At 64.6% G+C, this 55,508-nt stretch carries 56 protein-coding genes (2 of these 56 only partly in view); 24 read left to right on the top strand and 32 right to left on the bottom strand.

What is annotated here, in order from left to right:
• A protein-coding gene (locus D3876_RS02715) for an isoaspartyl peptidase/L-asparaginase family protein (RefSeq protein ID WP_238475211.1) crosses the window boundary here: on the bottom strand, nt 1-856 show its 5' portion. Its footprint begins 98 nt before the window's first position; only the first 856 of its 954 coding nucleotides appear in the window; its start codon is at nt 854-856; the stop codon falls past the left edge of the window.
• A 281-nt stretch (nt 857-1,137) separates the two neighbouring features.
• On the opposite strand from D3876_RS02715, the gene D3876_RS02710 reads away from it, so the two are divergent.
• The 11 genes from D3876_RS02710 (at nt 1,138) to D3876_RS02660 (ending at nt 9,498) form a co-directional block, all read left to right on the top strand.
• Nucleotides 1,138-2,766, top strand: coding sequence for an MFS transporter (locus tag D3876_RS02710; RefSeq protein WP_119759561.1), 1,629 nt, complete (start codon nt 1,138-1,140; stop codon nt 2,764-2,766).
• A 65-nt stretch (nt 2,767-2,831) separates the two neighbouring features.
• Entirely contained in the window at nt 2,832-3,962 is a 1,131-nt protein-coding gene (gene ispG / locus D3876_RS02705) for a flavodoxin-dependent (E)-4-hydroxy-3-methylbut-2-enyl-diphosphate synthase (protein WP_119759560.1), read from the top strand.
• A 65-nt stretch (nt 3,963-4,027) separates the two neighbouring features.
• The gene (locus tag D3876_RS02700) at nt 4,028-4,528 is read left to right on the top strand and encodes a retropepsin-like aspartic protease family protein (protein ID WP_182911845.1); all 501 of its coding nucleotides are present in this window, start codon (nt 4,028-4,030) and stop codon (nt 4,526-4,528) included.
• A 24-nt stretch (nt 4,529-4,552) separates the two neighbouring features.
• Nucleotides 4,553-5,476 carry a DMT family transporter gene (locus tag D3876_RS02695; protein WP_338014303.1) on the top strand — a complete coding sequence of 308 codons (924 nt, stop codon included), beginning with the start codon at nt 4,553-4,555 and terminating at the stop codon, nt 5,474-5,476.
• Nucleotides 5,473-6,414: a hypothetical protein gene (locus D3876_RS02690; protein ID WP_119759557.1), complete on the top strand. Its 942-nt coding sequence runs from the start codon at nt 5,473-5,475 to the stop codon at nt 6,412-6,414. The genes D3876_RS02695 and D3876_RS02690 overlap by 4 nt, the downstream gene beginning before the upstream one ends.
• The gene (locus D3876_RS02685; protein ID WP_119759556.1) at nt 6,411-6,890 is read left to right on the top strand and encodes a GNAT family N-acetyltransferase; all 480 of its coding nucleotides are present in this window, start codon (nt 6,411-6,413) and stop codon (nt 6,888-6,890) included. Before D3876_RS02690 ends, D3876_RS02685 begins: the two co-directional genes overlap by 4 nt.
• Nucleotides 6,887-7,252, top strand: coding sequence for a TfoX/Sxy family protein (locus D3876_RS02680; RefSeq protein WP_119759555.1), 366 nt, complete (start codon nt 6,887-6,889; stop codon nt 7,250-7,252). The genes D3876_RS02685 and D3876_RS02680 overlap by 4 nt, the downstream gene beginning before the upstream one ends.
• Nucleotides 7,253-7,319: 67 nt before the next feature.
• Nucleotides 7,320-7,748, top strand: coding sequence for a protein tyrosine phosphatase family protein (locus D3876_RS02675; RefSeq protein ID WP_119759554.1), 429 nt, complete (start codon nt 7,320-7,322; stop codon nt 7,746-7,748).
• Nucleotides 7,745-8,161: a hypothetical protein gene (locus tag D3876_RS02670; protein WP_119759553.1), complete on the top strand. Its 417-nt coding sequence runs from the start codon at nt 7,745-7,747 to the stop codon at nt 8,159-8,161. Before D3876_RS02675 ends, D3876_RS02670 begins: the two co-directional genes overlap by 4 nt.
• The gene (locus tag D3876_RS02665; protein WP_119759552.1) at nt 8,154-9,050 is read left to right on the top strand and encodes a sterol desaturase family protein; all 897 of its coding nucleotides are present in this window, start codon (nt 8,154-8,156) and stop codon (nt 9,048-9,050) included. The genes D3876_RS02670 and D3876_RS02665 overlap by 8 nt, the downstream gene beginning before the upstream one ends.
• Nucleotides 9,040-9,498 (top strand): GNAT family N-acetyltransferase, encoded by a 459-nt coding sequence (locus tag D3876_RS02660; RefSeq protein WP_182911844.1) that lies wholly within the window; start codon nt 9,040-9,042, stop codon nt 9,496-9,498. Before D3876_RS02665 ends, D3876_RS02660 begins: the two co-directional genes overlap by 11 nt.
• Nucleotides 9,499-9,560: 62 nt before the next feature.
• Here the strand turns inward: D3876_RS02660 and D3876_RS02655 are convergent, their stop codons facing one another.
• The 8 genes from D3876_RS02655 to D3876_RS02620 form a co-directional block, all read right to left on the bottom strand.
• Nucleotides 9,561-11,891 (bottom strand): TonB-dependent receptor, encoded by a 2,331-nt coding sequence (locus D3876_RS02655; protein ID WP_238475210.1) that lies wholly within the window; start codon nt 11,889-11,891, stop codon nt 9,561-9,563.
• A 281-nt stretch (nt 11,892-12,172) separates the two neighbouring features.
• Nucleotides 12,173-13,648 (bottom strand): ammonium transporter, encoded by a 1,476-nt coding sequence (locus D3876_RS02650; protein ID WP_119759549.1) that lies wholly within the window; start codon nt 13,646-13,648, stop codon nt 12,173-12,175.
• Nucleotides 13,649-13,664: 16 nt separating this feature from the next.
• Nucleotides 13,665-14,003, bottom strand: coding sequence for a P-II family nitrogen regulator (locus D3876_RS02645; protein WP_119759548.1), 339 nt, complete (start codon nt 14,001-14,003; stop codon nt 13,665-13,667).
• Between the two features lie 153 nt (nt 14,004-14,156).
• The gene (locus tag D3876_RS02640) at nt 14,157-14,360 is read right to left on the bottom strand and encodes a putative signal transducing protein (protein ID WP_119759547.1); all 204 of its coding nucleotides are present in this window, start codon (nt 14,358-14,360) and stop codon (nt 14,157-14,159) included.
• Nucleotides 14,361-14,367: 7 nt separating this feature from the next.
• The gene (locus tag D3876_RS02635; protein WP_119759546.1) at nt 14,368-14,925 is read right to left on the bottom strand and encodes a pyridoxamine 5'-phosphate oxidase family protein; all 558 of its coding nucleotides are present in this window, start codon (nt 14,923-14,925) and stop codon (nt 14,368-14,370) included.
• On the bottom strand, nt 14,918-15,787 hold the full coding sequence (locus tag D3876_RS02630) for an arylamine N-acetyltransferase family protein (protein WP_119759545.1): 870 nt from the start codon (nt 15,785-15,787) through the stop codon (nt 14,918-14,920). Before D3876_RS02630 ends, D3876_RS02635 begins: the two co-directional genes overlap by 8 nt.
• A 227-nt stretch (nt 15,788-16,014) precedes the next feature.
• A complete protein-coding gene (tldD, locus tag D3876_RS02625) occupies nt 16,015-17,439 on the bottom strand; it encodes a metalloprotease TldD (protein WP_119759544.1) in 1,425 nt (474 codons plus the stop codon).
• A gap of 18 nt (nt 17,440-17,457) precedes the next feature.
• Nucleotides 17,458-17,667: a zinc-finger domain-containing protein gene (locus D3876_RS02620; RefSeq protein WP_119760942.1), complete on the bottom strand. Its 210-nt coding sequence runs from the start codon at nt 17,665-17,667 to the stop codon at nt 17,458-17,460.
• Nucleotides 17,668-17,898: 231 nt separating this feature from the next.
• Here D3876_RS02620 and D3876_RS02615 point away from each other — a divergent pair, with 231 nt between their 5' ends.
• Entirely contained in the window at nt 17,899-18,663 is a 765-nt protein-coding gene (locus tag D3876_RS02615; RefSeq protein ID WP_119759543.1) for a CYTH domain-containing protein, read from the top strand.
• A gap of 55 nt (nt 18,664-18,718) precedes the next feature.
• Here the strand turns inward: D3876_RS02615 and D3876_RS02610 are convergent, their stop codons facing one another.
• On the bottom strand, nt 18,719-19,219 hold the full coding sequence (locus D3876_RS02610) for a DUF4402 domain-containing protein (RefSeq protein ID WP_182911843.1): 501 nt from the start codon (nt 19,217-19,219) through the stop codon (nt 18,719-18,721).
• Between the two features lie 278 nt (nt 19,220-19,497).
• Between D3876_RS02610 and D3876_RS02605 the strand changes: the two genes are divergently transcribed.
• From D3876_RS02605 to D3876_RS02580, 6 genes are all read left to right on the top strand, one after another.
• Nucleotides 19,498-20,424 carry an ABC transporter ATP-binding protein gene (locus D3876_RS02605; protein WP_119760940.1) on the top strand — a complete coding sequence of 309 codons (927 nt, stop codon included), beginning with the start codon at nt 19,498-19,500 and terminating at the stop codon, nt 20,422-20,424.
• Nucleotides 20,417-22,006, top strand: a complete 1,590-nt coding sequence (gene nadB / locus D3876_RS02600; RefSeq protein ID WP_119759541.1) for an L-aspartate oxidase — start codon at nt 20,417-20,419, stop codon at nt 22,004-22,006. The genes D3876_RS02605 and nadB overlap by 8 nt, the downstream gene beginning before the upstream one ends.
• 82 nt (nt 22,007-22,088) lie before the next feature.
• The gene (locus D3876_RS02595) at nt 22,089-23,129 is read left to right on the top strand and encodes a right-handed parallel beta-helix repeat-containing protein (protein WP_119759540.1); all 1,041 of its coding nucleotides are present in this window, start codon (nt 22,089-22,091) and stop codon (nt 23,127-23,129) included.
• A gap of 78 nt (nt 23,130-23,207) precedes the next feature.
• Nucleotides 23,208-23,486: a hypothetical protein gene (locus tag D3876_RS02590; RefSeq protein ID WP_119759539.1), complete on the top strand. Its 279-nt coding sequence runs from the start codon at nt 23,208-23,210 to the stop codon at nt 23,484-23,486.
• A gap of 141 nt (nt 23,487-23,627) precedes the next feature.
• Nucleotides 23,628-24,686 carry a hypothetical protein gene (locus D3876_RS02585; RefSeq protein ID WP_119759538.1) on the top strand — a complete coding sequence of 353 codons (1,059 nt, stop codon included), beginning with the start codon at nt 23,628-23,630 and terminating at the stop codon, nt 24,684-24,686.
• Nucleotides 24,687-24,754: 68 nt separating this feature from the next.
• On the top strand, nt 24,755-25,993 hold the full coding sequence (locus D3876_RS02580; RefSeq protein ID WP_119759537.1) for a TCR/Tet family MFS transporter: 1,239 nt from the start codon (nt 24,755-24,757) through the stop codon (nt 25,991-25,993).
• A 4-nt stretch (nt 25,994-25,997) separates the two neighbouring features.
• Here D3876_RS02580 and D3876_RS02575 read toward each other — a convergent pair whose 3' ends face one another.
• The gene (locus tag D3876_RS02575) at nt 25,998-26,729 is read right to left on the bottom strand and encodes an SDR family oxidoreductase (protein WP_119759536.1); all 732 of its coding nucleotides are present in this window, start codon (nt 26,727-26,729) and stop codon (nt 25,998-26,000) included.
• A gap of 50 nt (nt 26,730-26,779) precedes the next feature.
• A complete protein-coding gene (locus D3876_RS02570; protein WP_119759535.1) occupies nt 26,780-27,481 on the bottom strand; it encodes a DUF3313 family protein in 702 nt (233 codons plus the stop codon).
• A 668-nt stretch (nt 27,482-28,149) separates the two neighbouring features.
• Between D3876_RS02570 and D3876_RS02565 the strand changes: the two genes are divergently transcribed.
• The gene (locus D3876_RS02565; protein WP_119759534.1) at nt 28,150-28,563 is read left to right on the top strand and encodes a UrcA family protein; all 414 of its coding nucleotides are present in this window, start codon (nt 28,150-28,152) and stop codon (nt 28,561-28,563) included.
• A 112-nt stretch (nt 28,564-28,675) separates the two neighbouring features.
• On the opposite strand, the gene D3876_RS02560 is transcribed toward D3876_RS02565, so the two are convergent.
• Nucleotides 28,676-29,542 (bottom strand): alpha/beta fold hydrolase, encoded by an 867-nt coding sequence (locus D3876_RS02560; RefSeq protein ID WP_182911842.1) that lies wholly within the window; start codon nt 29,540-29,542, stop codon nt 28,676-28,678.
• A gap of 221 nt (nt 29,543-29,763) precedes the next feature.
• On the opposite strand from D3876_RS02560, the gene polA reads away from it, so the two are divergent.
• Nucleotides 29,764-32,529: a DNA polymerase I gene (polA, locus tag D3876_RS02555; RefSeq protein WP_119759532.1), complete on the top strand. Its 2,766-nt coding sequence runs from the start codon at nt 29,764-29,766 to the stop codon at nt 32,527-32,529.
• 37 nt (nt 32,530-32,566) lie between these two features.
• Nucleotides 32,567-34,051, top strand: a complete 1,485-nt coding sequence (locus tag D3876_RS02550) for a lipopolysaccharide biosynthesis protein (protein WP_119760939.1) — start codon at nt 32,567-32,569, stop codon at nt 34,049-34,051.
• A gap of 362 nt (nt 34,052-34,413) precedes the next feature.
• Here D3876_RS02550 and purH read toward each other — a convergent pair whose 3' ends face one another.
• The 5 genes from purH to htpX form a co-directional block, all read right to left on the bottom strand.
• Nucleotides 34,414-36,015 carry a bifunctional phosphoribosylaminoimidazolecarboxamide formyltransferase/IMP cyclohydrolase gene (gene purH / locus D3876_RS02545; RefSeq protein WP_119759531.1) on the bottom strand — a complete coding sequence of 534 codons (1,602 nt, stop codon included), beginning with the start codon at nt 36,013-36,015 and terminating at the stop codon, nt 34,414-34,416.
• A gap of 104 nt (nt 36,016-36,119) precedes the next feature.
• A complete protein-coding gene (locus D3876_RS02540; protein ID WP_238475209.1) occupies nt 36,120-37,787 on the bottom strand; it encodes a heparinase II/III family protein in 1,668 nt (555 codons plus the stop codon).
• Nucleotides 37,788-37,963: 176 nt separating this feature from the next.
• Nucleotides 37,964-38,626, bottom strand: a complete 663-nt coding sequence (gene rpe, locus D3876_RS02535; protein ID WP_119759529.1) for a ribulose-phosphate 3-epimerase — start codon at nt 38,624-38,626, stop codon at nt 37,964-37,966.
• A gap of 54 nt (nt 38,627-38,680) precedes the next feature.
• On the bottom strand, nt 38,681-39,985 hold the full coding sequence (locus tag D3876_RS02530; RefSeq protein ID WP_119759528.1) for an RsmB/NOP family class I SAM-dependent RNA methyltransferase: 1,305 nt from the start codon (nt 39,983-39,985) through the stop codon (nt 38,681-38,683).
• A 10-nt stretch (nt 39,986-39,995) separates the two neighbouring features.
• Nucleotides 39,996-40,943, bottom strand: a complete 948-nt coding sequence (gene htpX, locus D3876_RS02525) for a zinc metalloprotease HtpX (RefSeq protein WP_119759527.1) — start codon at nt 40,941-40,943, stop codon at nt 39,996-39,998.
• Between the two features lie 72 nt (nt 40,944-41,015).
• Here htpX and D3876_RS02520 point away from each other — a divergent pair, with 72 nt between their 5' ends.
• Nucleotides 41,016-41,189, top strand: coding sequence for a DUF1674 domain-containing protein (locus D3876_RS02520; protein WP_119759526.1), 174 nt, complete (start codon nt 41,016-41,018; stop codon nt 41,187-41,189).
• 190 nt (nt 41,190-41,379) lie between these two features.
• On the opposite strand, the gene D3876_RS20345 is transcribed toward D3876_RS02520, so the two are convergent.
• Nucleotides 41,380-41,556 (bottom strand): hypothetical protein, encoded by a 177-nt coding sequence (locus D3876_RS20345; RefSeq protein WP_182911841.1) that lies wholly within the window; start codon nt 41,554-41,556, stop codon nt 41,380-41,382.
• Nucleotides 41,557-41,804: 248 nt separating this feature from the next.
• Between D3876_RS20345 and D3876_RS02515 the strand changes: the two genes are divergently transcribed.
• Both D3876_RS02515 and D3876_RS02510 read left to right on the top strand, forming a co-directional pair.
• Nucleotides 41,805-42,650: a hypothetical protein gene (locus D3876_RS02515; RefSeq protein WP_182911840.1), complete on the top strand. Its 846-nt coding sequence runs from the start codon at nt 41,805-41,807 to the stop codon at nt 42,648-42,650.
• Nucleotides 42,651-42,909: 259 nt separating this feature from the next.
• On the top strand, nt 42,910-44,778 hold the full coding sequence (locus tag D3876_RS02510; RefSeq protein ID WP_182911839.1) for a methyl-accepting chemotaxis protein: 1,869 nt from the start codon (nt 42,910-42,912) through the stop codon (nt 44,776-44,778).
• Between the two features lie 78 nt (nt 44,779-44,856).
• On the opposite strand, the gene D3876_RS02505 is transcribed toward D3876_RS02510, so the two are convergent.
• The 13 genes from D3876_RS02505 to flgB form a co-directional block, all read right to left on the bottom strand.
• Nucleotides 44,857-45,780, bottom strand: coding sequence for a flagellar motor protein MotB (locus D3876_RS02505; RefSeq protein WP_119759524.1), 924 nt, complete (start codon nt 45,778-45,780; stop codon nt 44,857-44,859).
• Between the two features lie 3 nt (nt 45,781-45,783).
• Nucleotides 45,784-46,647, bottom strand: coding sequence for a flagellar motor stator protein MotA (gene motA / locus D3876_RS02500; RefSeq protein WP_119759523.1), 864 nt, complete (start codon nt 46,645-46,647; stop codon nt 45,784-45,786).
• A 112-nt stretch (nt 46,648-46,759) separates the two neighbouring features.
• A complete protein-coding gene (locus tag D3876_RS02495) occupies nt 46,760-47,602 on the bottom strand; it encodes a flagellin (RefSeq protein WP_119759522.1) in 843 nt (280 codons plus the stop codon).
• Nucleotides 47,603-47,617: 15 nt separating this feature from the next.
• Nucleotides 47,618-48,961 (bottom strand): flagellar hook-associated protein FlgK, encoded by a 1,344-nt coding sequence (gene flgK / locus D3876_RS02490; RefSeq protein WP_119759521.1) that lies wholly within the window; start codon nt 48,959-48,961, stop codon nt 47,618-47,620.
• Nucleotides 48,958-49,230 carry a rod-binding protein gene (locus D3876_RS02485; protein ID WP_238475286.1) on the bottom strand — a complete coding sequence of 91 codons (273 nt, stop codon included), beginning with the start codon at nt 49,228-49,230 and terminating at the stop codon, nt 48,958-48,960. The genes flgK and D3876_RS02485 overlap by 4 nt, the downstream gene beginning before the upstream one ends.
• Before the next feature lie 113 nt (nt 49,231-49,343).
• A complete protein-coding gene (locus D3876_RS02480) occupies nt 49,344-50,543 on the bottom strand; it encodes a flagellar basal body P-ring protein FlgI (RefSeq protein WP_119760934.1) in 1,200 nt (399 codons plus the stop codon).
• A 14-nt stretch (nt 50,544-50,557) separates the two neighbouring features.
• Entirely contained in the window at nt 50,558-51,247 is a 690-nt protein-coding gene (locus D3876_RS02475) for a flagellar basal body L-ring protein FlgH (RefSeq protein WP_119759520.1), read from the bottom strand.
• On the bottom strand, nt 51,228-52,016 hold the full coding sequence (gene flgG / locus D3876_RS02470; protein WP_119759519.1) for a flagellar basal-body rod protein FlgG: 789 nt from the start codon (nt 52,014-52,016) through the stop codon (nt 51,228-51,230). The genes D3876_RS02475 and flgG overlap by 20 nt, the downstream gene beginning before the upstream one ends.
• Before the next feature lie 22 nt (nt 52,017-52,038).
• Nucleotides 52,039-52,782, bottom strand: coding sequence for a flagellar basal body rod protein FlgF (locus tag D3876_RS02465; protein ID WP_119759518.1), 744 nt, complete (start codon nt 52,780-52,782; stop codon nt 52,039-52,041).
• 170 nt (nt 52,783-52,952) lie between these two features.
• Entirely contained in the window at nt 52,953-54,260 is a 1,308-nt protein-coding gene (locus D3876_RS02460) for a flagellar hook protein FlgE (RefSeq protein WP_119759517.1), read from the bottom strand.
• A gap of 26 nt (nt 54,261-54,286) precedes the next feature.
• Nucleotides 54,287-54,949, bottom strand: a complete 663-nt coding sequence (locus D3876_RS02455; protein ID WP_119759516.1) for a flagellar hook assembly protein FlgD — start codon at nt 54,947-54,949, stop codon at nt 54,287-54,289.
• The gene (gene flgC / locus D3876_RS02450; protein WP_119759515.1) at nt 54,946-55,347 is read right to left on the bottom strand and encodes a flagellar basal body rod protein FlgC; all 402 of its coding nucleotides are present in this window, start codon (nt 55,345-55,347) and stop codon (nt 54,946-54,948) included. The genes D3876_RS02455 and flgC overlap by 4 nt, the downstream gene beginning before the upstream one ends.
• A 2-nt stretch (nt 55,348-55,349) precedes the next feature.
• Nucleotides 55,350-55,508, bottom strand: partial view of a flagellar basal body rod protein FlgB gene (gene flgB, locus D3876_RS02445; protein ID WP_119759514.1) — the 3' end only. 195 nt of this gene lie beyond the right edge of the window; 159 of the gene's 354 nt are visible here — the last part of the coding sequence; its start codon lies beyond the right edge, outside the window; it ends in the stop codon at nt 55,350-55,352.

Below are 55,508 nucleotides of genomic sequence, written 5' to 3'. Positions count from 1 at the left end.
CGCCGGGGCCCGTCACGATGACGCCGCCGGTGCCGCCGATCGCACCAAGCTCGGCAATCACCGCGTCGGCGGCCTGTTTGGGGGTTTCGCCCTTCATCCGGATTCGCGCGCAAATCTCATGCGCAACGCCGATGCGGATGAAATATTCGCCTGCACCCGTGCCCGAGATCGCGCAGGCGCGGTCGTCGGCATAGGTGCCCGCGCCTATCACCGGCGAATCACCGATGCGGCCCCAGCGCTTGCCCGTCAGGCCGCCGGTTGAGGTCGCGGCCGCGACATGGCCGTTCGCGTCGATGGCGACGGCTCCCACCGTGCCGTATTTCAGGTCGACATCGTACCAGCCGACCTTTTTCGCTTTCATCTCGTCGAGCTGGCGCTTGCGCTCGGGGGTAGCGAACCAGCTCGGGTCGACCTGTTCGAGCCCTTGCTCGACCGAGAACTGGTCGGCGCCCTCGCCGCTCAGAAAGACGTGCGGGCTCTTCTCCATCACTGCGCGCGAGAGGCTCACCGGATTCCTCGTGCGCGTCGTGCGCGCGACGGCGCCTGCCGCGCGGGTCCTGCCATCCATGATCGCGGCGTCGAGTTCGTTGCGCCCCTCATAGGTAAAGACCGCGCCGCGGCCCGCATTGAAGTGCGGATCGTCCTCGAGCACCTTGACCGCCGCCTCCACCGCGTCGAGCGACGAACCATTGGTCGACAGCACCTTCGACCCCGCCTCGAGCGCACGATCAAGCGCCGCGCGAACTTCCCGGTCGTGCTGTGGGGTGAGGCGTTCGCGTTCGATCACGCCCGCCCCCCCATGAATGACGAGCGTCCATTTGGGCGCAGGGGCGGCTTGGGCGACGGTGGAAGTCATCAGGATGGCTCCGAGGAGAAACAGGGAATGCATAGGGAGAACCTCCCGTTCGTGATGCTCGTCATCTAGAGCACTTCCCGAAAAAGTGGGAACCGGTTTTTCGGCCAGGAAGTGCTCTAAACATTGGATCGAGAGCCTTTCCTGTCCGACAAGGCAATTCCGCCTTGTCGGGAAAGGCTCTAGCAGAATGGCGGACTGCCTCAACACGCTATCGCCACGTGCAATTTAACGGCTATGTCGTCGGTCAACGGCAAGAAAAATGACCGGCAAGGGAGACGCTGATGACGGGGGCGATCGGGGCCGCGGAAGAGAAGCCGCGTGGCCAGAGCGAAAGGCTGGTGATCCTCGCCTCGTCGCTTGGCACCGTTTTCGAATGGTATGATTTCTATCTCTACGGGCTGCTCGCCACGATCATCTCGGCGCAGTTCTTCTCGGGCGTCAACGAGACCACGGGCTTCATCTTCGCACTCGCCGCCTTTGCCGCGGGCTTTGCGGTGCGGCCGTTCGGCGCGCTCGTCTTCGGGCGGATCGGCGATCTGGTGGGCCGCAAGAACACCTTCCTCGTCACCATGGGGATCATGGGGCTTTCGACCTTCGTCGTCGGACTCCTGCCCAGCTATTCCGCGATCGGCGTCGCCGCGCCCGTCATGCTCGTGCTGTTGCGGCTGCTTCAGGGACTTGCGCTCGGCGGAGAATATGGCGGAGCGGCCACCTATGTCGCCGAACACGCACCGCCCGGAAAGCGCGGTCTTTTCACCAGCTTCATCCAGACCACCGCGACGCTGGGGTTGTTCGCGGCGCTGCTCGTCGTGATCGGCACGCGCACCTGGCTGGGAGAGGCGGTCTTCGCCGATTGGGGCTGGCGAATTCCCTTCCTGATCTCGGTGCTGCTGCTCGCCGTTTCGCTATGGATCCGGATGCAACTCGAGGAGAGCCCGGTGTTTCTGGCGATGAAGGCCGAGGGCAAGGGTTCGACCGCGCCGCTTACCGAAGCCTTTGCGCGCTGGTCCAACCTCAGGATCGTGCTGATCGCGCTGTTCGGCGCGGTCGCTGGGCAGGCGGTGGTCTGGTACGCGGGACAGTTCTATGCGCTGTTCTTCCTCGAAAAGACGCTGAAGGTCGATGGCGCGACCGCCAATATCCTGATCGCGATCGCGCTGGCGCTCGGTACCCCCGCTTTCGTCTTCTTCGGCTGGCTTTCGGACCGGGTGGGGCGCAAGCCCATCATCATGATCGGCTGCGCGCTCGCGGCGCTCACCTATTTCCCGCTGTTCGACGCGCTGTCGAAGGCCGCCAATCCCGCGCTCCACGCCGCGCAGAGCGCGGCCCCCGTCACCGTCGTCGCCGATCCGGCGCGCTGTTCCTTCCAGTTCGACCCGATCGGCCGCAACAGGTTCGAAAGCTCGGGTTGCGACGTCGCCAAGTCATGGCTCGCCAAGGCAGGCGTCAGCTACGGCAACAGCGCAGCGCCGGGCAGCGAGGCGAGGGTCGTGATCGGCGAGGAGTCGATCGCCTATACTGGCGATCCGGCCGGCTTCCGTGAAGAGCTGGACGGCGCACTCACCCGTGCGGGCTATCCTGCCCGAGCCGACAAGGACGCCATCAACAAGCCGCTGGTCGTGATGATCCTCACTATCCTCGTCCTCTATGTGACGATGGTCTATGGCCCGATCGCGGCTTTGCTCGTCGAGCTGTTCCCGACACGCATCCGCTACACCTCGATGTCGCTGCCCTATCATATCGGTAACGGCTGGTTCGGGGGCTTTCTTCCTACCACGGCCTTCGCGATGGTCGCGGCGACGGGGGATATCTATTACGGCCTCTGGTATCCCGTGATCATCGCCGCGCTTACCGTGGTCATCGGGCTAGCGCTGTTGCCCGAGACCTTCCGGCGCTCGCTCGACGAATAGCCTGTATCGCCGCGCGCGCAGGCGCTATAAGCCGGCGCGCAAGCCAACCGCAGAGTAGTTGAAGAATGTCCCTTCGTCCCTGGCGCGATATTGCGCGCCGCACCTCGCGTCAGATCATGGTCGGGAATGTTCCGGTCGGCGGCGATGCGCCGGTCAGCGTTCAGACGATGACCAACACGCTCACCTCCGATCCCAAGGCGACGATCGACCAGATCCGTCGCTGCGAGGAAGCGGGCGTCGACATCATCCGCGTCTCCTGCCCCGATGAGGAATCGACCGCGGCCTTGAAGCAGATCGTCCGCGCCGCGCGCGTGCCGATCGTCGCCGACATCCATTTCCACTACAAGCGCGCGCTGGAAGCCGCCGACGCGGGCGCCGCGTGCCTGCGTATCAATCCGGGCAATATCGGCTCCGAAGCGCGCGTGAAGGAAGTCGTCGACGCCGCCAAGGCCAATGGCTGTGCGATCCGCATCGGCGTCAACGCCGGCAGTCTTGAGAAGGACCTGCTCGAAAAATATGGCGAGCCCTGCCCCGAGGCGCTGGTCGAAAGCGCGCTCGATCATATCAAACTGCTCCAGGATCAGGATTTCCACGAATACAAGGTCGCGGTGAAGGCGTCCGACGTCTTCCTTGCGGTGTCGGCCTATATGGGGCTGGCGGAAGCGGTGGATTGCCCGTTGCACCTGGGCATTACCGAGGCGGGCGGGCTGATCGGCGGCACCGTGAAATCGGCGATCGGGATCGGCAACCTGCTCTGGGCCGGGATCGGCGACACGATCCGCGTCTCACTTTCGGCTGAGCCCGAGGAAGAGGTGCGCGTCGGCTATGAAATTCTGAAATCGCTCGGCATCCGGACGCGCGGCGTCCGCGTCGTCTCGTGCCCGAGCTGCGCGCGTCAGGGTTTCGATGTAATCCGAACCGTCCAGGCGCTCGAGGAACGGCTCCAGCACATCCACACGCCGCTGTCGCTCTCGGTGCTCGGCTGCGTCGTCAACGGCCCCGGCGAGGCGCGCGAGACCGATATCGGCATCACCGGTGGCGGCAATGGCAAGCACATGGTCTATCTCTCGGGCGTGACCGATCACCATGTCCAGGACGCCGACATGATCGAGCACATCGTGAAGCTCGTCGAAGCCAAGGCCGCCGAGATCGAGGCGGAAAGCACCGATGCTGCAGTGGCCGACGCGGCGGAATAGCCCCACTTAACGATTGAATTACCTGCGCCCGCTACCGTGTTCCGACGGGATTTGCGGGGGTTGTGGTGTCGGCGAGAGCGATCTTTCTGGTCATTGGCGCAGGGACGCTGGTCGGTCTGGCGTGGCCGGGCAGCGAGACCGCGCCGTCAGCCACATTGTCCAATGGCGACGATCCCGCCGCCTACGCGCGCGCCACCGACAAGGCGCTCGATACTGTCCTCAAGCGTCAGCCAAATGGTCATTTCTATGTCGATGCGCTGGTCAACGGCCGCGTTGTGCACTTTCTCGTGGATACCGGCGCATCGACCGTGGCGCTGACAGAGGAAGACGCGACGCGCGTCGGCTTCAAATTTTCCGACGATGAATATGAGGTGGTAGGCCGTGGTGCCGCGGGCGAGTTGCTCGGCAAGCAGATCTCGATCCGTCATGTCGCGATCGGCCAGAAGGAAGCCTGGGACATGCGCGGCGTAATCCTCGACAACAGCGAAGTGTCGCTCCTCGGTCAGAACGTGCTCGGCCAGATCGGTTCGGTGCAGATCGCCAATGACCGGATGATTTTGCGCTGATCTCGTTGCAAAGGCGAGACAAGCGTGTCCGGCGCCGCTATCTCGCCACCCATGAGTCAGCACGCCAGCCCCGTCCAAGCCTTTGGCGTAGCGACGCTCGGCATCGCCGTATTCTCCGCGATGGACGCGATCATGAAGGGGCTGTCGATCGAGATCGGTGCCTATAACGCGATGCTGTGGCGCTGCGTGTTCGGGCTGGCGATCGGGATTCCCATGTTCGTGCTGATGCGCAAAAGCTGGCCTGCGCGCCCGGTGCTGGTGCTGCATTTCTGGCGCGGGGTGACCGCAGGGGGATCGGTGCTGCTGTTCTTCTGGGGGTTGGCGCGGGTGCCGATCGCGCAAGGCGTGGCCTTGACCTTTGTCGCGCCTCTGGTCGCGTTGATCCTTGCCGCGGTGATCCTCAAGGAAAAGGTGGGCAAGAGTGCGATCTTCGCCTCACTGCTCGCCTTTGCGGGCGTGCTCGTGATCCTTGCTGGCCAGGCCGAGGCCGATATGGGCCCCGACGCGTTTCGCGGAGCGATCGCGATCCTGATCGCGGCGGTCCTCTACGCCTTCAACCTCGTCGTCGCGCGGCGCCAGTCGCTTGTCGCCGATCCCGTCGAGGTCGCGCTGTTCTTCAATATCGTCGCGGGAGCGCTCTATGCGCTCGCAGCACCGTGGCTCGCGATCGTTCCGACGACCGCGCAGATGCCGCTGCTGATGGTGTCGGCGCTGTTCGCCTTCGTATCGATGATGCTGCTCGCCTGGGCCTATGCGCGCGCCGAGGCGCAATATCTGCTGCCCGTAGAATATACCGCGTTCATCTGGGCGGCGCTGCTCGGCTGGTGGTTCTTCGATGAAGGCGTGTCCACCTTAACCGTCGTCGGCGCGCTGATGATCGTAGCCGGGTGTCTGCTCGCCGCGCGCAAACGCCCCGAGCCCGTCACGCATCCGGAGGCCGCATTATGATCGAGGAAATCAACTGGCATGTGAAGCAGGCGCTCTACAAGCGGTTGTGCCGGCCCGTGCTCGCGACCCCGCCGATCCGGCCGGTCGATGATGGCGTGGTGCTGTTCTCGATGATGGGGAGCGCGGTGCTCATTCCTTATCTGGTCGCGGTCAAGTCGCTCCACCACCATCTGCGGCGCGGGCGCGTGATGCTGCTCGACGACGGTACGCTGACCCCTGACGATCGCGCGATCCTCAAGGCGCATCTCGGCGATCCCAAAATCCTCTCGATCCACGATGTCGATGTCGGGCCGTGCCCCAATGGCGGCACATGGGAAAGGTTGCTGACGCTGCTCGATCTGAGCGCGGACAACTACATGATCCAGCTCGATTCGGACACGGTGACGGTGGGGCCGGTACCGGAACTTGCCGAGGCGATCGATGCCAATCGCAGCTTCACGCTGCTTGGCGAATCCGACATTGTTCCTGCGGTGCTGCCTGTGCCCGAGTTCGTTCGCGAGCATTTCCCTCAGGGCACCGAGGGTGTCTCGCTGAGCCAGAGCCATGTCCAGCGCGCGACCGAGTCGGTGATGGACCGGCTGGAAATCCCCGGGTTGGCAGCGCCGCGCTATGTCCGCGGCTGCGCGGGTTTTGCAGGTTTCGCGCGCGGCGGCGACCGGGGCCTCGCGACCCGTTTCTCTCAAGCTGCCGAAGCGGCTGTGGGCCGCGCGAAATGGTGCGAATGGGGGAGCGAACAGGTCGCATCCAACTTCGTCGTCGCAAATGCCGCCGATCCAGTGCTGTTGCCCGCCGATCGCTACGTTAATCACTGGAACACGCCGCTTCCCGGGGACTCACGAATGATCCACTTCATCGGCACCTATCGCTTTCACGGCATGGAATATCTCGCACGCTCGCGCGCTGCGATCCGCGCGCTCGGCGAGAGGCAGGCGGCATGAGCCTCGCCATCCGCGCGGCCACGCGCGCCGATTTGCCGATCATTCACGGCTTCATCCTTGCGCTCGCCGAATATGAGAAGCTGGCGCATGAGGTTCGCACCGACGTGGCGCTTCTCGAACGCAACCTGTTCGGGCAGCACGCCTATGCCGAGGTCCTGATCGCCGAACTGGATGGCGGCCCCGTTGGCTTTGCGCTGTTCTTCCACAATTTCTCGACCTTCGAGGGCAAGCCCGGCATCTACCTCGAAGACCTGTTTGTCGCGCCCGAGGCGCGCGGGGCGGGGGCAGGGCGCGCCTTGCTCGCGCGGCTCGCCGCGATCGCGATCGAGCGCGAGTGCGCCCGACTCGAATGGTCGGTGCTCGACTGGAACGAACCCGCGATCGGATTCTATCGCGCGCTGGGCGCGAAGCCGATGGATGAATGGACCGTCCAGAGGCTCGATGGCGATGCGCTCAGGGCGCTCGCAGCGGCATGAGCGTGGACACGGGCCTAGTCGACTGGGTTGGCGAGGCGCTCGCGCCGATGGGCCATGTGACGATGCGCCGTATGATGGGCGGCGCGACGCTTTATCTCGACGGCGTCGTCTTTGCGATCGTCGCCGACGACCGGCTCTGGTTCAAGGCGGATGCGACAAGCGATACGCGCTGGGACGGTGCAGGCTGCGAGCGCTTCACCTTCGTGATGAAGGAGGGGAAAGTCGCCAGCATGAACTACCGCGCCGCGCCCGATGCGGTGTATGATGATGCCGACGCGATGCGTGAATGGGCCGCGCTGGCACATGAGGCCGGGCTGAGAGGCGCCGCAAAGAAGAAACCACGGAAGCCGAAAGCGTCTTGACGTCATTCGCGCTTCCATGCGGCAAACTGTGGCGTCTATAGGGCGAGCAGCAGAATTGGAGTTCACAATGTTCCGGCGGATTGACGACAGCATTTCGGTTGCCTCGCAGATGACGACCGATCAGGTCGCGGCGGCGAAGGCGGATGGGGTGACGATGATCATCAACAACCGCCCCGATGACGAAGAGGCCGGACAGACCAATGGCGCAGAAATCGCGGCCGCGGCCGAAGCTGCGGGTGTCGCCTATCGCGCCATCCCCGTTACCCATGCGGGCTTTTCGGCGAACCAGCTCAACGAGATGAACGCCGCACTCGATGCCGCGAACGGCCCCGCGCTCGCTTATTGCCGTTCGGGCACGCGCTCGACCTATCTCTGGGCGCTGGCGCGCGCGCAGCGCGGCGATGCGCCCGATACGCTCGCGGAAAAGGCCGCGGGCGCAGGCTACGACCTTTCCTCGATCCGACCTATGCTCGACGCGCTCAGCGGAGGACGATGAACTGGCTTTTGCTGGCGGGATCGCTGGCCGGGGTTTTGGGGCTCGCGCTTGTCGCGCGGCTGCTCGGGCTGGGCGAGGAAGCGCGGATCGTCAATGCGGAGCATGCGCTTGCGGTGGCGGACGAGGTCGATAGCGGCTTCGATCCCGTTGCCGTGGCGGTCGATCGCGCGGGCTACGCGGCGCTGCTCCGCGATCGCGTAGGGCAACTGCTGCTGATCCGCGCGCATGGTGGGCATTTTGTCGGTCGGCGGCTGATGCCTCCGGTCGAGGCGCGGCTCGATCGCAACCAATTGACGCTGACCCCCGATGATCCGATGTTCGGTTCGGTAACGCTCAACCTGGGTGCACATGCGGCGGAGTGGGCCAGCCGCATGCGCAATATGGGCGATGTGGGGACGATGACCGATGCCTGACCTGCCCGATCCGGTGAACCTTGCGGTTCCTGCGTTCATCTCGCTGGTGCTGCTCGAGATGCTGGTCGCGCGGATTCGCGGCCGGCACCGCTATGATCCGAAGGATACGTTGACGTCGCTCGCGCTGGGGCTGGGCAGCACGATCGCGGGCGTGCTCAGCGCGGGCGCGGTGATCGGCATGGCCTGGTGGTTCTGGAATCACCGGGTATTCGACATCCCCTATGTCTGGTGGGCATGGGGCCTTTGCTTCGTGCTCGACGATCTGGCTTATTACGCCTTTCATCGTTCGGCGCACCGCGTCCGTTGGTTCTGGGCGAGCCACGTCATCCACCATTCGAGCCAGCACTATAATCTGTCGACCGCGCTTCGGCAGACCTGGACGGGGTTCCTCAGCCTGGCTTTCATCTTCCGCCTGCCGCTGTTCCTGATCGGCTTCCCACCTGCGATGGTGCTGTTTTGCGGTGGCATCAACCTGATCTACCAGTTCTGGATCCATACCGAGATGATCGGCCGGATGCCGCGCTGGTTCGAGGCGGTGATGAACACGCCGTCGCACCACCGCGTCCACCATGCGACCAATCCGCGCTATCTCGACAAGAATTATGCCGGGGTCTTCATCGTCTGGGATCGGATGTTCGGCAGCTTCGTGCGCGAACACGATGACGATCGCCCGCGCTATGGCATCGTCAAGAACCTGGGCAGCTACAATGTGCTGTGGGCCGCGTTCCACGAATGGGCGGGCATCGCCAAGGACGTGTGGAAGGCGCCGGGGATCGGCAACAAGCTGCGCTACATCATCGCGCCGCCCGGCTGGAGCCATGACGGATCGCGCGATTCGAGCGAAACGATCCGCGCGCGCTGGCACGCACGGCTGCAGCATGATGGGTGAACCCGCGATCGAGGTCGTTGAGGGAAGCGCAGTCGAGCAGCACGGCGCCGAGCTTGCCGCGCTGTGCCGCGTGATCTTTGCCGATTTCGCGCCCGAATATCTGCTGGGCCGGCTGTCTCACCTCGACGGCGCCGCGCTGTTTTCGGCGCATGATGCGGAGGGGCGGCTGATCGCATTCAAGCTGGGCTATCGCCGCGGCGAGACGCTGTTCTACTCTTGGCTTGGCGGGGTTCATCCCGACGCACGGCGCAAGGGGTTGGCAAGGCGGTTGACCGAGGCCCAGCATCGCTGGGCGCGCGAGCAGGGCTATTCGCATGTCGAGACGCGAACGCGTGCGGGCAACAACGCGATGATCATCCTCAACCTGCAATGCGGCTTCTCGATCGTGGGGTTCGAGCTCGACAAGGCGGGGATTCCCGTCGTGATCCAGCGCGCCGAACTGGCCTGATGCGGTCATGAAAAAAAGGGCCGGCGCGTCGCCACGCCGGCCCCGGATCAGAGTGCGTTTGCTCAGAAGCCCTTGCGGACGGTAAGCCCGATCGTACGCGGCTGGCCGACCTGGAAGCCCAGGCGCGCGCGCCCGCCGCGTTCGCGGTCGAATGAGAGCAGCGCGCTCTCGTCGAGCAGATTGTTGACGTAGAGGGTGATCCCAAGCTCATTGTCGAACTCGAGCCCGGCGCTCAGGTTGATGAGCTGATAGTCGGGCAGCTTCAGGTTGAGCGTCGTCGCGGCAGTTGCGGGCATGCCCGCAAAGGCGAGGTTGTGGACAAAGGTCCGCGGATTGAGTTCCTGATCGGCAGGCTGGGTGAAGCGGCTGCCGACATGCTGGAACGACGCCGAGAAGAAAGCCTCGTTGCCGTCATTGTCGATCGGGAAACTATAGGTCGCTGCGGCTGCCATCTGGAACTTGGGCACTGTCGGCAGGCGGTTGCCCTCACGGATACCCGTGTTTGTCGCAAAGGGTTCGGGCAGCGTCGAGTCGAACTCGGCTTCCACCCAGCTTCCGGATAGCGAGAGGTCGAGCCCGGTGACCGGCGTCGCGGTAAATTCCGCCTCCAGCCCCATCGTGTGCGCCTTGGGCACGTTGAACACGATGCGCGACGAGCAGGACCCTGCGTCGAGCGTCACCTGGAGATTCTTGATGTCGGTGTAGAAGCCCGCGGCGTTGAAGGTGAAGATGCCCGTCTGCGCCTTGACGCCGGCCTCGTAGTTCCACAGCGTTTCGTCGTTATAGTCCTGGAAGCCGCCGAAGAGGGCAAGGTCCGCCGGCGTGCAGATCGGCACGTTGAGCGGGTCGTTGACGCCGCCTAACCGGAAACCCTTGGATACTTGCGCATTGAGCGTGATGTCGTCCGATGCTTCGTAGCTCAGCAGGAAGCGAGGCGTGATTCCGCTCGATGACGTCTTGTCGCGACGATTGTCTCCGCCCGAAAAGACGCCGCCCGAAATGAAACGCCGCGTCTCGTTGTACGCATAATAGCGGGCGCCCGCGGTCGCGGTCAGCGCACCAAATTCGTAGCTCGCCTCACCGAAAATCGCGAGCTGCTGGAGGTTGTAGGGCAGGTTGGCGTTATAGGGCGAATCGGGGCCAAAGCCGCTGGCGCCCGCTGCCGCTGCGCCTGGGCCGTTGACCGCATCGTAGAACGCGTCAAAGCCCGGCGTTGGCAGGCGCTGGAGATAATCGCGAGCGGCGTCGGTGTAGAAGCCGCCGACCAGCCATTGAAAGGGCCCCGTGCCGTTGGAGGCGAGGCGGATTTCCTGCGAGATCTGCTCGAGATCGGTCGTGTCGCGAAGATTTGACGGAAGCAGGACCGCTGCATTGGGCAGGCCGAAGTCGATCGTGATGCTGCCCGTGAGCGAGCTGGCGTCTCGGCTGACGAGGATGTCGCGATTGATGTAACTGGTGATCGAGGTGATATCGATCGGCCCCGCGCTGACGTTCATCGTCAGATCGGCGAGCATGAACTCGTCCTGGAACGCTTCCTTGAGCAGCAGATATTGCTGACGCTTGTCGAAGACGACCTGCGGGCGCGTCGTCGTGAACTGGTTGGCGTAGAGATTGTAGACCTCCTGGCGGTTGAAGCCATCGGTCGAAATCTTCTGATAGACGAGGCGGGGGACGATCGTGAAATTGTCGCTGGGCTGGATCAGGAAAGACAGGCGTCCGCCTGCGCGCCACCCGTCGTTGATGTTCTTCGCCTCGCTGTCGCCCTCGCGCAGCGCGTCGATGAAGCCCGCATATTGCGTGTAATACCCCACCGCGCGCACCGCGAAGCCATCGACGATGGGCAGGTTGATCGCGCCCTTGATATGGCCGCCGAAATCATCCTCGTCGACCATGTTCACATTGGCTTCGACCTTACCCTCGATCACGTCGACCTTGGGCTGGTTGGTGATGTAGCGCAGCGTGCCGCCGACCGATCCCGAGCCGAACAGCGTGCCCTGGGGGCCGCGGAGCGTTTCGACGCGGTTGAGGTCGAACAGGTCGATATCGGGCGTGAACAGCGAGAGCGAGATCACCGACTCGTCGAGATAGATGCCCACCTGCTCTTTCACGCCGGGCTGGTCGCGTACGATCTGGCCGGCCGAGACGCCGCGGATGGACACCTGACTCTGGCCGGGCCCGAGGTTCTGGATGGTGAGGCCGGCGACATTGCGCGACAGATCCTCGATCGTATTCGCGTTGGCGCGTTCGATATCGGCTTCGGTCTGTGCGTTGATCGAAAAGGGCACGTCCTGGATCGTCGAGGCGCGCTTGGTGGCGGTGACGATGATCTCTCTGCCTTGGTCGACGGCTTCGGGCTGCGGATCCTGCGCCGCGGCGGGTGTCGCCGCCGCCATCAGCGCTGCTACACAAGTCCCTGCAGTAAGACGATATTTTGCGAAAGTTGAGTCCAGACAACCAGACATAATATTCCTCCCTGCGCTTATTTTTGTTGCCTTGTAATAAAATTATGCGCGCGCGGTCACAACCACACCCCCGCGATTTTGGTCGGGGCGTGGCTTTTCTGCATCAAATGAAAAAAGGGCCGGTGTGTCGCCACACCGGCCCAGTCAGTTCGCAGGAGGAACTCCTTGAGGAGGGCGCGCCCGGGGAATAGGTGGGCCGCCCTCCAAACCTGTCAGTAGTTGTAGGCACGCTCGTTGTGCGAGGCGAGGTCGAGACCTTCGCGTTCGGCCTCTTCGCTCGGGCGCAGACCCATGGCCTTGTCGACGATGAAGTAGAGGATCGCCGAACCCACGCCCGACCAGACGAGCGTCAGCGCTACCGCCTTGATCTGGGTGAGGACCTGCGCGCCCATGTCATAGGTGCCGACGACGGCGGGCATCACGGTGTAGTCGAAGAAGCCCTGGCCGCCGAGCGCCGGGTCAGCGACGATACCCGTGCCGATCGCGCCGATGATGCCACCGACACAGTGAATGCCGAACACGTCGAGCGTATCGTCATAGCCAAGCTTGTTCTTCACCGTGGAGACGAAGAAGAAGCAGATCGGCGAGACGATGAGGCCGAGCACGATCGAGGCCATCGGCGCAGCGAAGCCCGAGGCCGGGGTGATCGCGACAAGGCCGGCGACCGCGCCCGAGACCGCGCCGAGCAGCGACGGACGGCCATGCTTGATCTGTTCGACGATAGCCCAGCTTACTGCGGCCGCAGCGGTCGCGACGAAGGTGTTGATGAACGCCACCGCGGTCACGCCATTGGCTTCGAGGTTGGAACCGGCGTTGAAGCCGAACCAGCCCACCCACAGCAGCGATGCGCCGATCATCGTCATGGTCAGCGAGTGCGGCGGGGTGGCTTCCTTGCCGAAGCCGATGCGCTTGCCGATCATGAGGCAGCCGACGAGGCCGGCAATGCCCGCGTTGATGTGGACGACGGTGCCGCCCGCGAAGTCGAGCGCGCCCCAGCCCCAGAGAAGGCCATGATCGCCGGGCGTGGTCGGCAGGAAGTCCGGACCCGCCCAGTACCAGACCATGTGCGCGATCGGGAAGTAGACGACGGTCAGCCAGAGCACCGTGAAGATCATCAGCGACGAGAACTTCACGCGTTCAGCAAAGGCGCCGATGATGAGCGCGGGCGTGATGCACGCAAAGGTCATCTGGAACACCACGAACGCATATTCGGGGATGTAGACGCCGTTGGAGAAGGTGGCGGCAAGGGTTGTGCCGTCAACGCCCTGCAGGAAGAGCTTGCTCAGGCCGCCTATGAAGCTGTTGCCGCTGGTGAAGGCGAGGCTGTAGCCCCAGGTGACCCAGACGAGCGCGGCGATCGAGACGATCATGAAAACCTGCATCAGCACCGAAAGCATGTTCTTGGTGCGGACAAGGCCGCCATAGAACAGTGCGAGGCCGGGGATCGACATCATCAGCACCAGCGCCGAGGAAATCAGCATCCAGGCGGTATCGCCCTTGTTGACCATGTCGGCGGTCGGCGTGAACGCGGCCGCAGCCGCGGGTGCGGCTTCGGTTACCGCCGCGGCGGCGTTGCCCGCGGCTTCGGCGACATTGGCCACCGCAGTGTTTGCCCAGGCGGGCATGGCGGCAAGGAGCGACGCGCCGATCGCGCCCGCACTCGCCACTATCTTTCTGGAAGTCGTCATCTTTCCCCCTTTGTGATTAGAGCGCGGTCTCGTCGGTCTCGCCCGTGCGGATACGCACAGCCTGGCCGACCTCGAGCACGAAGATCTTGCCGTCGCCGATCGCGCCGGTGTTGGCAGAGGCCTGAACGGCTTCGACGACGCGATCGGCCAGGTCGGAGGTGCACACCACCTCGATCTTGATCTTGGGAACCATATTGGTGCTGTATTCCGCGCCGCGATAGATTTCGGTCTGGCCCTTCTGGCGGCCAAAACCCTTCACTTCCGTGACGGTCATGCCCGCCACGCCAAGCTCGGAAAGCGCTTCGCGCACCTCGTCGAGCTTGAAGGGTTTTATGATGGCTATGACGAGTTTCATTCGGCCCCCTTCTGCAAATGTCCGTGGAGGTCTCCGCAAGCGATGTGCCAGATTCGAAAATTGCCCGAAATCCGCCGCGACGCACAAATTTGATGCGCGGCAGCGACCCGAATAATGCTAATTATTGTGCAGTTGCGAAGTCGTGCCTAAAAATCAGGCACTTTGATCAAGCAGCGCGCGGGCGCGTTCCGCGTCATGTTCATCGACCATCAGCCGTGCCGGCGTCATCATTCCCAAACCGAGGCTCGCCATGCCGCCGTCGAACAGAAAGGCATGGATGCCCGCGGCCTTGAGCTCAAGCCACGCGAGATCGGCGGCGATGCCGTCGGGAAACTCGGCGATGCTGGTCAATGCCATCGCCTGCTCAGTCCGGACGCGGCATCACGGTCTGCACGCGAACGGGCAAGCCGTCGATGCTCCTGGTGCGCGTGGCGATCTTGGCCAGCCTTTCCTCGGGCACCTGCTGAGCATGATATTTGGACAATGTCTGGCGTTCGCGATCAAAGCTCATGTACGGCACGCCCCAGCCGCAGCTCGTCTGGACGCTCTCGACATCGATCACGAAGATCTGCCGTGTGCCGGGCAGCAGTGCGAAGGGCGCGGCGGTTGCGTCCCATTGTGCGTCCTGTGGCAGCACCGGCGCGCCGCGCCCATAGATGCGCAAAATCAGCGCGGGATTGTCGAACGCGCAGAACATGATGGTGATGCGGCCGTCGGCGGTCAGATGCGCATGCGTCTCGTTGCCCGATCCGCCGACGTCGAGATAGCCCACGCGCCGATCGTCGAGGACGCGAAAGCTGTCCATGCCCTTGGGGGAGAGGTTGACGCGCACACCCTCGGCAGCAGTGGCAACAAAGAACACGGGCTGTTTCGCGATGAACTCGCGGTGCTTTTCGGTAACGTGGTCGAAGAACTCAGACATTGGCGGATCGTAGCGTTTCGAGGCGGCGCATCAAGGCGATACGGTCGGGAATGGCGATCGCGAAGTCGCGTTCCAATGTGTCGCAGACCTCTGCGCTGCTTTCGAGCGTCCTGCGCTCGGTCGCGCCGCCCAGATTGTGCACCGCGAAATCGAAATTGCGCAGCGTGATCCGTTTCCCCGGCACCGATCGGGCACCGATCAGCATCTGCCGGAAATGCGTCTGCGGGCTCGCCGATGTCCACCAATTGGCCAGCTCATAGTCGACGGGTTCCTGAACGGTCAGGTCAAAGCGATAGGTCGTCCGCCAGGTCTCGCCGATGCGGATCTGCTGTTCCCATAGATCGCGGTCGCGCAGCAGGCGGAAGGGTTCGTGCGGCGTTTGCTGCACCACATCGGGTACGAGGTCGAGCACCCCCGTCAGCACCGCGCCGCCAAAGCCGACATCGATCAGCACCGGCCCATCTGCCAGCGCGACCCGCAACAACATGTGCGTGCGCGGCGGCGTGTCGGCATTGGGTTGATTCCAGTAGACGCGCGCGGCCAGCCCATCGACCGTGAAGCCAATGCGGCGCAGGACGGCGAGCAGCAGCCCGTTGCTCTCGAAGCAATATCCACCGCGCCCGCCATGAACGAGCTTCGCCATCAGCGACGGCAGCGAGAGGTCCACCGGCCGATCGAGCAGCGGATCGAGATTTTCGAATGGTATCGTCGCCGGATGCCGCGCCGCGATCGCTTCCAGCGTCGCGCGATCGGGCGCGACCGGACCCGGATAGCCGATGCGTGCGAGATAGGCGGCGAGATCGCCGTCGTCGAAGGGGCTGAAGTCGCTGTTGGCAATCGTTTCGACGGTGGCGCTGCTCATTCTCTCATCCCGTAGCTTACGGACTTAGAGTCTCGTGCATTAAATCAGAACCGTTCATCCTGAGGAGCCATTGAGCTTGGCGAAATGGCGTCTCGAAGGATCGGCCGCTGGTTATGTCCTTCGAGACGGGGCTTCGCCAGGCTCAGCCCCTCCTCAGGATGAGCGGTGCTTTTACACGCGGCGCTCTAAGATGCGACCGTTGCCATCCTCGTGACAGCAACAGCGTGTCAGGTAGCCGTCCCACCCACGGTGAGGCCGTCGACCAGCAAACTCGGTTGCCCGACACCAGCGGGAACCGACTGGCCGCCCTTGCCGCACATGCCAATGCCTTCGTCGAGCGCGAAGTCGTTGCCGATGCCCGCGACCTTGGTCAGCACGGTCGGGCCGTCGCCGATCAGCGTCGCGCCCTTGATCGGAGCGCCCAGCTTTCCGTTCTCGATCAGGTACGCCTCGGTGCACGAGAAGACGAACTTGCCCGAGACGATATCGACCTGCCCGCCGCCGAAGCTTTTGGCGAAGATGCCTTTCTTCACGCGGCTCATCAACTCGGCCGGATCGTCATTGCCGCCCTTCATGAAGGTGTTGGTCATGCGCGGCATGGGCGCGTGGGCGTAGGATTGCCGGCGGCCATTGCCCGTGGGTTCGACATTCATCAGCCGCGCATTGAGCCGGTCCTGCATATAACCCTTCAATATGCCGTCCTCGATCAGAACGGTCTCTGCGGTCGGCGTGCCTTCATCGTCGATCGAGAGCGAGCCGCGCCGCCCGCCGATCGAACCGTCATCGACCACCGTCACGCCGGGCACCGCAACGCGCTCGCCGATGCGGCCTGAAAAGGCGCTCGTGCCCTTGCGGTTGAAATCGCCTTCGAGGCCGTGGCCGATCGCCTCGTGGAGCAGGATTCCGGGCCAGCCGGGGCCGAGCAGCACGGTCATCTCGCCCGCGGGCGCCGCGACCGACTCGAGATTGATCAACGCCTGCGCCAGCGCCTCGTCGATCGCGCGATTCCACGTCGCCTCTTCGAACATCCGGTCATAAAGTTCGCGCCCGCCGATCCCGAACGAGCCCGTCTCGCGCCGTCCGTTCTGCTCGGCGACGATCGACACGTTGAGGCGGACGAGCGGCCGGATATCCGTGGCGGTAAAGCCGTCGGCGCGGACGATCTCCACGACATTCCACGATCCCGAAAGACTGACCGAGACCTGTGCGACGCGCGGATCGCGTGCGCGCGCCGCAGCGTCGATCATCTGGCAGAGCGCTACCTTTTTCGCGAAGGGAATCAGGCCCATCGGATCGACGTCGGTGTAGAGATGCCGGTTGGTCCGCTGCGGAGGCGCCGCAGGCTGGTCCTTTGCGGGATCGAGCAGTGTCAGCGTCTCGGCGGCGCGGCGGATCGCGGCTTCGCTCAGCTCGTTGGCGTGCGCAAATGCGGTCGTCTCTCCGCTCACGCCGCGCAGGCCGAAGCCCGATTCGCTCGAATAATCGGCGGTCTTCAGTCGGCCGTCGTCAAAGCCGAAGCTCTCCGACGCGCTGTATTGAAGATAGAGTTCGCCGTCGTCGCAGCCTTTCAGCGCATCGGCGGTGAGCGAACGGGCGGCGTCGGGATCGAGGCCGTCGGGGCGATACAGGAAGCTGCGGGGATCGGTCTGCATGCGACCGATATAGGCAGCTCAGGCCGCCTTGGAACCCTTTTCGGTATCGGAAGGGCCGCCGACCAGTACGAAACGCCGGTCGCAATAGCCGCAATCGACGAAACCCGTCTCGTCGATCTCGAGAAAGACGCGCGGATGGCCGAGGGCAGCGCCTCCCGGAATGTCGCTGGCGCCGTCACAGGCGACGCGGGCGGTGCTGACGCGGATGGTTTCAGGCGGTGCGATCATGCCGGCGCGCATAGCAAGTGCGGTTTTGAGACGCAACGGGGAGAGGACGTTCGTCGGCAGGGGAGGAAAGAGCTACCAACTTTCCCCGATTAGAGACGCGCTTCGATTGGGTTAAAGTGTCGATCGAAAATTGTGATGGTTGGGCCTTCACCATCCCGACCCGGCCTCTCGGCGCAATGGCGGCAATCGATGGGAATCGGCTTGCCGGTTGTTTCGGAAAGGAACTGACGAATGAGCACGACCGCGACCCCCAAGGCCTCGGAAGGCGGTGTTCCTACCTTCGCGGGCATGGACGCCGTCGAGATCAAGGTCACCATCCGCCCGGATCAGGAGCTTCGCGCCGAACGTGCGATGCAGGTCGACGAGGATACGGCCGATATCCGGCTCATCTATTTCTACGAAACGCCGAACCTCGATCTGTTCAATGCGGGGATCGCTTTGCGGGCAAGGCTCGTCAAGGGCGACGCCGATGATTCCACGGTCAAGTTCCGTTCGGCAGAAATGACGAGCATATCGCCGGATTGGCAACGAAAGGAAGGGTTCAAACTCGAGGCCGATTGTGTCGGTGACCGTGCAGTCTTCTCGGCATCGCTGACGCATCGGCAGCAGCGCAACGAGATCGACGAGGTCGCAAAGGGAAAGCGCGCCATCGCCAAGCTCTTCTCGACGGACCAGGAGCGATTTCTGACCGAGTTCCACAAGGGATCGGTCGATTTTGGCCATCTCTGCGTCATGGGGCCCATTCGCGTGCTGCGCTGGAAGCTGGAGCACGAGAATTTCGCACACGAACTGACGATCGAGGAGTGGCGACTCCCCAATGGCGACGATCTGGTCGAGGTGTCGATCAAGGTACCGCCCGACAAGGCGGCTCAGGCCCGAAAGGCATTCAACGATCATCTCGGGGCACTCGGCCTGGACCCTCAGGGTGCGCAGGAAACCAAGACCCGAACGGCCCTGGAATATTTCGCCAAGGTTTGCGGGAAAGCCGGGGCGTAACGCCGCCAACGGATCCTTCGCCGGTTCCCGCTGGCGTCATCGCGGGCTGATGTGGTCAGAAGTAGTTCACTGTCAGCGTGAACTGTCCCGCATAGCTGCCCGCGGTCTGGTTGGTGCCGACATTCAACTGCCCGCCGACATGGAATGTGTGCGGGCCGGTGCCCGTGAACAGCCGCCAGCCTGTGCCGCCATCGACCTCAAGCGCTGTCGTCATCGTGCCGCCGCCGGCGCGGACGAGCGTCGGTGACGCGCTGATCTGGACGTTGAGCGCGATGCCGAGCTGCGACGCGCCGACAAAGGTCGCACGTGTTGGCGCGCCGCCGGCGGCGATAGCGCCGCCCGTTGTGGTCCTGGCTCCGGTGGCGGGGTTGATCCGCACCGTGCCTGCGGTGGGACCCGCAGATATGCTGCCAAAATCCAGATCCTCGGTTTTGATCAGGGTCAGCGGCCGGACCATGGTTGCGCTTGCCTCGCCCGGTGTCTGCGCGGCAAAGGCGATGCCCGGGATGCCGGCAAGCGCCAGCAGCAGCGTCGTGCGCAGCGCGAAGCCAAGCACATTTTCAAGCCGGCTCTCGCCTGGGGCCGGGCGGCATGAGAGCAGAGAAACGGCATAGGCCGAATCCCTGCTGGTCCCCGGATGCGTCCCCCCACAGGCTGCTTCCGGTCGCCGCGACAGGCCCCCCGCCCGTCGCCACATCCTATGAAATATTCTGGTCCCCACATGCCGACGATTAGACGCGATTGGTTAAAACTCTCCCAATTGCCCGGGTTAAATTTATGGCAAATGCGCCCGCCGTCTTTGCGCGCGCGCCGCAAGCCGTTATGCGCAGGGCGATGAGCGACGCAGCAATCGAGATCGTCGGGCTTGAGAAAGTCTATGCGGGTGGCAAGCGCGCGCTGGCAGGCGTCAGTTTCGACGTGCCGCGCGGCCAGATTTTCGGGCTTCTGGGCCCCAATGGCGCGGGTAAGTCGACGCTGATCAACATCCTTGCCGGGCTGGTCAACAAGACCGCGGGCAGCGCATCTATCTGGGGCTTCGACATCGACAGGCACCCGCGCAACGCCAAGGCGTCGATCGGGATCGTCAATCAGGAGATCGTCTTCGACCCCTTTTTCACGCCCTTCGAGACGCTCGAGATCCAGGCCGGATTGTTTGGCATCCCCAAGGGCCAGCGCCGCTCGATGGAGCTGCTGCGCGCGATGCACCTCGAGGACAAGGCCGGCGCCTATTCGCGCACGCTGTCGGGGGGCATGAAACGCCGGCTCATGGTCGCCAAGGCAATGGTCCATTCACCCCCGGTGCTCGTGCTTGACGAACCCACTGCGGGGGTCGATATCGAGTTGCGCCAGCAGCTCTGGGCCTATGTCCGCGAACTCAACCGGCGCGGCGTGACGGTGGTACTCACCACGCATTATCTCGAAGAGGCCGAGGAGCTGTGCGACCGGATCGCGATCATCAATCACGGCAAGCTGATCGCCAACGAGCCGACGCGTGCGCTGGTTGGCATGGCGCAGGAAAAGGCGGTCGAGGTGACCGTCGATCGGGACGTGGCGACGCTACCCTCCAATCCCTGCTTCCAGAAGATCGAACTCACGGCCAGCCGCGTGCTCGCGATCACCTATTCGAAGGACAAGGTGAATGCCGGGCAGGTGCTCGCCGCGGTGCAGGAGCAGGGCTTCGGCATCGTCGACGTTGTCACGCGCGAGGCCGATCTGGAGGATGTTTTCCTCAACCTGACGCGCGCATCGGCCCATGGCTGAGCATAGCTACGACGTCATCGTCATCGGTTCGGGCGCGGCGGGGCTGACCGCAGCGATCAACCTGGCCGAACATTGCCGTGTGGCGGTGATCGCCAAGGGTGCGCTCTCCGACGGCTCGACCGCCTGGGCGCAGGGCGGAATCGCCGCGGTGCTCGAGCCCGGCGACACCTTCGACAGCCATATCGAGGACACGATGGTCGCGGGCGCGGGGCTTAACAACCGCGCCACGGTCGAGTTCGTCGTCGAAAATGCGCCCGCCGCGATCGAACGGCTGGCCGAACTTGGCGTGCCCTTCAATTCGGGTGGTGAAACCGAACGCTGGCATTTGACGCGCGAGGGTGGGCACAGCCACCGCCGCATCGTCCATGTCGACGACGCCACGGGCTGGGCGGTACAGCAGGCGCTCGAGCGCGCCGCCGAGGCCAATCCCAACATCACGCTCATCCCCGATATGGTCGTCATCGACCTCGTCACCGGACGGCATGGTGAACGCTATTCGGGCGAGGGCCATGTCTGGGGCGTCTATGCGTGCAACAGGAAAACTGGGCGCGTCGAGTTGTTCACCGGCCGCGCGACGGTGCTCGCGACGGGCGGGGCGGGGCGCACCTATCTTTATTCGACCGCGCCGCGCGGCGCGACGGGCGACGGCATAGCGATGGCCTGGCGTGCCGGCTGCCGGGTTTCCAATATGGAATTCATGCAGTTCCACCCGACTTGTCTCTACAATCTTGAGGTCAAGAATTTCCTGATCACCGAGGCGGTGCGCGGGGAGGGCGGGCATCTGCTGATCCCCGAGACGGGCCACCGCTTCATGCCCGATTTCGACACCCGAGCCGAACTCGCGCCGCGCGACGTCGTGGCGCGTGCGATCGACCACGAGATCAAGCGCCTCGGCCTCGACTATGTCCATCTCGACATCAGTCACAAGCCGCCCGAATTCGTGCGCGAGCACTTCCCCAATATTTACGAAAAGCTGCTCGGCTTGGGGCTCGACATGACGAAGGAACCGATCCCCGTCGTCCCGGCGCAGCATTACACCTGTGGCGGCGTGGTGGTGGATCTGGACGGGCGTACCGATCTGCCCGGGCTCTACGCAGCGGGCGAGGTGACGCAGTCGGGGCTGCACGGCGCCAATCGCCTTGCCTCCAACTCGCTGCTCGAATGCTTCGTCTTCGGCGAGGCGGCGGCGCGGCACATCATCGCAAACTGGGACAGCCTCGCCGAACCTCCACCGATTCGGCCCTGGGACGCGAGCCGCGTCACCGATTCGGATGAAGAGGTCATCGTCGCGCACAACTGGCGCGAGATCCGCCGCTTCATGTGGGACTATGTCGGTATCGTGCGGACGACCAAGCGGCTCGAGCGCGCGGCGCACCGCGTCAAGCTGCTGCGCCGCGAGGTCGAGGAATATTACGGCAATTTCCGTGTAACCCCCGATCTGATCGAACTGCGAAACCTGATCGAGGTCGCCGATCTGATCGTCCGATCGGCGCTCCACCGCAAGGAAAGCCGAGGGCTGCACTACACGCTGGACTATCCCGAGACCTTGCCTGAGGCGCGCGACACCATTCTCGTGCCATAAAATTTTGCCTTGCTGATTTTTGCGGCGCAACAATTGGCCCCCGATGGCGTTCAGGAACGTCGTCACTCGGGGAGCCCAAGCCATGTCCAGCCTCATCACCCGCCGGCAGCTTGTTGTCGCAGGCCTCGCCTTGCCCGTGGCCGCGCGTGCCGCGCCCGCGCGGCGGATCATCGAGGGGCGGCATTTCGTGGGCACGCGGCCGCTCGTGAATGACGGCTGGCTGGACGGCGGGACCGCGCTTCTTGCCGAATCCTACACCACGATCCGCAATTGCACCTTCGACAATTACGGCAATGGCGCGATCCGCGCGGCGCAGGGCGGCGTCGACGGACTGGTGGTCGAGGATTGCAGCGGCAGCAATTTCTTCCGCTTCTTCGAGAATTCGACCTGGGACAGTTCGCCGTCCAGCGTGCTCAGTAATTTCACATTCCGCCGCATCACCGCACAGAAGCTCGATCGCGGCATGATCCAGCTCAAATACGGCTCCAACAAGGGACTGATCGAGGATTGCATCGCGCTCGCCGCGGACGATGCGGTCACCTACTCCTGTGGCTTCGCGCTGGTAGGCGACGTCAGGGATGTCCAGTATCGCCGCTGCGAGTCGCATCGATTTTTCGAGGTCGGCCGTACCGCCAGCCAATATTGGAACGGCGACGGTTTTTCCGACGAGCGCACCAACTCGGGCATCCGTTATCATGGCTGCATCGCCACGCAGAACGCCGATGGCGGTTTTGATACCAAGTCGGCGGGCGTTTACCTCGCCGAATGCAAGGCGCGGGGTAACAAGAAGAACTACCGTCTGTGGAATACGGGGCATCTTGAACACTGTCAGAGCGAGACGCCGACCTGGCGCGGCGGCACGGGCAGCACCGCGCATTTCGCCTTCCAGGGCGGCGCGGGCTCGCGCTACGTGATCAGACGGCCCTATGTCCGCGCGACCACCACCAGCACCGCACCCGTATTCCTGTTCGAAACCACCGCGCCCGTTGTCGTCGACATCTATGACGCCGACATCAGGGCGCTCGGCGCTCCGCTGATCAAGGTCATTGGCCCAGAGCCGGTGATCAACTGGTATCCCGCACGCGCCAGCCAGAAGATCTTCGTGAAGACCGAGCGTGGCTGACGTGACCGGGACCGCCTCTTCGGGAACATTTCGCCACCGGGGCGGTTTGTTACCGGTCCAGCATAGGGAGGACGCGTCATGGTCTCGAAGAAAATTGCTCTACTCGCCGCAGTTCCGCTGCTTGTGTCCACGTTTCCCGCACTCGCCCAGAGCCCCGCGGCGCAGAGGTTGAGCCTTGCCAACAACACCACAGTTGCGAAAAATGTCCGCTCGGGTGCAGCGAGCGATCGCAGGAGCGCTGCGGCCGGTGGCAATGTCATGGGCTACGTGATCGGCGCGATCGTGGCGGGCGCCTTTATCTGGGGCGCTATCGAACTGATCAGCGGCGACGACGACGACCAGCCCGCCAGCCCCTGATCCACCGACTGCACTAATCCGCGACCGGATGAACCCGCCTGTGCGTCACTTGGGCGCAGGCGGGTTCTTGCCATGTTGCGATGCAACAAGAGTTTGCATAATTTACATTTTGTGGGGAACGATGAGTAATGGGAGTTCTCCATGGCATATCCCCTTTCGCGCCGGCGGCTGCTGGCTGCAGCAGGCGCGCTTCCGTTCGGCAGCCTGGCGCTGGGCAGCGCGAAGGCGGCTGATAAGACCGTTGTAGACGGCCGCGTTTTCAATGGCGCTCGGGCGCTGGTCGGCAGCGGCGCCGATGGCGGAACCGCGCTGGTCGCGAAAACCAATATGACCGTGCGCAACTGCCAGTTCCACAATTGGGGCAACGGCGCGATCCGCGCCTGGCATTCGACCACCGAACACTTCGTGATCGAGGATTGCTCGGGCAGCAATGTCTATCGCTTTCTCGAAAACTGGTCGTGGAATCACCGCGGCGGCACCCCCGCGCCGCTCAGCGATTTCACGCTGCGCCGCATCAGCATCGTCGACGCCGAGCGCGGGTTGATGCGGCTGCGCTATGCCAGCCAGCGCGGGCTGATCGAGGACGCCGTCGCCTTCGGATCTGCGGATTGCGCCAATTACTGCACTGGCTTCGCGCTGCTCGATCAGGTGAGCGACATCACCTATCGCCGCTGCGAGGCGCACCGCTTCATCGAATCGCGGCGTCCGCAGGACCGTTACTGGAACGGTGACGGCTTTTCCGACGAGCGCGGCAATGCGCGTATCCGCTATGAGGGTTGCGTCGCGACCGACAGCAGCGACGGCGGCTTCGATACCAAATCGGACCAGGTCTATCTTGTCGATTGCCGCGCGCGCGGCAACAAGCGCAATTACCGCATGTGGAACACGGGCATGCTCCAGCGCTGCCGCAGTGAAGAACCCGTGAGACGTGGAGGCACGGGCCGCGCGGCGCACTTCTCTTTCCACGGCGGATCGGGCGCGCGCTATGTGATCGATCGGCCCTTTGTCCGTGCGACCGCGGGCAATGCCGCGCCCGTCTTCCTTTTCGAGAACGACGCGCCTGCGGTGATCGACATCTTCAATGCCGACATCCACGCGCCCGCAGCGCCGCTGATCGTGGTGACCGGCGCTGAACCCGTCATCAACTGGTATCCCGCGCGCCCACAACAGAACATCCGTGTGGGCTCCGAACGCGGATAAAAGAACGGGCGCTGGCCCGATCCCGCACAAGCGGTTAGGACACTCGCTCGCAGTATCGGAGTGTTTCCATGATCGCCCTCACGCCCAGGCATCGCAACGCCGCGATCGCCTTCATCATGGTGACGGCGGTTCTCGACATCATGTCGATGGGGATCGTCATCCCCGTGCTCCCCTCGCTGATCGAGGAATTTTCGGGGTCCAATGCCAGCGCGGGCGTGTGGAACGGTGTGTTCGTGGCGCTGTGGGCCGCGATGCAGTTCGTCTGCTCGCCCATCATCGGATCGCTCTCGGACCAATATGGCCGCCGGCCCGTGATCCTGATCTCGACCGCGGGACTTGCTGCCGATTTCGTGCTGATGGCGCTTGCGCCCAATCTGTGGTGGCTCGCGCTCGGCCGTGCGATCGGGGGAATGACCTCGTCGAGCTTCACCACGGTCTTCGCCTATATGGCCGACATCACCGAGCCCGAGAAACGCGCGCGCGCCTATGGCCTGATCGGCGCCGCATTCTCGGGCGGCTTCGTCGCGGGTCCGCTTATCGGCGGCGTGCTGGGCGAAATTTCGCCGCGTCTGCCCTTCTGGGCGGCAGCGGGGCTGTGCAGCCTTGCTTTCCTCTACGGTTTGTTGGTGCTGCCCGAATCCTTGAAGCCCGAAAAGCGCATGGCCTTCGCGTGGAGCCGCGCCAACCCGTTCGGCGCGCTCAGGCTGCTGCGCTCGCACCCCGAATTGGCGGGGCTGACCATGGTCAACTTCCTGCTCTATTTCGCGCACCACGTCTTTTCGGCGGTGTTCGTGCTCTATGCTGCCTATCGCTATGGCTGGAGCGCGCTTGAAGTGGGCGTGCTGCTCGCTTTTGTTGGCGTGCTCGACATGATCGTCCAGGGCGTGGTCGTCGGCCCCGTGGTGAAGCGGCTCGGAGATCGCCGGACGATGGCCTTCGGGCTGTTCGGCGGTGCTGTCGGCATCGCATGCATGGGGCTTGCGCCAACGGGGCTGCTCTTCACGCTCGCGATGCTGCCCAATGCGCTGTGGGGGCTCGCGATGCCGACGATCCAGTCGCTGATGACGCAGCGCGTCTCCGAATCCGAACAGGGCCAGCTCCAGGGCGCGAACAACAGCGTCGCCAGCATCGCCGGCGTCGCCTCGCCTTTGTTCTTCGGCGTGGTCTATTCTATGTCGGTGGGCGACACGCCCGTGTTGCCGCATGTCGGCAGCGCCTTCCTGATCGCGGCGCTCGTGCTGCTGCTGGCTGCAATCATCGGTCGGTTTGTGGCGCGGCGCGCCGAGGCTGCGGAGGCGACTGCCTGACGGCTCAAAAATGCGCCAGATAGCCGCCATCGACCGCGAGCGTCTGTCCCGTGACATAGCTCGCGGCATCCGAGGCGAAAAATAGCACCGCGCCCGCTATCTCTCGCGGCTCGCCCCAGCGGCCAAGGGAAGTGCGTTGCGCCAGCCAATCCTCGATCTCGGGATCGGCCGTCATCCCGGCATTGGCCTCGGTCGCGAAATAGCCCGGCGCTACCGCGTTGACCGTGATCCCCCTCGGCCCCAACTCGGCCGCCAGCGCGCGTGTGAGCGCGTCGAGCCCGCCCTTGGCGGCGGTATAGGCGGCGTCGCCAGCGCGCGCGATCGGCCCGGCGATCGAGGTGATGTTGATGATCCGTCCGCCGGGCGGCATCAGCGCGGCCGCGCGGCGGCAGAGTTCGAACGGGGCGACGAGGTCGATCTCGAGCAGATGCCGCACCGCCGCCGGATCGAGCTGGGTCAAGGGCCGCCGGTCGCGCGCGCCGGCATTATTGACGAGGATGTCGAGCTGACTGATCCCCGCCATGGCCGCGGCGATCGCATCCTGATCGGCGAGATCGAAAGCTAGCGCCTCGGCCGATCCGCCCTGTGCGCGGATCTCGGCGGCGGCGCGCTCCAGCGCGGCACTGTCGCGTCCATGCACCAACACATGCGCGCCCGCACCGGCCAGCGCGTCTGCAATGGCGCGGCCAAGGCCCTGCGCGGCGCCCGTGACGAGAGCAGTTTTTCCTGCAAACATGGCGCCGTCTCTGCGTGGCCGGCGCGGGGCTGGCAACCCGAAACGAGTCTCTATTTCTTCACGGGTTGCGCATTGGTGTCGATCGGCGACAGTGCCTTGAGCTCGTTCAGGCCATTGGCGCTGGCCTTGGCCCAACTGCTGAACGCCATTTCGAAATCGCCGCGATTGCTCACGCTGGTGCGCCGCAGAATGAAGGAGTCGTCGCCAATGTCCTGCCGGTCCACCGCGCGGCCCAATATTGCGCCGGTCACCGAATCGCGCGCTTCGATCACCACGGTCGCCTCGCCCGCTTCACGCGAAAAGGTCCGCGTCCGGCCGGCCGACATCGTATCGGGTGCGGTAACGGTAAGGTTGATGACCGCGGTTCTCAGCCTGAGCACGTCGGGGCCGGGCTGAGTGACGACCTGATAGCCGGCATTGGTATAGGCTTTGACAAACACCTCCTCGAAGCCGGTCTTGGCGTTGTTGAGCATCTCCTGCGCGTCTTTGTCGCTGATGCGGTTCGAGAGCCCTATCGTTGAATTGTTATAATCCCTCAGCCAGTTCTTCTGGAACGCGACCTCGGTCGGGTCCATCATCACCTTTGTATAGGTGCGGAAATCGGCGCCGGGCAGCAGATAGACCTCGTCGAGGCGCTTTGCCTTCACCTTGTGCAGATTGTCCCAGGTGTCGGGAGCCTTGGCATGGAGTGCGGGGAGCGGAACCGCCAACAGTGCCACGCCGGCAAGTGTGGAGACGAATCGGTTGGTCATGGCCATTCACCTTCGGGCTTCCAGATTCGTCGACTATTCACCCGGCAGCGACCGGGTCATATCGGGGGAAACCCTGATACAGACAGGTGCGAACGCCGAGGTCGCGATCCACGCGAAACGCATTGACCAGGCGGCGGAATATTACCCGTCATTCATGACAGTTTCGTACTGAAGTTGCTAGCTGTCGCGAATATCGTCGGCCTATATGTGACACATCGTATCGACATCGAACTGAAAAACTTTGGGCAATCCAATATGATGATGATCAAGCGGCTCAATATATAGATGTGATCCATCATTTCATTTGAGAACTATTCTGTATCGAGGCAAAATAACACATAAATTACAAGTTTTTATAAAAAAACGAAAGATTGTGTCGAATTTGTCCTAGACAGTGCGGGCGCTGACTGTCATTTGAAGCAAACCAATCCGTTCGCCTGAACATTCGTTCCGGGTCACGACGGGCGGTGTTGGTCGGGCGGAGGGTTCGCCAGCCGATCAGTGCATCCGAACCTTCCGGCCGCGACGCAAGCAATATGCGGGCGTGCCAGATCCCATCGAAACAACGCCGTTCGCCCGCATCATCTGGCGGCATTCGCCGCGCGAAGCCGCCGACAACGGAATGCGCCGCGTAAATATTGGCGCGTAATGGAAGGCAGGACGTTCACATGAAGGGATCAACCATTTTCACCCTCGGTGCAGCGGTTCTGGCGGCGTCGATCATGCTGCCAAGCGCTCCGCCCGCGTTCGCGGGACAGGCCGAAGCACCAATCGTTTCGACAGCGAAATCCATGCCGGGCGATGGTGTGCGGACCATGGCGGTCAGCTATGCCGATCTCAATCTGCGCTCGGACGACGGCGTCAACCGGCTCAGCGGTCGCGTGCACCGCGCTGCGCAGTTCGTCTGCGATCTGGGCACACGCGTGGAACCGGTCGAGCAGCGACAGGACGGCCGCAACTGCTATGATGGCGCGATGAACCGCGCCAATCGCGATATCGCGATTGCGGTGGCAGCAGCCCGGAGCAGCGATCAACTCGCAGGCATGGGGCCTCCCAAGGCCATCCGGATCAGCAGTCGGTAGCGCGTTGCGTCAGAGCATTCTCAAGTCAGGTGAAATCACCTGACGACTCGGAGAATGCGAAAAGCAAAGGAAAAACTGGAGCACTGAACGATTCAATTTATCGTTCAGTGCTCTAGCGGGCGGCGGGCAGGAATGCCTTCAGTTCGGTGCGAAAGCGCTGCGGCTGATCGAGCATGATCATGTGCCCGCTGCCCGCGATGCGCGTGAGTCTCGCGCGCTTCGCGGCGGCATATCCCGAGCGATAGGCATTCTCGACGGCGGCCATGTCCAATTGCGCACCCGGCACCGTCGCGTAGAGGACGACCAGCGGCGTCGTGATACGCGGCAGTTCAGGTGTCAGGTCGGTAACCGCGATATCGTGCATCGCGCGCGCAACTAAGCCCGAATCGCTTTTGCGCGCGCCCTGATCAGGCGGGCCGAACATCCCGATCAGCGAGTCGAGCGTGCGGCGCCCCTCGGGCGTGCGGGTGAGCGAATCGCGCAACCCGTCGACGAGCGGGCGCAAACCGGCAACCGACATGCCGAGCCCCGCTGCCGGCGCCGGCAGCATGTCGACCACCATCGTGCGACCGATGCGCGTGGGCCAGCGCGCCGCGATCATCAGCGCGATCAAGCCGCCCATCGAATGGCCCACCACCGTGGGAGCCTTGAGTTCGTTGGCGATGATGTAGCGCACGATCTCCTGCGCGACGGGCGTGACGACGGGGCCGGAAGCGTTGCCGCGCGCCGGATCGCCCGCAAAGCCGGCAAGCTGAATCAGGTGGTATCGATAACCGGGCAGCGCTGCGACGGTGCCGCTCCACATGTCGCGCGAGGCGGTAAGGCCTGGGATCAGGATCACGTCAGGGCCCTGACCGCGCACGACGACCGACAGCCGTGACGAGGCGAAGCCTCCCGTCGCTGCCGACACTCCGCGCGGCAGCAGCGCGGCGCCCGCCGCCGCCGCGCCCGCTATCAACATGTTCCTGCGCGAAATCATCGCTGCGCGCCTCGAGCCTTTCCCGACAAGGCGGAATCGTCTTGCCGGGCAAGAAAGGCTCTCGATCCAATATCTTGAGCGCTTCCCGACCGAAAAACCGGTTCCCACTTTTTCGGGAAGCGCTCTAGCCGATCCACGATGAACCGTCGATGACGCCATGAATTCGCGCCGGCGCGTCAAACGATCTTTGTGACGAGCCGGCGCCCTGCTATCCCGCGCGCATGTCCTCGCAGAACCACCTCTATCTCGTCGACGGCTCGGGCTATATTTTCCGCGCCTATCACCGGCTTCCGCCGCTCACCAACATCCGCGGCGAGCCCGTGGGCGCGGTCTATGGCTATACGACGATGCTGTGGAAGCTCGCCGATGCGCTGCACAAGGCGGATGGCCCGACGCACCTGGCGGTGATTCTGGACAAATCCTCCAAGTCGTTCCGCAACGATCTCTACGATCAGTACAAGGCGCAGCGGCCGCCTGCGCCCGAGGACCTCGTGCCGCAATTCCCGATGATCCGCGATGCGACGCGCGCCTTCTCGCTGCCGTGCATCGAGGAAGAGGGCTTCGAGGCCGACGACATCATCGCGTCCTATGCCAGGGCCGCGCTCAGGGACGGCTGGCGTGTGACGATCGTCTCTTCGGACAAGGATCTGATGCAGCTCATCGAGCCCGGGCTGGACATGCTCGACACGATGAAGAACGAACGCCTTGGCCCCGAGCATGTGATCGAAAAATTCGGGGTGCCGCCCGAAAAGCTGGGCGATGTTCTCGGGCTGATGGGTGACAGCGTAGACAATGTCCCCGGGGTTCCGGGCATCGGCCCCAAGACTGCCTCCAAACTCGTCAACGAGTTCGGCGATGTCGAGGCGGTGCTGGCCGCAGCGCCGTCGATGAAGCCCTCGAAGCTGCGCGACAATCTGATCGAGCATGCCGAGATGGCGCGATTGTCGCGCGTGCTCGTGGCTTTGAAGGAGGACGTCCCGCTCCCCGATCCGCTCGAGGATCTGGCGATGAAGGGGATACCCGAGGCGCCCTTGCGCGCCTTTCTCGAGCATCATGGCTTTCGTTCGCTGCTCAACCGGCTGGGCACCGTCGCGGACGCGCCCGCGCCGCCGCCGAGCCCCGAGGCGGTTCTCCCCCAGGATCCGCCCTGCAATGTCGATGCGTATGAAGCGGTGGACACGCTCGACGCGCTCGACCGCTGGATTGCCGCCGCTACCGCACAGGGCTTCGTCGCCTTCGATACCGAAACCGACAGCCTCGGCCCACGCTCGGGCCTTGTCGGAATCAGCCTCGCACTCGCACCCAACAGGGCATGTTACATCCCGCTCGCGCATGTCGGCGGCGATCTGCTCTCGGACAATCCCGTTCAGATCCCCTTTGACGCCGCGATCGCACGGCTGAAGCCGCTGCTCGAGGATCCCGCGGTGCTCAAGATCGGGCACAATATCAAATATGATATCTGCGTCCTCGCCGCGCACGGCATCGCGGTCGCGCCGATCGACGACACGATGGTGATGAGCTTCAACCTCGATGCGGGGTTGCATGGGCATGGCATGGACGAGCTCGCCGCAACACATCTCGACCATAGCTGCATCGCCTTCAAGGACGTGACGGGCACGGGCAAGAACCAGAAGGGCTTCCACCAGATCGGCATCAGGGATGCGACGCGCTACGCTGCGGAGGATGCCGACGTGACGCTCCGCCTGTGGAGGCGCCTGAAGCCGCGGCTGGCGCCCGAACATGCGACGCGCGTTTACGAGATGGTTGATCGCCCCGTCATTCCTGCGCTTGCGGCGATGGAGCGCGAAGGCATCAAGGTTGACCGCGAGGAACTGGCGCGGCTCTCGGCCGAGTTTGCGGGCCAGATCGTCGAGCTCGAAAAGGAAATCCACGGCATCGCAGGGACTCCCTTCACCATCGGCAGCCCCAAGCAGCTCGGCGAAATATTGTTCGAGCGCATGGGGTTGAAGGGCGGCCGCAAGGGCAAGTCGGGGGTGTATTCGACCGACGTCAACGAGCTGGAGCGGATCGCTGCGCTCAAGGATGGAGGTCCGGGCATCGAGATGGCGCGCAAGGTGCTCGACTGGCGTCAGCTCTCCAAGCTGAAATCGACTTACACCGACGCGCTCCAGGCCGAGATCAACCCCGTCACGCGCCGCGTCCACACCAGCTATTCGCTGACCGGGGCGCAGACCGGGCGCCTCGCCTCCAACGATCCCAATCTTCAGAACATTCCCGTCCGCAGCGAAACGGGCCGCCGCATCCGCGACGCCTTTGTCGCCGAGCCCGGCAACGTGCTGCTGTCGGCAGACTATAGCCAGATCGAGCTGAGGCTTGCAGCGCACATGGCGGATGTCCCGCAACTGCGCGAGGCGTTTCTGCGCGGCGACGACATCCACAACATGACCGCGCAGGAGTTGTTCGGAGAGGTCAACCGCGACACGCGCGGCCGCGCCAAGACGATCAACTTCGCGATCCTTTACGGCATCTCGCGCTGGGGGCTCGCGGGAAGGCTGGAAATCACCGCCGACGACGCGCAGGCCATGATAGACCGCTATTTTGACCGCTTCCCGGGTATCCGCAACTATATCCACGAGACGCTCAGCGCCGTGCGCGAAAAGGGGTATACGACGACATTGTTCGGACGGAAGACGCATTTCTCGCGGATCAAGTCGAGCGTCCAGCACGAGCGTCAGGGCGCCGAGCGCGCGGCGATCAACGCGCCCATCCAGGGCACCAGCGCCGATATCATCAAGCGCGCGATGGCGCGGATGCCGGGTGCGCTCCGCGATGCGGGGCTCACCAATGTCCGCATGCTGCTCCAGGTGCACGACGAACTTGTCTTCGAATTGCCCGAGGGCGATGTCGACGCGGCGAAACCGATCATCGAACATGTTATGGCGTCCGCCGCCGAACCCGCTATAAAACTCTCGGTTCCGCTCGGCGTCGAAATCGGAACAGGCAAAAGCTGGGGCGCCGCGCATTGAAGGTCGTTCTGTGAACGGCCGAACCGAGGGGAGCGCGATGCCGGTCGAGGGGGATCAGAACGGCGATATCGCTGCGCTTGCCAAGGGTGGGCGCACCAATTTCTTCGGCTTCCTGATGCGGCTCGCCGCACGGCTTCCCTTCCTGTTCATCGCTGGCCGCTGGTATGGCGAGGATGCGCTGGGGCGCTTCGCGTACGCCGTGCTCGTCGTTGAATTCGCCGCGCAACTCGCGACATTGGGGCTGCGACGTGGGCTTGCCGAGCAATTGTCCAAGACCGACCGGCCGCACGTCCATGTCGTCTGGGATGCGCTGCTTGTCGCGGGAATCGCGTCGGTGCTCGCCTGCGGCCTACTGATGCTCTTCCCGCAGGCCATGTTCCCCAATAGCCAGATCAACGGACTGGAGCTGCTGCTTCCGCTGGTGATATTCGGGCTGGTAGGATCGGACTTGTCGCTTGCAGCACTCGCCTATCGCTTCGACGTCGGCGCGACGGTGCGCGCGCGCGCGATCATCGAACCCTGGACGATCAGCATCGCCGCGTTCGCCTTTGCCTTTTATTCGACGCGCGACGGCCTGATCCTCGCCTATGCGGTGTCGATGGTGGCGGCTCTGGTTGCGTCGCTGATACCCTTGTTCAAGAGCTATGGGATGCCGCATGGCTGGCGGCCCGACCCGGCGGCCTTGTTCTGGCTTGCCAAGCGCAACATGCCGCTGGCCGCGGCCGATGCGATCGAATGGGGATCGCGCCGGCTCGACCTGGCGATCCTTGGCCTTTTCGCCTCGCCGGGGATCGTCGGGATCTATTATGTCGCGCAGCAGGTCGCGTCCCTGCCGCAAAAGCTGAAGACCAGCTTCGATCCCATCCTCGGCCCCGTGATCACGCGCAATCTGGAGATTGGTGACAAGGTGGCGGTGGCCAGGCAGATCAGTCAGGTCGGTTTCTGGATCATTGCCGCACAGGCCGGCGTCGCGCTCGCGCTGGGCATTCCGGGCGAGGCGGTGATGGGGCTCGTCGGCCCGACCTTTGTCGGCGGCGTTGGCGCGCTGGCTTTCCTGCTCGCCGCCGAGGTCGTCGCGGCGACCGCCGTGGTCAGCGAATCCGCGCTCGTCTATGTCGCGAGGCATCGCAATCTGATGATCTCCTTCGCGATGATCGCGGTGCAGGCGGTGCTGAGCGTCGCTTTCATCCTCGCGATGCAGGATATGGGCCTGCCCCCGCTCTACGTCGCCGCGGGCCCCGCGGCGGCATTGTGCGTTGCCCTGGGACTCGCCTCGATCGTCAAGGCGCGGCTGCTTTCCCGGCTGCTTGGCGCGCCGGTCAGCGGCTGGCGCTGGGCGCTGATCTGGGCGGCGGCCATCGCAACGGTCATCGGCTATCTCGCGACGCAGGTGCCCGAATGGATGGAGCTGATCGTCGGCATCCCCGTCATCCTCGGGGTCTATGGCTATGTGATCTGGCGCCGCGGCTTCGGCCCCGAAGACCGCGCGCTGTTCAAAATGAAGGGCGCGCCAGCCAACTAAAGCATCGAGCGTAAAATTAGAACCGCTCATCCTGAGGAGGGGCTGAGCGAAGGCGAAGACCCGTCTCGAAGGATCCGGCACCGTGCGTCCTTCGAGACGGTGAGGCAGGTCGCCGTGTCCCCCGGACACGGCTGTGAACGTCCGGGGGACGTTCACACCTGCTCACTTCGCCAAGCTCAACGGCTCCTCAGGATGAGCGGTGAGGTGATGCCGATTTAACGCACGATGCTCTAAACTTCCTCCCCGGTACGAGGAGGGGGACCGGCGTAGCCGGTGGAGGGGCTGGCACCGACGTTTACTTCAGCGCAGCCCCACCACCACCCTTCGGGTGGTCCCCCTCCCCAAGGGGGAGGAACTCAAGCTCAATGCCGGAAGTGTCGCATTCCGGTGAAGACCATTGCGAGACCCGCCTCGTCGGCGGCCGCGATCACTTCCTCATCGCGGATCGAGCCACCCGGCTGGATCACCGCGGTGGCGCCCGCCTCGACCGCGGCGAGCAGGCCATCGGCAAAGGGGAAGAAGGCGTCGGAAGCAACCGCTGAACCGATCGTGCGCGGTTCGGCCCAGCCCGCCTTTTCGGCAGCGTCCTTCGCTTTCCACGCAGCGATGCGCGCGGATTCGAGGCGGTTCATCTGGCCCGCGCCGACACCCGCCGTTGACCCGCCCTTGGCGTAGACGATCGCGTTGGACTTGACGTGCTTGGCTACCGTCCACGCGAACAGGCAGTCGGTCAGTTCCTGCTCGGTGGGTGCGCGCCTGGTCACGGTCTTGAGCATCTCGCGCGTCACGCGGCCATTGTCGCGCGACTGGACCAGATAGCCGCCCGCGATCGTCTTGAGCATCAGCCCGCCGCGCGCGGGATCGGGCAGCTCACCGGTCAGCAACAGACGCAGGTTCTTCTTCTTCGCAAAGATCGCGCGCGCATCCTCATCTGCATCGGGTGCGGCAACGACTTCGGTGAAGATTCCCGAGATCGCTTCGGCAGTCGGGCCGTCGAGCGGACGGTTGACCGCGATAATCCCGCCAAATGCAGAGACGCTGTCGCAGGCGAGCGCCGCCTGGCATGCCTCGATCAGCGTGTCAGCGCTTGCGACGCCGCATGGATTGGCGTGCTTGACGATGACGACGGTCGGCGGGCCATCGCGGAACTCGCTGACCAGCTCGAGCGCGGCGTCGGCGTCGTTATAGTTGTTGTAGCTCAGTTCCTTGCCCTGGAGCTGCTCGGCCTGCGCGATGCCGCGCGCGTGCGGGCCCGCGGGGATGTAGAGCGCCGCCTTCTGGTGCGGGTTCTCACCGTAGCGCAGCTCCTCGCGCTTGTTCGCGGTCACCGCGAGCATGTCGGGGAAGACCTGCTGCTGGTCGGCAAAGGCGAACCACTGGCTGATCATCGCGTCATAGGCTGCGGTCGCCGAATAGGCCTTGGCGGCGAGGCGGCGGCGAAAGCCCAGCGTGGTCGCGCCGCCATCGGCGTCGAGCGCTTCGATCAGCTCGGCATAATCCGAAGGATCGGTGACGATCGCGACGCTGGCGTGGTTCTTGGCGGCCGAGCGCACCATCGAGGGACCGCCGATGTCGATATTCTCGATGATCTCATCGCGATCGGCGCCCTTGGCCACGGTCGCTGCGAAGGGATAGAGGTTCACGACCACCAGATCGATCGCGCCGATTTCATGCTCCTGCATCGACGCGACATGTTCGGGATTGTCGCGCACCGCGAGCAGCCCGCCATGGACCTTGGGATGCAGCGTCTTGACGCGACCGTCCATCATTTCGGGGAAACCGGTCAGGTCCGAAATGTCGCGCACGTCGAGCCCCGCCTCGCGCAGCGCCCTGGCGGTGCCGCCGGTCGAGACGAGTTCGACGCCGTGGCGCGCAAGCGCTTGCCCCAGCTCGACGAGCCCGGCCTTGTCAGAAACGGAAAGCAGCGCGCGCGTGAGCTTCACGGGCGAAATGTCGGTGGTCATGTCGATCCTTTGTCAGTCTGGAGGCGGGCAAACGGCGAGACGGGCTGCGCGCTGAGTCTGCGCAGCCCCTTAATCGTTCCGGCGCGATGGGGAAAGACCGGGTGTCAGCCCGCGCGCTTGAACGTCCAGTTGACCGTCGCGCTGCCCGCCGCCTCGGCGCTCACGACGAGCTGGACGGTCGGGTGCGGACGGCCATCGGCGTCTACCCAAAGGCTGTCCTCGACTGCGAGCGTGCCGCCGCGGCAGCGGAACTGCCACATCGGGCCATGGGCGATGCGCAGCACCGCGCCCAGTCCGTCGGCGGTCGATGAGACCTCGACGCCGGGCGCCAGGTGGAAACGGATCGCGAACGGCGTCTGGTGTGGCCGCTTCCGGCCAGGAGCGGGGGCCAGCGAATCCTCGCCTGAAAATTCGCGGCCGTCGGGGCTGAGCGCGAGCGAGCGCCGGTGGATCACGGCGAAGCGCCGCGCATAGCCGTCGTGGCTGGCTTCGAGCCGGCTGCCCGTGTCGCTTTCCTGCCGGTGCATCTCGACCTCGGTCACACCGCGGCCGAGCGATCCGTCATTGTGGATCGCGGTGCTGTTGTTGTCGTGGACCACCAGCGTCGAGTGCGCCGCGGTTGAACGCAGCCCGTGCGCAAGCTTGGCGGGAATCAGCGCGCTCGTCTCGCGCGATCCGCCGCAACTCACGATCAGCCGGTGTGCACCGTCGGACATTTCGAGCGCCAGCGTGGAAGCGCAGCCGCCGACGTTCAATCGACTGAGCGGCGGCGGTGCGGCGTCGACGATGACGATGCTGTGTCCCGCGGCCATGCGCTGATAGCCCCAGTCGCGCGCCTGCGGCTGCGGGCGCGTGCGGATGCCGGAAGCCTCCACCACGGCCTGTACGCGTTCGGCGGGCCAGGGTGCGCTGCCCTGCCAGCTCGCCAGCCCACCATCGCCGTGCGTGACGCCGAGCAGCGCGGGCACCGCCTGCGCGAGTGCGGCGTCGACCTGGGCGGGCACTTCCTGCCGCCGCGCGTCATAGACCGCGCGGAGCATCGAGAGCAGCATGACGAGTTCGAGCTGGCCCGAGGGCGAACGGCAGATCACGCCACCATCGCTCGACATGCCCGTGGTGAGCGCGCGTGCCAGCCCCGCCTCCGCATTTTCCCTGCGTTTGCCGTCGCCGGGAATGAGCAGTCCCGCAGCCGCCAGCCCCGCCCAGGCCGCGATGCGCGGCACGCCTTGTTCGGCCTTATCGGCTCCGCGATCGAGGTGCCGCGCGCCGCGTGCCAGCGCGTTCAGAACCGCCGAGCGATAGACGAGGTCGCCACTGGAGAGGATCAACGGCGCGTGCGCGGTCCCGAACAGGATGCGCTTGCCCCACAGGCTTGGCCGCCAGGCAAGGTCGCTCACCTGTTCGGCGTGGCGCTGCGTCCATTTGCGCATCACCTTTTCGGCGATCGGCGCGCCCTGTTCGCGCGTCGCGACCGTCGAAAGATCGCGCAGCCACTGGAAGCTGTGAAGGTAGCGCGCCATCCCGTCCGACGCGTCGAGCTTCGCGAAGTCGAGCGTCTTCAGTTCGAGCGTCTCTCCGCGATAGAGCAAATGGCCCGCAAGGATCGCCTGACCCGCCTTGACGTCGCCGATTACCGGATCGTCGGGCACCGCGAGCAGCTTGAGCGGGTAACGCCCTTTCAGTCTGAGCGCGTGAAGGGGAGAGCGCCACGTCAGGCGCAGCAGGCGGTTGGCGATACGTTCGGCAAGCGAAAGCCCCTTGTCGCCGCCCAATCTGATCAGCCGCTTTCCCTGCTCGATCCCGTCGGCCGCGGCGTCTGGAGCGCGCCCCGAAAAAGTGGCTTCCGGTTTTTCGGTCGGGGCGCGCTCAGAATGATTGGTCGCGAGCCTTTCTTGCCCGGCAGGCCTGTTCCGCCCTGTCGGGAAAGGCTCGAGAGGCGTCTCGACCGTCACTTGGGTCTCAGCGCCTCGATATTGGTCGCATATTGTGCGGGGCCGCCGCGGAAGGTGGCGGTGCCGGCCACAAGGACGTCGGCGCCTGCCGCGATTGCGCGCGGCGCGGTGTTGATGTCGATGCCGCCGTCGACCTCCAGCCTTATGTCCTTGCCCAGCTTGTCGATGCTGTTGCGGACCGCCTCTATCTTGCGGAGCTGGCTCTCGATGAAGCTCTGCCCGCCAAAGCCGGGGTTGACGCTCATCACCAGCACGAGGTCGATGTCCTCGAGCACATAGTCGAGCATCTTGGCGGGCGTCGCGGGGTTGAGCGACACGCCCGCGAGCTTGCCCAGCGCCTTGATGCGCTGGATCGTGCGGTGGAGATGCGGCCCCGCCTCGGGATGGACGGTGATGATATCCGCGCCCGCATTGGCGAAATCTTCAAGAAACTGATCGACGGGCGAAATCATCAGATGCACGTCGAAGGGTTTGGTGGTGTGCGGGCGCAGCGCCTTCACCACAGCGGGGCCGATCGTGATGTTGGGCACGAAATGTCCGTCCATCACATCGACATGGATCCAGTCGCATCCTGCGGCGTCTATCGCGCGCACCTCCTCGCCCAGCTTGGAGAAATCGGCGGAGAGGATCGAAGGCGCGATGCGGACGGGATGGCTCATGACCCGTTGCCTTAACCCCCGGTATCACGGGGGGCAAGCGGGCTGTTTGGTCAATCAGTCCTTACGCACCAGCCGCGCGATGAAGAAGCCGTCGAGCCCACCCTGATCGGTCAGCATGCCCGGGAGCGTGCGCGCCCAGCCATGCCCCGATTCCGGCAGGTTTGCGGGCAGTTCTTCGGCGGTGACGGGTGTCAGGGCGATATCGTCACGTGACCGCAACAATTTCTCGATCTGCGTCTCGCCCTCTGCTGGTTCGAGCGAACATGTGGCGTAGACGAGCGTCCCACCCGGCGCGAGCCAGTCGACTGCGCGCGCGAGCATTGCGGCTTGCAATTCGGCCATCTCGGCAATGTCGCGCGGTCCCACGCGGTGCAGCACATCGGGGTGCCGACGGAAGATTCCGGTCGCGCTGCAAGGCGCGTCGAGCAGGATCGCGCGGACGGGCGCGTCGGGCGCCCAGTCGAGAACGTCGGCCTCGCGGATGTCGAGCGGCAGGCCCATGCGTTCGGCATTTTCGCGAACGCGTTCGAGCCGCTGCGCGCTGCGGTCAAGCGCGGTGACCTGCCATCCCGCGGCGGCGAGCTGGAGCGCCTTGCCGCCGGGCGCGGCGCACAGGTCGAGCGCGACGCCATTGCCGGGCCCAAGCAGTCGCGCGGGAAGCGACGCGGCAAGATCCTGGACCCACCAGCGGCCCTCTTCGAAGCCGGGCAGGCTCGCGACGGGACCGGCATCGGTCAGGCGGACATGGCCGGGCATCAGGCTGACGCCACCCAGTTCATTCACCCAGCGTCCGGTTTCGGCGGGGTCGGCGAGCGTCAGGTCGAGCGGGGGCGGGGCGGCGATCGCCGCCTCGGCGCCCGATACCATGTCGTCTCCCCAATGCTCTGCCCAACGTGACGCGACCTCGGGCAGCAGTGCGGGGACTTCGGGCAAGGTGACGCCCTTGCGCATCAGGTTTCCGAACACGCCGTGGACGAGCCGGCGCGGCCCGCCGTCGACGAGCGGCAGCACCGTCGCGATCGCGGCATGGCCGGGTGTGCCGAGCGCGAGCGCCTGCACCAGCGCTATGCGTAGCGCGAAACGCGCCTTGGCGTCGTCGGGCAGCGGCTTGGCGGTCGCGCCGTCGATCAGCGCGTCGAGATCGGGCAGCCGGCGCAGTGTTTCGGCAGCGATAGCGTGCGCGAGTGCGCGGTCATCGGCGCGTTCTATGCCCTGCGTCGCCGCGCCCAGCGCTGTCTCGAGCGGCTGGCCGCGGCGGATCACCGCGTCGAGCAGCTTCAACGCGGCACGGCGTGCGGGCACGCCGGGGGAAGGGGCGGGGTAGCGCGCCTTCCGGCGATCGGGTGGGGATTGCGGCATCGCGCCGCTGCTAGTCGTTCCGGCCGAGCGGGTCCAGTGCGCTGCCGCGGCTGCGGCGCGTCGAAGATGGCACGGCGGCGGATGCAGCGCGGCCGGGCGTCAGCGGCGGCGGGCGATCCAGCCCCATCTCAAACGCGATTTCCTCGAGCGCCGCGATGCGGTTGCGTGTGTCCGGGTGTGTCGAGAACATCGAGTCGCCGCCTCGTCCCGCAAGCGCGGGCACGATGTAAAGCTGCGCGGCCGCGGGATTGCGCTGGGCCACGGGATTGGGGATATGCGCCGCGCCCTGCGCCAGCTTGGCGAGCGCCGAGGCGAGCGCGCGCGGATTGCCCGAAATCTCTGCGCCGCCGCGGTCCGCGCCATATTCGCGCGTGCGGCTGATCGCCATCTGCACGATCATCGCGGCGAAGGGCGCCACAATCACCGCGAGGATCATCGCAAGCATGTTGCCGCGATTGTCGTCCGAGCGGAAGAAAAGCCCGAAATTGGCGAGCATCGAGATCGCGCCCGCAATCGTCGCGACCATCGTCATGATCAGCGTGTCGCGGTTCTTCACATGCGCCAGCTCGTGCGCCATCACCCCCGCAATCTCTTCACGATTGAGCATATTGAGCAGCCCGGTCGTCGCCGCGACCGCCGCATTCTCCGGGTTGCGGCCCGTGGCGAAGGCATTGGGGTGCGGACTGTCGATGACATAGACTTTGGGGGCAGGCAGGCCCGCGCGCCCTGCGAGCTGCCGGACAAGGCTGACGAATTCGGGCGCGCTCGCCGCGTCGACCTCGCGCGCGCCGTGCATCCTGAGCACGATCTTGTCGGCATTCCAGAAGGTGAACAGGTTCATGCCTGCCGCAAAGAGGAGTGCGATCACCGCGCCGCCGCTGCCGCCGATTGTGTAGCCGAGCCCCATGAACAGCGCGGTCAGCGCCGCCAGCAACATCGTGGTCTTGAGACCGTTCACTTGCACTTTCTCCTTCGCTGCCCAATGTGGGAGGAAGCCAGGTGCACTTCAATCGCAAAAAGGATCACGCCGATGTCCGGTGGCCGTCGTCCCGCCCATGTCAAAGCTCCGGATTATCTGTCCAAGAGCCCGCCGGTGCCCAAGCCCGAAGCTGTCCCGGAACGGCCCGACACCGACGATCCGCTGGGGCTCAATCCCGTGCGCTACGGCGATTGGGAACTGAAGGGCGTTGCCGTCGACTTTTGAGGATGTCGTGAACGTGGCTAGCGCGCGCTGTGATCACTCCGGCCCGCTCATCCTGAGGAGGGACTGAGCTTGGCGAAGTCCCGTCTCGAAGGACCGACATCGTGCGTCCTTCGAGACGCCGTTTCGCCCTCGCTCAACGGCTCCTCAGGATGAGCGGGCCGGAGTGATTCAACCTAATCGTTCAACGCGGCTAGCGTGAATGGACCAGCCGCACGTGATTGGGCGGCGTCATCCCGTCAACCCGGTGGATCGCAGCATCGAGATGCGCGCCCGCCTCCAGCGCCTCGGCCTTGTCGAGCAATGTCAGTGCCTGCGCCATGAGCGCACGGGCATCGGCGAGCGTTCTTGCTCGATCCGGCTTGGTCATTTTCAGGTCCCCACAACCCAGCGTCTATACGATACCGCTCCCTCGACCCCCGAAAAACCAGCAACAGGCTGTTCCACATTTTCGTGATCGCCGGCGGACCGGCCATGCGTGCTCCATAGGCCTTTTTCGGCGCGCTGACAAAGGCGGAAAGCCGTCATTTGTCACCTGTCCCGGAATGTGTCGGTTTTACCGATCGTTAACTTTCATGGGCCATAGATTTCAGCCGAAACTTGGCGATCGGCCCGACGATGAAGTCGTATCAGGACAATGCCGCAATCCAGCGCACCGCGCAGCCTTCGCGCGTGCATGCAGCGATCAGTCGCGCAGCGCAGCGTACGGGTGTCGATTTCGACTATCTGTGGAACCAGGCGCGCGTTGAAAGCAGCCTCGATCCGGGCGCAAAGGCGCCCACATCCTCGGCTTCGGGGCTGTATCAGTTCATTGAGCAGAGCTGGCTTGGCGTGATCAACAAGCACGGTGCTGCGCATGGCTATGGCTGGGCGGCCGATCAGATCACGCAGCGCGGCGACGGACGCTACGTCGTCAGCGATCCTGACGCTCGGCGCGCAATCCTTGCGCTGCGCTACGATCCCGATGCCGCAGCGGTGATGGCGGGCGAATTCGCCGCCGATAATGCCGATACGCTGTCGGGCGCGCTCGGGCGGCATCCCAACGCCACCGATCTCTATTTCGCGCATTTTCTGGGTGCGGGCGGCGCATCGCGCTTCCTGCGCGCTGCGGGAGAAAATCCCGACGCTTCGGCGGCCGCGCTTTTTCCGCGTGAGGCGGGCGCCAATCGTTCGATCTTCTATCACCGCTCGGGTGCATCGCGCAGCCTTGGCGAAGTTTATGCGCTGATGGCGCGCAAGCTGGGTACCGATAGTGAGGCGCCGGCCGCTCCTATGGGAGAGCCGGGTTTGCGCCTGACCAGGACGCTGCCCGGGGAGGCAGAAGACGCCAGCCCGCGGACCGACGCACTGTCGGCGCCATTGGTGACGGCGATGGCCGAACGGACCGGCTTCGACGTGTTGCGCCCCAATCCGCAGTCGGCGCGTCTTGCCTATATGATGGTCGTCTCGACGCTCGACGGTTAGTCGCTTCTTCGGCGCCTTCGGGGAGGGGCTCGGTTTGGGCTGCCCGGCCGTCCGGCCCCGGGGACCACCTGGTTGCGCACCACGACGACCAACGGCAGTCCCAAAAATTCGATAGAATAAACAATGGGATTCCGATTGGTCGGATCCAGAGCGGCAAAAATGCGGCTTTCATGCCCGAAGGGCCACGCTCGCCCGCTCTATAATGTCGTTGATGTCCATGGCCGGGGCCAGCGGCCGCCATTCGAGGATTGAAGGATCAATGACCGCTTTCATCAATATGAAGATCGCGACCAAGGTTGCCGCCTTGCTGATGATGCTCGGTGCGCTGACTCTGGCCATCGCGCTGCTCAGCTATCGCACGCTCAATTCCATTGATGCACAATATACCACGCTTGCTGACGAAACTCTGCCCGCCACGACCGATATTTCGCGCGCCAACCGCCGTGCGGTTGAGATGGTTTATTCTGGCTATCGGACCCTCGCGTATGACGGCAGCAGCGCTCAGGCGCGCGATGCGGCCCAATCGCTCACCAAGTCGCTCGAAGCCGGCAACCGCAATCTTAATGAGGCGCTCGAGACCGATCCTGGTCTGGCCGAGACGATTCCGGAACTTCGCACCAGGTTCGAGGGTGTCCATAAGACCGTTGCGGAGGCAGTTCGCTTCGGGCTTGCCAACAGGAATGATGAAGCCCTGCGCGCGCTGAGCGAAGCGGATCGGCAGCTCGCTGACTTGTCCAAGGCATATGCGGACGTGAACAATGAACGCATTGCGAAGGGTGACAAGCAAACCGACGAATTGGCAGCGCACGCCGACGCGATGGCATTCTGGATGCTCATGATCAGCATTCTCGGTGTTGTCGGCGGTGTCGCCGTCGCGATCCTCAGCGCTCGTGCCGCCATCGCGGCGCCGCTCGGTCGTCTGCAAGAGACGATGCGTGGTCTCGCCGACGGCAACAACCATATCGACGTGCCCGGAACCGATCGCGGCGACGAGGTTGGCTCGATGGCGAAGGCGGTGCTCGTGTTTCGCGACGCCGCGGTCGCGCAGGAAAAGGCTGCGGCCGAAAAGGCAAAGGCCGATGCGGACCAGAAGTTCGTCGTCGAAACCGTGTCCGAAAAGCTGGGAAGCGTCGCCGAAGGTGATCTGACCGCCGAGATCAAGGTCGAATTTCCCGATTCCTATGCCGAACTGCGCAGCAATTTCAATGCTGCGCTCGTCAATCTCCGTAACCTGATCGGCGCGGTTGCCGAAAGCGCGCAGACGCTGCGTAGCGGGTCCAGCGAGATTGCGCAGGCATCCGAAGACCTGGCCCGTCGCACCGAAAGCAATGCGGCGAGCCTGGAAGAAACCTCTGCCGCGCTGGTGCAGATCGACGGGCGGATCAAGGCGACCGCCGAGGCGGCCGGCCGTACCGTGACGCGTGCCGACGAAGCAACCGCTACGGTCTCGGGCGGCCGTTCGATCGCCGATGACGCGGTGCAGGCGATGGGTCGCGTGCGCGAAAGCGCCAAGGGCATCGACGAGGTGATCGAGGGCGTGGACAAGATCGCCTTCCAGACGCGCGTGCTCGCGATGAACGCCGCGGTCGAAGCCGGGCGTGCTGGTGATGCGGGGCGCGGTTTTGCGGTGGTCGCCGACCTGGTCAGCGCGCTCGCCATGCGTGCCGAAGAGGAGGCGCAGCGCGCGCGCGATCAGCTCACTGTCACCCAGACCGATATTGTCGCTGCGGTCGATGCCGTCCAGAAGATCGACGGCGCCCTGACCGAAATCGCCACGGGCGTTGGCGAGGTGCATGAGCTTCTCGGCGGCATGGCATCGGACAATCAGGCGCAGGCGTCGGCGATCACGCAGATCAGCGTGGCGATCACCACCATGGATCAGTCGACGCAGCAGAATGCGGCGATGGTCGAGGAAACATCGGCCGCGGCCCGCAATCTCCATGTCGAATCCGAAACGCTTGCCGACAAGGCGGGCCAGTTCCGGATCGGCGATGGGAAGCCGGCGGCTCGAGCTGCCGCCAAACCGGCGACGAAAACGGCGGCCAAGGCTGTGGCGCTGCCCGTTGCGGTGATGGCGCAGGCCAATGGGCGCGCCGCACACGCCGCCGCCGATTGGCAGGAGTTCTAACACGGGTCCTCACCCTCCGGAGCCGTTCGGGTTGAGCCGGTCCTGGCTCAGCCCGAACGGCTCCAGGGGCATCGGCCGTCAACGTGACGCCAGTTCGGTCCCTTGTTTCGCTTTGGCACCCGCCTCATCATATTTCAGCCATGCCAGCGTGATCGACATCCGACGGTTGCGCGGGTCGTAGATATCCGTGGGGACAAAGGGTTCGCGATCGGCGACGCCTTCAATCCGCGCGAAACGGTCGAGCGGCACGCCAGCATCCCCCAGCGTCTGCCGCGTCGATTCGGCGCGTGAGCTTGAAAGCAGCCAGTTATTGTCGGTGCGGCCAGACGCATAGGGCAGCGCATCGGTGTGACCACGCACGATCACATCGTTGGGCACGCCCTCAATGACCGTCGCGACCTCGCCGATCAACTTGCGAGCGTCTGGAAGCAGGCTCGCGGTGCCCAGCGAGAACATCGCGAAATCGGCCTCGTCGACCAGGTCGATCCTCAACCCCTCGCGAGTCTCGGTGAAGCGGACGTTCTTCTGGAGCTTCGCAAGCCGCCGGTCGCGCTTCATCCGGTCGATCAGCGCCTGGCGGAGCATCATGAAACGCTTTCGGTCGCGCATCTTCTGTTCGCCCGCGCCTTCCTTTTCGCCGCCTGTCGCGTCCTTGGGAATGGTCAGGCTTTTCGAGCCCGTCTGCGCAGCCTTGTGCGGATAATTGTCCTTGGAGACGATCGAATCGCCGCCGAACGGGCCGTTCGCCCCCGCGCTTTTTTGCCGCATCTCGACCAGCGTGGGCGTGAAATAGTCGGCGATGCCGCGGCGCTGCTTCTCGGTTGTGGCGCCGAGGATCCACAGCAGCATGAAGAACGCCATCATTGCGGTCACGAAGTCGGCATAGGCGACCTTCCATGCGCCGCCATGATGGCCGCCATGCCCCGCCTCGACGATCTTCTTGACGATGATCGGGCGCGGTTCGGGTTCGTTCTTACCGCGCTTCTTTGCGTCGCTCGCCATGGCTCAGCGCCCGCGCATGCCGTCGAACACATCGGCAAAGGCCGGCTGGTTCGAATGGCTGATCCCCGAGCGCGCGGCCTCGATCACCAGCGGGATCGGATGGCCGTGAAGCGAGGCGATGATCATCTGCTTGACGACGTCGTAGATCGCGCCATCGGCCTCGATCACCTGGCGCGCGCGGTTGGCGAAGGGATTGACCATGCCGTACGCCAGCAGCACGCCGAGAAAGGTGCCGACGAGCGCCGATCCGATCATCGCGCCCAGCACCGCGGGCGGCTTGTCGATCGAGCCCATCGTCTTCACCACGCCGAGCACGGCCGCGACGATGCCAAGCGCGGGCAGCGCGTCGCCCAGCGTCTGGAGCTGCTCGGCGGGACGGATCGCGTCGTGGTGGTGCGTCTTGATGCTGTTGTCCATCACCTCTTCCACCGCATGCGGGTCGAGCGTGCCCGACGAGACGACGACAAGGCGCAGCGTATCGGTGATGAGGTGGACCAAGGTCTGGTCCTTCATCAGCTTGGGATATTGCGTGAAGATCGTCGAAGCCTGCGGCTCCTCGATATGCGGCTCGAGCGCAACGGGGCCTTCCTGACGCAGCAGCTTCATCAGCGTCGAGATTAGCAGGATCACGTCGAGGAAATCCTGCTTCTTGTATTTTGGGCCCTTGAAGATCTTGGTGAAGCCGCCGCCGAGCTGCTTCAGCTCCTTGCCCGAATTGCCGATGATGAGCGCCCCGGCGGCAGCGCCGCCGATGATGAGCATCTCGTGCGGGAGCGCGTGCATGACAGCACCCAGATCGCCCCCGGTCAGCATGAAGCCGCCGAACACCATCACCAGAAGCACGACCAGACCGATCGCAGGAAACATGGGCAACCCCCGAAGCAAGCAGAATACCAGTGTCGGAGGCCGGCCTTCGCCGGGATTTGCCTCCTCTAACCGTTAACGGCGACGGAGGCGCAGATTTAAGCGCTAATTCGCATCAACCGAGCAGATCGAACAGCGTCTTGCGGTTGATACGGACGAATGCAGCCTGCGCCGCCTCGAGCGTCAATTGCTGTGCATTCATCCGCGCGACGGTTTCGGAGACGTCGGTCGCCTCGATGCCCAGCCGTTCCTCGGACAGCGCGAGTTTGGAGTTCGCCAGCCGCTCGCGCGCCGAATCGATCAGCGTCATGCGCGCACCCTGTTCGCTGCGCGCGTCGATCGCGCGGCCCGATGCGTTCTGGAGTCGCGTGAGCGCGGTGCCCGTCGCTGCGTTGCGCGTGACATCGTCGGCGATCGCGAGTGCTGCGGCGGCATCCTCCATGATGGTGGCAAGATCGGTCGCCCCGGTTCCGAAGACGCGGTCGAGCTGGAGCGTCCCGCTCAGTTCAAGGCCTTTGCCGACGGGAATGGCGAGGGGAGCTGTGACAGGAAAGACGGGCTGACCACGCGGATCGGTCTGCGCCATCTGCGCGCGGATATCAGCGGCAAGGCCCGCAAGCTCGATCGCATAGGCCTGGCGGTCCTCGGCGTTCACCGTGCCCGTGCGCGCAAGCGTAATGAGCTCGACCGCGCGTGTCGCCGCGGCAACAACGCTGTCCAGCGCGGTATCGGCGCGCGCCGCGAGCGCGGACGCGGCGTCGGCATTGGCGCCCCACACCGCCTCGTTGGACTGCGAACGCTGGATCTGTCCGACGCGCGCATAACCCGCCGGATCGTCCGAGGGCGAAAGAATGCGCTTGCCCCCCGAGATCTCGATCTGCGAGCGCGCGATCGCTTCGGCGAGCCGTGTGTGACGGGCGATTTCTGCGCTGATCCGGTTGCGGCCGCCGATGATCATGGTTTCAAGTCCCTGTTAGAAGATCGCGAGGATGGACTGGAGCGTCTCGCGCGCGACCTGGATGATCTTGGACGAGGCGTCGTAAGCTTGCTGGTAACGAATGAGTTCGGCGGCCTCGCGGTCTAGATCGACCCCCGACACCTCCTCGCGTGCCGCAAAGGCGTTGTCACGCCGTGTGGTGAGCGCTGCGTCCTGCGTCTTCGCCGAGGCGAGCTGTTGCGCCAGGATATTGATCATGTTGGACATCCGCGCTTCGGGCCCGGTGTCGCCGCGTTGCGCCTGGAGCGCGAGCAGGTTGCCGTTTTCGGTGCCGCCGCCGGCAGCAGCGATGCCGTCGGGATCGGTCATCACGACCTGAAGCGCCGCCGCCGTCGCGCCCGAAAGCATGGCCGCACCGGGATTGTCCGCCTTGTCGGTGCCCGCCGCGGACCAGCTATTGAGCTGCGCCGCGAAATCGGCGGCGAGCGCGTCGAGTTCCTGCCTGCGACCTGCAACCGCGTTGGAGGCGTCGACCAGCCCCGCCATTGACCCTGCCATCACGGGCAGCGGATCGGTGCTCCCTTCCGCGGTGACCATCAGCGAAAGCCGTCCGTCGGCCGCGGTTTGGAGCATGACGATGCCCGCATCCGGGCCAGCGACAAGATTGGGCGTGGTGGTGCCGCGCGCGCGCACGGTCGCCTCGCCCTTGCCACTGATCGCATAGTCGATCTGGATTTTCGTCGAGAGGCTGTCGAGCAGCCGGTCGCGTTCGTCCTCAAGGCTCGCGCGCCCCGCGCCGCTCGGCTGCGACCGCGCGATCGCGACATTGACGTCAGCGAGCGCCTGAAGCTCGTTGTTGACCGCCGCGACCGTTGTCTGCGCCTCGGTCGCGATGCCTTCGGCGGCGCGCGCGAGCCCGTCTGCACCGGTGTGAAAGGCGTTGGCCACATCCTGCAGCGCGGCGAGCATCGCGCGGCGCGGCGCGGCTCCTCCCGGGTCGCCGGCGAGTGCATCGGCGGCATTGTAAAAGGCGGTTAGCCGCTGGCCGATCCCCGCGGGTCCGTCATCAAGCGCGGTCTCGGTGACATTCAGCCAGCGAAGTCGCGTTTGCGACTGCGCTGAATCCGAATTGGTGAGCCGCGCGTCGGCGGCGCGGAACGCGTCCCAGCTCCGCTCGATCGAGGTGACGCGCACGCCACCCACGGTGAACTTGTCGTTATAGAAGGGCTGGCCGGCGCCGAGGATCCCCGTTTCGCGCAGCTTGATGTCGCGGCGCGAATAGCCCTCGCTCTGCGCATTGGCGACATTGTCGCCGACCGTGGTCAGCGCGTTGCGATAGACAGAAACGCCCATCGCGCCGATGCGCAGCAGATCGCTCATTTCACGGGTGTCCCTTCATCCACGGACAGGTGCTTGCCGAGCTGGCTGATCAGCATCTCGGCAATGCCGAACGCGCCCTTCTCGGCCATGGAGTCGGCGAGCCGCGCGTCGGACATTTCTCGAAACTGGTTGGTCGCCTCGCTGCCGAACAGATCGTCGCCAAGGCTTGACGCCCGCATCGATCCGATCATCTGGCGCAGGAAAACGGCCTCGAAGGCCTGTGCGGCCTTCTTCAGCTCGGCGCGTTGCTGCGCGGTGCCCGCATTCACCCGTTCGTCCCGAGCGAAGTCGAGGGACGCTGGCGCGGCACCACGTGTCTCGACTTCGCTCGACACGAACGGTTTCGAGATGGCCGCTGGGCGATTTGAGGTGACCGGCGTCGTCACAGGATCACCAGCTCCGCCTTCATCGCACCCGCCTGTTTGAGCGCCTCGAGGATCGCGACGAGGTCGGCGGGCGAGGCACCGATCGCGTTGACCGTCTTGACGATATCGGCAAGCGATGCGGTCTCGCGTACCTGGAACATCGGGTTGCGCTCTTCCTCGACGCTGATGTCGCTCGCGGGCTCGAGCGCGGTCCGACCGCGCGAGAAGGGCGCGGGCTGGACGATCGTGGGGTTCTCGTCGACGCGGACCGTGAGCTTGCCGTGGCTGACCGCGGCGGGGCGGATGCGCACCGCGCCGTTGATGACGACGGTGCCCGTGCGCGCATTGACGATGACGCGCGCGGGCGCCTGCGCCGGATCAACGTCGAGATTCTCGATCTGGCTCATCAGCATCGTGCGCGTTTCGACGCCCGGCGGGGCATCGATCGCGATCGAAACCGCGTCCACGGCGCGCGCGCGGCCGTTGCCGAGATTGGCGTTGATCGCCGCAGCCACGCGAAGCGCGGTCGTCAGGTCGGCTTCGGCCAGGTTGAAGGTCAGCATCGGCGTGGTGCCGAAACCCGTGTCGACCGCCTGCTCGATCGTCGCGCCCGAGGGGATGCGGCCCGCCGAGGGGACATTGACCGAAAGCTTCGAGCCGTCCTGCGCGTCGACGCCCAGTCCGCCGACCGCCAGGCTGCCCTGCGCCATCGCATAGATCTGGCCGTCGGCGCCGCGCAGCGGGGTCATGATCAGCGTGCCGCCGCGCAGCGACTTGGCCTTGCCCAGCGCTGAGACAGTGACATCGAGCCGCTGGCCGGGCTTCGCCATCGGCGGCAGCTCGGCAGTGATCATCACCGCGGCGCTGTTCTTGAGCTGGGGGTTCACACCCGGCGGCAGCGTCAGGCCGAAGCGCGCGGTGACGCCCTTCATGCCCTGCGTTGCATATTCGAGGCTGTCGTCGCCCGTGCCGGCAAGGCCGACGACGATGCCGTAGCCGATGACCTGGTTGGCGCGCAGCCCCTGGAACTGGCCAAGGTCCTTGACGCGCTCGGCCTGTGCGGGCGCGGCGGCAAAGACGCAAGCGATCGTCAGCAGAGCGCCAACGACCTTTCCAATCCGCTCGGGCTGAGCTTGTCGAAGCCCTTTCCTTCCCTTTCCAAGAAGAAAAGAAAAGCCCTTCGACAGGCTCAGGGCGAACGGTGTTTTCTGTGCCATGATGGTCCCCATGCTCAGAACGGGCTCAGCATGGAGAAGAAGCGCTGCATCCAGCCCTGACGGCTGGCGCGGGCGACTTCCCCCTTGCCGGTATAGTTGATGCGCGCGTCGGCGACACGCGTCGAAAGCACGCGGTTATCGGCGCCGATGTCCGTTGGGCGGACCAGCCCCGAAAACTGCACGAACTCGTCGCCCCGGTTCAGCCGCACAAGCTTTTCCCCGCGCACCAGCATGGTTCCGTTGGGGTAGACCTCCGCAACCGTAACGCTGATCTCCCCCTGGAGTGCGTTCGACTGGGTGGCCTGCCCCTTACCATTGAACGTCGAGTTGCCGCCCATATTAACATCGGAGGGCGAAAAAAATGACAACGGCCCCGTCGTGGGCGGGGTGAGGCCGATGTTGCCCGCGCGGTCGGCGGTCTGCGTGGCGCTCTTCGAGGCGAGCGTGCGTTCGACCAGCGCGATCGTCAGCACGTCACCGACCATCGCGGCGCGCGTGCCGCTGGTGAGCGGGGCATAGCCCTGGCTGACCTGGAAGATCGAGCCGTTCGCCACGGGCGCCGTGACGGGCGCGGGCGCGTAGCTCGGGGCGTATTCGGATACGCGGTCCTTGTTGCGCGCCTCGGCGGCGCTGATGAACAGCACGGTGGCGAGACCGGTGGCGAGCGCCACCGCTGCGCGGCGGCTAGAGCGTCTGGTTGGCATTGCGCAGCATCTCGTCGGTGGCCGAGATCATCTTGGAGTTGATCTCATAGGCGCGTTGCGTCTCGATCATGTCGACCAGTTCCTCGACGATGTTGACGTTGGAACCTTCGAGCGAGCCCTGGCGCAGCGTGCCGCGGCCATCGAGGCCCGGCTGCCCGACCTGCGGCGCGCCCGATGCCTGCGTCTCGATCAGCAGGTTGTTGCCGATCGACTGGAGCCCCATGGGATTGACGAAGCGTGCGGTCTCGATGCGACCGAGCTCGGTCGACTCGTTTTCGCCTGCGACCTTGACCGAGACGGTGCCGTCCTGGCCGATCGTCACCGATTCCGCGCCCTCGGGTACCTGGATCTGCGGAACCAGCGGCATGCCGTCACCCGTCACGATCTGGCCCTCGGGCGAAAGCGTGAAGTCGCCAGCGCGCGTATAGGCGGTGCGGCCGTCGGGCATCTCGATCTGGAAATAGCCGCCACCCTCGATGGCGAGATCGTAGCTGTTGCCCGTCGTCTGGAGCGAGCCCTGCGTGTCGATCCGCGAGGTCCCCGTCATCTGCACGCCCGTGCCGAGCGAAAGCCCCGTCGCATAGCGATTGTCACCCGACGAGGGCGCACCCGGCGCCGTCATGATCTGATAGGTCAGCGTCTCGAAACTGGCGCGATCGCGCTTGAACCCCGTCGTGTTCACGTTGGCGAGGTTGTTGGCGATCACGCGCATCCGGTTGTTCTGCGCGTCGAGCCCGGTGCGGGCGACATGGAGAGCGGTATTGGACATGGGTCTTCAGTCTCCGTGAAAATCAGGAAGGCAGGCGCATCAGATCGGCCGAGGCCGTATCGAGGTCACGCGCGGTGGTGAGCAGCTTCATCTGCGTCTCCCAGGCGCGGCTTGCCTCGATCATGTCGACAAGCGCCTGGGATGTGTTGACGTTGGATGCTTCGAGGCTTCCCGCGATCACGCGCGCCTCGGGATCGGCGGGCAACGTGCCGCCACCGCGCACGCGGAACAGACCGTCCAGACCCTTGAGCACGTCCGAGCCCGCGGGCGACGCGATTTTGAGACGATCGGCCCGCTGGGGCTGTGTGGGGTCGCCACCAGCGGGCACGATCCATACCGTTCCGTCCTTGTCGATGCGGACATCGTCGGCCGAAGGCAATGTGACGGGGCCGCCTTCGCCAAGCACGGGAAGCCCGTCGCCCGTCGTCAGCAGCCCGGAATCGGTCAGTTGCAGGTCGCCGCGGCGGGTATAGGATTCCTCGCCATTCTTCGCCTGGACGCCGAGCATCGCATCGCCTTCGAGCGCGATGTCGAGCGCGCGGCCGGTCTCGGAGATCACGCCGGCGGTCATGTCCGCCTCGATCACTTCCTCGGAAGAGGCGACGCGTGCGTCGAAGCCCGGACCGTCGACCCAGAGCGGGCGCGCATTCGCCAGTTCCTTGCGAAAGCCCGTGGTGCTGGCGTTCGCAAGGTTGTTGGCGGTCGTCGCCTGGCGCGCCATCGCGCCGCGCATTGCGGTCAGCGAGGTATAGATCAGACGGTCCATGGTTCGATCTCTCTAATGACACTCCCACCGCTCATCCTGAGGAGGGGCTGAGCAAAGGCGAAGACCCGTCTCGAAGGATCAGGCTCGGTGCGTCCTTCGAGACGCCGTTTCGCCAAGCTCAACGGCTCCTCAGGATGAGCGGATATGGGAGCGATCTGCATGGGTTAACTTCAGGTCCGGATATTCACGATGGCTTGCGTCATCGTGTTGGCGGTCTCGATCGCTTTCGCATTCGCCTGGAAATTGCGCTGCGCCGCGATGAGCTGGACGAGCTCCTCGGTGATGTCGACATTGGCCTGTTCGAGCGCGCCCGACTGGACCACGCCAAAACCGTCCTTGCCCGCCTCGCCGATCTGCGCATCGCCCGACTTGCCGGTGATGCCCCAGCTCGCATCGCCGAACTGGCGAAGGCCCGAAGGATTGGAGAAAGCCGCCATCACGACCTTGCCCAGCGGGATCGTGTCGCCGTTGGAAAAGGTTGCGGTGACGAGACCGTCGCTGCCGACCGAGACATTGTCGAGCTTGCCCGCGGCGACACCGTTCTGGTCGAAGGCGGTGGGTACGAAGGGGCCGCCCGCCTGCGTCGTCGCGGTGCCGAAATCGACCGTGAAGTTGAGCGGCTGGGCAGCGCCCGAGGGCTGCGCGCTGGCGAAGGTCGTCGGGCCGCTGGGCGCGGTCAGCGTACCCGCAGCGTCGAAGGTGAGCTGCAGAGGCACTGCGGGGCTCGGCTGCGCCGGATTGGACGAAACCTCCTGGTTGCCGACGAACAGCCGAGCTTCCCAGGTGCTGTCGGTGACGGCACCGCCGGGAGCACCCGTGCGGACATAATAGACCGTTGCGGCGAGCGCGTTGCCCGCGGCGTCATAGACCGTCGCTGCGGTCGAATAATTGTAGCTGTTGGGATCGGTGCGATCGAACGCATAGGGGTTCGCAGCATTATAGACCGCCCGATTTGCAGGCAGGTCGGCGTTCTGCGGCAGCGTCACGCTGACGTCGATTGCGCTGGTCGCGATCGACGCGCCCGAAGTCTGCGGAATCTGGAGGTTGCGCGTGGCCGAGATGCCCGTGGCGGTAACGTTGCCCTCGCTGTCGACGGGCAGCACCTGCAGATAGGCGCCGCGCGAGTCGCGGACGTAACGCTCGGGATCGACGCCGAAGGCGCCGTTGCGCGTGAAGCTCATCCGGCCGCCGGTCAGCTCGCCGCGCGTCATGAAGAAGCCCTCGCCGCTGATCGCGATGTCGAGCGCGCGTTCCGAAGCCTGGAAGCCGCCCTGACCGAACTGCTGGGTGATGCTTTTCAGCCGCGTGCCCTGGCCCGCGACATTGCCCGACGACATCGGGGAGGCCGACATCAGGTCGCCGAATTCGGTGCGGCTCTTCTTGAAGCCGACGGTGCCGACGTTCGCGATGTTGTTCGAGACGACCGCAAGCTCGGTCTGCGCGCCCTTGAGGCCGGAAAGCGAGGTGTAGAAGGACATGGGTTTCTTACCTTTCTGGAATTGCGTCAGCCGAGACGAACGGCGTCGTCGGGCGAGAGAAGGCCAAGCGGGGTGACGAGGCGCGTAGATGCGCCGCCCGCGGGGGACTGAACCCCGGTGATCTGCGTCCATGTGCCGATCGCGGCATCGACATTGCCCGTGGCGCCCGTGGCGTTGACCACGACGCGCAAAGGCCCGGGTACGGGTTTACCCTCAGCATCCTTGCCGTCCCAGGCGAAGGAGGTGCTGCCCGCCTTCTGGTTCTCGAACGTCGCATTGTGGACGACCTGGCCGTTGCCATCGACGAGGCTGACGATCACGTTGCTTGCGTCGTCGGGCAGCGCGATCTCGCCACGATAGCTGCCATCGGAAAGCGGGGTCGCCTGATCGGTCTCGACCAGCGCGTTCTTGCCGATCCAGCTTGCGGCGCTGCCAAGCCGTGAGGCCTGAAGGTCCTGCGCGATCGCGCCCAGGCTCTTGTTCATCTCGGCAATGCCCGCGACGCTCGAGAATTGCGCCATCTGCGCAACCATCTGCGTGTTGTCGACGGGATTGAAGGGGTCCTGCGTCTTCAACTGCGTGGTCATCAGCTTGAGGAACGCGGTCTGGTCGAGCGTGTTGTTGTGCTTGGCCCCCGGCGGCTGCTCGAGCGCGAGGTTGCCGAAGGTCGAACCGTTCACTGTCGTCATTTGCCCATCCTCAGCGTGTCGAGTGTCAGCGTCTTGGCGGTCTGGAGCACCTGGACCACATTCTGGTACTGGCGCGCGGTCTCGATCATCTCGACGAGCTCGGCGGCACTGTCGACGCCAGCTTCCCAGACGTCGCCATTGGCATCGGCGAGCGGATGATCGGGGGCGTGGCGCCTGGTCGGCTCGACCTGCGAGCTCACGACCTGCTTCACGCGCACCGTCGCGGCGTCGCCGTTGCGCACCGTCTCGAAAACGGGCTTCAGCGAACGGAACGCGGTTTCCTTGCTCCCCGACACCGAACCCGCATTGGCGAGGTTGGAGGCGGTGGTGTTGAGACGCACCATCTGCGCGGCCATCGCGCGGCCGGCAATGTCATAGACCGAAAGCGGACCCGCCATGGTCATTCTCCCCTGATCGCAGTCATCAGCGTGCCGATGCGCCCTTCGAGAAAGGAAAGCGTGGTGCGGTAGCGCACAGCGTTCTCGGCGAACATCGTCTGCTCGGTGCCGAGTTCGACGGTGTTGCCGTCCATCGAACCTTCCATCGGAATGCGGTAGCC

This window comes from Sphingomonas cavernae (assembly GCF_003590775.1).
GTDB classification, from domain to species: domain Bacteria; phylum Pseudomonadota; class Alphaproteobacteria; order Sphingomonadales; family Sphingomonadaceae; genus Sphingobium_A; species Sphingobium_A cavernae.
The sequence above is the reverse complement of the archived record's forward strand: the minus strand, read 5'-3'. Positions and strand labels throughout refer to the sequence as shown.

What these genes read in the sequence shown, in the direction of transcription:
- D3876_RS02550 (WP_119760939.1), top strand. Translation starts at nt 32,567, where the DNA reads ATGCCGGTCGAGGGGGATCAGAACGGCGATATCGCTGCGCTTGCCAAG.
- D3876_RS02460 (WP_119759517.1), bottom strand. Translation starts at nt 54,260, where the DNA reads ATGTCCTTCTACACCTCGCTTTCCGGCCTCAAGGGCGCGCAGACCGAG.
- D3876_RS02510 (WP_182911839.1), top strand. Translation starts at nt 42,910, where the DNA reads ATGACCGCTTTCATCAATATGAAGATCGCGACCAAGGTTGCCGCCTTG.
- D3876_RS02635 (WP_119759546.1), bottom strand. Translation starts at nt 14,925, where the DNA reads ATGTCTGAGTTCTTCGACCACGTTACCGAAAAGCACCGCGAGTTCATC.
- D3876_RS02505 (WP_119759524.1), bottom strand. Translation starts at nt 45,780, where the DNA reads ATGGCGAGCGACGCAAAGAAGCGCGGTAAGAACGAACCCGAACCGCGC.
- D3876_RS02520 (WP_119759526.1), top strand. Translation starts at nt 41,016, where the DNA reads ATGTCCGGTGGCCGTCGTCCCGCCCATGTCAAAGCTCCGGATTATCTG.
- ispG (WP_119759560.1), top strand. Translation starts at nt 2,832, where the DNA reads ATGTCCCTTCGTCCCTGGCGCGATATTGCGCGCCGCACCTCGCGTCAG.
- rpe (WP_119759529.1), bottom strand. Translation starts at nt 38,626, where the DNA reads ATGAGCCATCCCGTCCGCATCGCGCCTTCGATCCTCTCCGCCGATTTC.
- D3876_RS02495 (WP_119759522.1), bottom strand. Translation starts at nt 47,602, where the DNA reads ATGATCATCGGCGGCCGCAACCGGATCAGCGCAGAAATCGCCCGTCAC.
- D3876_RS02675 (WP_119759554.1), top strand. Translation starts at nt 7,320, where the DNA reads ATGTTCCGGCGGATTGACGACAGCATTTCGGTTGCCTCGCAGATGACG.
- D3876_RS02575 (WP_119759536.1), bottom strand. Translation starts at nt 26,729, where the DNA reads ATGTTTGCAGGAAAAACTGCTCTCGTCACGGGCGCCGCGCAGGGCCTT.
- D3876_RS02465 (WP_119759518.1), bottom strand. Translation starts at nt 52,782, where the DNA reads ATGGACCGTCTGATCTATACCTCGCTGACCGCAATGCGCGGCGCGATG.
- D3876_RS02640 (WP_119759547.1), bottom strand. Translation starts at nt 14,360, where the DNA reads ATGGCATTGACCAGCATCGCCGAGTTTCCCGACGGCATCGCCGCCGAT.
- purH (WP_119759531.1), bottom strand. Translation starts at nt 36,015, where the DNA reads ATGACCACCGACATTTCGCCCGTGAAGCTCACGCGCGCGCTGCTTTCC.
- D3876_RS02615 (WP_119759543.1), top strand. Translation starts at nt 17,899, where the DNA reads ATGAGCACGACCGCGACCCCCAAGGCCTCGGAAGGCGGTGTTCCTACC.
- D3876_RS02475 (WP_119759520.1), bottom strand. Translation starts at nt 51,247, where the DNA reads ATGCCAACCAGACGCTCTAGCCGCCGCGCAGCGGTGGCGCTCGCCACC.
- D3876_RS02530 (WP_119759528.1), bottom strand. Translation starts at nt 39,985, where the DNA reads ATGCCGCAATCCCCACCCGATCGCCGGAAGGCGCGCTACCCCGCCCCT.
- D3876_RS02455 (WP_119759516.1), bottom strand. Translation starts at nt 54,949, where the DNA reads ATGACGACAGTGAACGGTTCGACCTTCGGCAACCTCGCGCTCGAGCAG.
- D3876_RS02590 (WP_119759539.1), top strand. Translation starts at nt 23,208, where the DNA reads ATGGTCTCGAAGAAAATTGCTCTACTCGCCGCAGTTCCGCTGCTTGTG.
- D3876_RS02655 (WP_238475210.1), bottom strand. Translation starts at nt 11,891, where the DNA reads ATGGCGGCGGCGACACCCGCCGCGGCGCAGGATCCGCAGCCCGAAGCC.
- D3876_RS02570 (WP_119759535.1), bottom strand. Translation starts at nt 27,481, where the DNA reads ATGACCAACCGATTCGTCTCCACACTTGCCGGCGTGGCACTGTTGGCG.
- flgG (WP_119759519.1), bottom strand. Translation starts at nt 52,016, where the DNA reads ATGTCCAATACCGCTCTCCATGTCGCCCGCACCGGGCTCGACGCGCAG.
- nadB (WP_119759541.1), top strand. Translation starts at nt 20,417, where the DNA reads ATGGCTGAGCATAGCTACGACGTCATCGTCATCGGTTCGGGCGCGGCG.
- D3876_RS02685 (WP_119759556.1), top strand. Translation starts at nt 6,411, where the DNA reads ATGAGCCTCGCCATCCGCGCGGCCACGCGCGCCGATTTGCCGATCATT.
- D3876_RS02665 (WP_119759552.1), top strand. Translation starts at nt 8,154, where the DNA reads ATGCCTGACCTGCCCGATCCGGTGAACCTTGCGGTTCCTGCGTTCATC.
- D3876_RS02515 (WP_182911840.1), top strand. Translation starts at nt 41,805, where the DNA reads ATGAAGTCGTATCAGGACAATGCCGCAATCCAGCGCACCGCGCAGCCT.
- motA (WP_119759523.1), bottom strand. Translation starts at nt 46,647, where the DNA reads ATGTTTCCTGCGATCGGTCTGGTCGTGCTTCTGGTGATGGTGTTCGGC.
- D3876_RS02480 (WP_119760934.1), bottom strand. Translation starts at nt 50,543, where the DNA reads ATGGCACAGAAAACACCGTTCGCCCTGAGCCTGTCGAAGGGCTTTTCT.
- D3876_RS02690 (WP_119759557.1), top strand. Translation starts at nt 5,473, where the DNA reads ATGATCGAGGAAATCAACTGGCATGTGAAGCAGGCGCTCTACAAGCGG.
- tldD (WP_119759544.1), bottom strand. Translation starts at nt 17,439, where the DNA reads ATGCAGACCGATCCCCGCAGCTTCCTGTATCGCCCCGACGGCCTCGAT.
- D3876_RS20345 (WP_182911841.1), bottom strand. Translation starts at nt 41,556, where the DNA reads ATGACCAAGCCGGATCGAGCAAGAACGCTCGCCGATGCCCGTGCGCTC.
- D3876_RS02585 (WP_119759538.1), top strand. Translation starts at nt 23,628, where the DNA reads ATGGCATATCCCCTTTCGCGCCGGCGGCTGCTGGCTGCAGCAGGCGCG.
- D3876_RS02710 (WP_119759561.1), top strand. Translation starts at nt 1,138, where the DNA reads ATGACGGGGGCGATCGGGGCCGCGGAAGAGAAGCCGCGTGGCCAGAGC.
- D3876_RS02670 (WP_119759553.1), top strand. Translation starts at nt 7,745, where the DNA reads ATGAACTGGCTTTTGCTGGCGGGATCGCTGGCCGGGGTTTTGGGGCTC.
- D3876_RS02645 (WP_119759548.1), bottom strand. Translation starts at nt 14,003, where the DNA reads ATGAAACTCGTCATAGCCATCATAAAACCCTTCAAGCTCGACGAGGTG.
- D3876_RS02650 (WP_119759549.1), bottom strand. Translation starts at nt 13,648, where the DNA reads ATGACGACTTCCAGAAAGATAGTGGCGAGTGCGGGCGCGATCGGCGCG.
- flgC (WP_119759515.1), bottom strand. Translation starts at nt 55,347, where the DNA reads ATGGCGGGTCCGCTTTCGGTCTATGACATTGCCGGCCGCGCGATGGCC.
- polA (WP_119759532.1), top strand. Translation starts at nt 29,764, where the DNA reads ATGTCCTCGCAGAACCACCTCTATCTCGTCGACGGCTCGGGCTATATT.
- D3876_RS02580 (WP_119759537.1), top strand. Translation starts at nt 24,755, where the DNA reads ATGATCGCCCTCACGCCCAGGCATCGCAACGCCGCGATCGCCTTCATC.
- flgK (WP_119759521.1), bottom strand. Translation starts at nt 48,961, where the DNA reads ATGAGCGATCTGCTGCGCATCGGCGCGATGGGCGTTTCTGTCTATCGC.
- D3876_RS02630 (WP_119759545.1), bottom strand. Translation starts at nt 15,787, where the DNA reads ATGAGCAGCGCCACCGTCGAAACGATTGCCAACAGCGACTTCAGCCCC.
- D3876_RS02605 (WP_119760940.1), top strand. Translation starts at nt 19,498, where the DNA reads ATGAGCGACGCAGCAATCGAGATCGTCGGGCTTGAGAAAGTCTATGCG.
- D3876_RS02620 (WP_119760942.1), bottom strand. Translation starts at nt 17,667, where the DNA reads ATGATCGCACCGCCTGAAACCATCCGCGTCAGCACCGCCCGCGTCGCC.
- D3876_RS02660 (WP_182911844.1), top strand. Translation starts at nt 9,040, where the DNA reads ATGATGGGTGAACCCGCGATCGAGGTCGTTGAGGGAAGCGCAGTCGAG.
- D3876_RS02565 (WP_119759534.1), top strand. Translation starts at nt 28,150, where the DNA reads ATGAAGGGATCAACCATTTTCACCCTCGGTGCAGCGGTTCTGGCGGCG.
- D3876_RS02595 (WP_119759540.1), top strand. Translation starts at nt 22,089, where the DNA reads ATGTCCAGCCTCATCACCCGCCGGCAGCTTGTTGTCGCAGGCCTCGCC.
- D3876_RS02680 (WP_119759555.1), top strand. Translation starts at nt 6,887, where the DNA reads ATGAGCGTGGACACGGGCCTAGTCGACTGGGTTGGCGAGGCGCTCGCG.
- D3876_RS02560 (WP_182911842.1), bottom strand. Translation starts at nt 29,542, where the DNA reads ATGATTTCGCGCAGGAACATGTTGATAGCGGGCGCGGCGGCGGCGGGC.